This is a genomic window from Pseudoduganella namucuonensis (genome assembly GCF_900116645.1).
Classification (GTDB): Bacteria; Pseudomonadota; Gammaproteobacteria; order Burkholderiales; family Burkholderiaceae_D; genus Rugamonas; species Rugamonas namucuonensis.
Genome location: NZ_FPBO01000001.1, coordinates 410,738 through 468,055 on the forward strand (window position 1 = coordinate 410,738; position 57,318 = coordinate 468,055).

Below are 57,318 nucleotides of genomic sequence, written 5' to 3' on the forward strand. Positions count from 1 at the left end.
CGCGCGGGGCTGGGCGAAATCAGCCTGCCGTCCATGCAGGCCGGCTCCAGCATCATGCCCGGCAAGGTCAATCCGGTAATTCCCGAAGTGGTGAACCAGATCGCCTTCGAGGTGCTGGGCAACGACGTGACCATCAGCTTCGCCGCCGAGGGCGGACAGCTGCAACTGAACGCCTTCGAACCCATCATCGCCTACGCGCTGTTCAACAGCATCGCCCACCTGGACGCCGGTTGCCGCGTGCTGGCCAGCCGCTGCGTGGACGGCATCGTCGCCAACGTCGACCACCTGCAGGCGCAGGTCGACAACTCGATCGGCCTGGTCACGGCGCTCAACCCCTTCATCGGCTACGAGGCCGCCACCCGGCTGGCGCAGGACGCGCTGGCCAGCGGACGCGGCGTGCGCCAGCTGGTGCTGGAGCGCGATCTGCTCAGCCCGGCGGAGTTGGACCGGGTACTGCAGCCCGCCAGCCTGACGCAGCCGCGGCCGGTCGCCGCCGTTTGAGTTTTTTGCCGCCCCCATAATAATCAGGAGATTAAGATGAAGTCCCCCATCATCGCCGCGGCCCTGCTGGCCGGCGCCATCCCGTTCGTCCATGCGCAATCGAGCGTCGTCCTGTACGGCGTCGCCGACGCGGGTCTTGTGTACGAAAGCGGCGGCAGCGCCGGACACGTCAACGCGGTCAGCAGCGGCGTCGCCTCGGGCAACCGCATCGGCTTCAAGGGAAAAGAGGACCTGGGCGGCGGCATGGCCGCCTTCTTCCAGCTTGAGAACGGCTACAACATCGACACCGGAACGGCGGGGCAGGGCGGCTTGCTGTTCGGACGGCAAGCCTTCGTGGGCCTGTCCGGCGCGGCCGGCGCGGTGTCTCTGGGGCGACAGTATTCGCCGTACTACAAGGTGATGCGCGACGTGGTCGACCCGTTCGGCATCGGCTTGGCGGGCAATTCGCTCAACATCATGGTGGGCAATACGCGGGTGGACAACATGGTGGAGTACCAGAGTCCGCGCTACCTGGGCTGGTCGGTTGATGTCGCCTATGGGGCGGGCGAGGCGCCCGGTAATGGCGCGCGCAATCGCAGCCTGGGCACGGGGCTGGCCTATACGCAGGGCCGCTTCGGCGCCCACCTGGTGCACCATCGGCGCGAGAACGCCACCGCCAGCGACCACGCCAGCAACACGCTGCTGGCCGTGAAGTACGACTTCGGCGTGGTTGTCGCCAGCCTGGCGCACGCACGCAACCAGGGCCTGGCCGGCGCCGACAGCCGCGACACGCTGCTGGGGCTGACCGTGCCGCTGGGCGGCGCGCACAAGGTGCTCGCCTCGGTGATCGTGCACCGCGACGGCGCACCCGCCGCGCGCGATGCGCGGCAATGGGCTGCGGCCTATCTGTACGGCCTGTCCAAGCGCACAGACCTGTATGCAGCCTACGGCCACATCGATAACAGTAACGGCGCCGCCTTCCGCGTTGGCAACGCCACCGATGCTGGGTCGGGTGACACCGCCTTCAATCTGGGCGTGCGACATACCTTCTAAAAAAACGGCCCGCACGGGTGTTGCCGTTGAGGTCTTTTTTCATGACTTAAATGGCATAGCGCTCAGGTTTTCTTGACGGCCCGATCGTGCTGATGATCGGGCCATTCCTTATTTAGCGGGACAAAGCGCCGGTCATGCAAACGCTGAGGGACTGCGGCCAGCATGCCAACTCCCCGGTGTGAATGTTGTCGCGCTTGATCGGATTCTGTCCTGCACTTCGTCCAGCAGCGTTGGTTTTGCTTCGGCTATGCCATCTCCAAGGTGCTGTTGGTCCTTAGGATTCGGGTGTGCTAAAGTGCGGTAACTCTTTGATAATGAAATAAAGGCACTGGTCCTCCATGCGGAATCTCAAGACTTGGTCGGGAGAAGAGGTGGCGATTCGGGTGTCTACTTTACGTTGGGCCCTTCAATGAGCATTAACGAAGAACGAGCAATCTCAGTGGCTAGGAACTTTGCTGAAGCAGCGTACCTGGACTCGAAGTTTCAACTTCGCATCGGTGACGCGAGTGCTCGTTTCGAAAATGGTGGCTTCGGGCACGATGTTTTGGGCCTCGGCGTTGCTTACTGGTCGGTACTGTTCGATCTCGTCTCGCTTGACGAAAATGTTGCGGTGATAAACCCAGACCACGTCATCGTTTTGGTAGACGCAGAAACTGAAAGGACCGTATGGTTCCCCGCAATGTAAAGCCCAACCTTTCATTCCAGCGAATCGCCTGCGGCGCCCGCTGAATTCTCACGTTGGGCGGACTGGGCGCACCATGACGCACGATACGAACGAAGTGCTCCACGCCGAGGCGGACGAATTGCTTCGGTCGGGCCTGTCGGACGCGCTTTCGCGCTATGGCGAAGCGTACCCGGTCGGGAGCTACGCGTTGGGCCTGATGACGTGGCGAGACCTCGACATTCACGTTGTCCGAGAGACCCCTGACTTAGAAGCGTTCTTTGCTCTTGGCGCGCGGATATCGTCGATCCTTAAGCCGCATCGCATGCATTTTCGTGACGAAAGGATCGTTGCGACCAAGGGATTGCCTCGTGGTTTGTATTGGGGCGTTTACCTCGGAGATGAACGCGCCGGTGCGTGGAAGATCGATGTTTGGGCCACCGACCGCACCGGGTTTGATTCGTCGCGTGAGTTTGCAGAGCGGATAGCGGCGCGGTTGGATCCCGAGACCCGAGAAGCGATCCTGCTGATAAAAAGGGGGTGCTGGCGGCACCCGGAGTATCGGCGTGGATTCGGCAGCGCGGACGTTTATGCTGCAGTGCTAGATCGCGGCATCCGCACTCCAGAGACTTTCTGGACAGACCTGCAAAGCGCGAAGGGCATACGCGCTTCGGAATAGGACGGCCGCCCAACTGATATGTGTTGACCTGTCAATCGTTGTTTGATGTTTTCATACAGCGTGTAGGTAGCAGAACGGAGCCGCTTTCCGACGGTTGATCAGTCTGATATGCGCGGGTTGGGTACCGCATGACAACCGATTCGTCGGGGAGCTGCCTCGCTCTAAGGTCGAGGATCATGTCGTTGCAGCTGACGAGCTTGTCGGTCGGCCTTTGGCCTCCCTCTGGCGCTCTCAGCTGAACGCCGGTACGTTGACGTCTGGTCTACCGCTGAACGCTGGTCGTTGCTCAGAGCTTGGCGTAGCCGGTGGTAAATCTTGCTCTGCGGCTTCGAAAATGTCTTGGCCTGTGGTATCTTTCTTAGCAATGGTTTCGGTTGGCGTTTTGCCCCAGGCATGCGAGTTTCGCGGCTCCCGCCCCTTTCCTCTACCGTGGCGGCATTTTGTGTCCGGTCTCGCTTCGCTCTTGGTGGCGCCGCACTTGGCCTTGGCGTTCGGGCTCAGGTTCACTTTTGGGCAGCGGTGGTTCCGTGCCAACCCAGCATTCGAACGGACTTGCCGGAAACTACGCGGTCCAAGTTTTAATTTCCGGGCGGCCAGCCGCTCACTTTGCACGTTGGGCATATGAGACCGGTCCGCATACGCACGGGTGTCGAAGAGGGACGGTGGCTTGTACGTGCGCTTGCTGCGCTTGCGTTGGTGCCAGCCGGCTTCGCCATCTATGAGTGGTTTTCTCCTTCGGCCCCTCCATTCAAAGGGCGTTTGGCGTGGTTGGTTGAAGGCGTTTTTGCTTTGGCTGGTTCGACAGGCATTGCCTTCCTTTGGGCGATGGCAGCGTTAACGCTGGTGGTAGCCGCAAGGTTTGTATGGCGCCGCACCCCAAAGGGGCCGACCGACAGTTGGCTATGCTAGAAGCCTGGCTGCCCAACCTCGCATTCCACCGGACCCGCGCAAAAACCGCGCGGCCCGGCGAAACTCACGTTGGGACGGGTAAAAATAGCTCGTATGGATAATGCAGACCGCAATCGCAAGCGTGCTTGGAAAAACGAACAGCGGACTTTGGCACGCTCGGCATTTCCACTTCCAAGTGAAGCGCTGGAGCAGCTTTTTACCGCATTAGATTCCTCCTTGGAACAGAGTGGCTGCGACCACACGTTACGCTTCACCGACCAGTGGCTGGCCGCGAATGTCTCCGACCGTGAACCGACGATTGCTTGGCTCAAGAGTCATGGTGGGTTTTGTGATTGTGAAGTGATCGCCAACGTCTGTGATCACTGGGCGCAAAATCGATGAACGCTAAGCTTTTACGGTCCAACCAAGCATTGCAGCCGACGCCTACGGCGCGGCTGAATTTTTCCCGTTAGGCCCTCTATGCTTGTACGTCCCTACGAAGAATCTGATCAGTCGAGAGTGATCGCGCTCTGGCGTGATTGCGGCCTTACACGTCCATGGAACGACCCCTCCAAAGACATTGCCAGAAAGCTGAATGTCCAGCGAGAGTTGTTCTTGGTCGGAGTCGTTGAAGGCAGGCTCGTAGCCACGGCCATGGCGGGTTTCGACGGCCATCGCGGCTGGATCAACTATCTCGCGGTAGCTCCCGACCACCGAGCCCAGGGCCACGCTTCAGCGTTGATGAGCCACATAGAAGCGCTGTTGGTCGAAGCTGGCTGCCCCAAGATCAACCTTCAGGTCCGGTCTTCAAACGCGGAAGCGATAGAGTTCTATCGCCGCATAGGCTATGCACAAGACGATGTTGTGAGCTATGGCAAGCGTCTTATTCCCGATACTCCAGCGGCCTAACCGATCCATCAAGCGGACGGCCACATGCGGCAAATACAAGCACCAGCGGTGAAGTGAGGAGAGGAAATATATGACGCTCAAACGGATGGACAACGTCCTCATCGTCGTAGACGATCTCGAAGCCGTCAAGGCTTTCTTCATCGAACTGGGCCTCACGCTCGAGGGTGAAACGACAGTCGAAGGGCCTTTGATCGGCAAACTGGTCGGGCTCGAGCGTGTCCGCTCCACCATCGCGATGATGCGGACTCCCGATGGGCAGGGTATTGAGCTGGACAAGTTCCACACGCCCAACGCGATCAGGTATGGTCCTGTGGACGCACCGGTGAACACGCTGGGCTTCCGTCGCGTCATGTTCTCCGTTGAAGACATCGACGCTGTCGTTGCGCGCATGCGCGCTCATGGGGCCGAGCTTATTGGCGAAATGCAGTACGGGACCACGTACCGCCTGGCCTACATCCGCGGGCCTGAAGGCATCATTGTCGCGCTTGCCGAGCAGCTCGGCTGATGCGTGCCTCGCATATAACAGGTTCTAGTTCGTGTGATGCTCGGATGGCGAACCTACGATGAGGGAGGCTTTGCTGCGTTCATGTGCGCGTGGGGGCCTCTGTCCTTCCCGCGATTGTTGTCAGTCGCCGAATCCTGCGAGCGGGAGGGATCAATCCGGATGCGTAGCTCGAACTTTCCTTTCCGAGGCCGCCTTCGGAGCCTGTCACTGGATTTGATCGCTTAGTTCGCTTGTTGCGTGATGCGCAACATGCTACAGTGATTGCATGATCAAATCGTTTCGACACAAAGGTTTGCGGCGACTTTTTGAAACGGGCAACTCCTCAGGTGTGCAAGCCAGTCATGCCAAACGGTTGCGGATGCAACTGGCGGCTTTGGATACCGCCCAAACCATCGAGGATATGGACATTCCAGGGTTTCGTCTTCACGCGCTCAAAGGCGAGATGTACGGGCGGTGGTCCATTGCTGTCAACGGTAACTGGCGGATTACATTTGAGTTCCTTGATGGTGACGCCTACGTCTTGGACTATGAGGACTATCACTAATGACTATGCACAACCCTCCCCATCCCGGTGAGTTCATCACCGAGATTTACTTGGAGCCCAACGGCGTCAGTGGGCGCGAGCTTGCGCACAAGCTTGATGTCGCGCCGTCGACGCTCAGCCGAGTCCTCAAGGGTTCCAGCCGCGTTACTCCAGAAATGGCGCTCCGGCTGTCCAAGGCGATTGGACGCTCCCCTGAGAGTTGGCTTGCAATGCAGGATGCACATGACCTGTGGATCGCTCGCCAGCAGGTTAACCTCCGTGGGGTTGGCAAACTCAAACTTACCGCTACCTGACGATGAAGGTTCGATCGCGCGAGCAAGAGCGAACAACGATCTGAACCGTTTGTTGGTTGAGCCCGGCCCCCGAGCCTTGTGCGGGCGCGTGGTGCCGCCGTCGTTTTTTTGCAGAGCTGAAAAGGAGTCAAAGATGCCCTCTGAAATGCAAAAAATTCCACCCGACTTGCTTACCTCCTTGAAGCAAATGAAACGCGGCGAAGCTGCACGAACGGCCAAGGTCCAGCGTCCCGCAACTGCCGGAGCCGGAGCCCGTGTGAATTGTCCTGCCAGTGACATCCCTCAGGGCCGCTCTTCACGGCGTCGGAATCAGTAATTGGCCTGATTGTTCGGCGCCTTCAACAACTTCCTCAGCGTCTCGCCCATCGGGAACTTCAGCGTGGGAGTCACAAACCACTTCGCGTAGATCCGCTCGAATTCGCCGCTGGCGGCCAGGCCCGCCAAGGTCTGGTTGGCGATGGCGTGCAGCCGCGCGTCCTGCCTCCGCATCATGATGCCCAGCGGGTCGACCGAGATCGGCTCGCCCACCACCGCGTAGTCCTGCGGACGGGTGGACCTAGCGATGTACTGCGCGAACTGGATGTCGTCGCTGACAAAAGCGGCCACCCGCCCGGCCTCCAGCGCCTGGAAGCCCTCGGCGAAGTCCTTCACCCGCACGTACTGGATGTTCAGTCCCTTCTCCACATCGATTTTGCTCAGCAGCGGCGCCACGCTGGCCCCCTGGGCGATCGCCACGCGCTGCCCCTTCAGGCCGTCGATACCCTTGATGGGGGAGGCGGCCAGCGTCAGGATGCGGCTGGATGTGACGAAGATGGTGTTGGCGAAGGTCACCTGCGCCGAGCGCTCGCGGGTGTTGGTGGTGGAGCCGCATTCGAGGTCGATCTCGCCATCGAGCAGCTTCTGGATACGGTCGCTGGACTTGACCTCCACGTGGCGGACCTTGATGTCGGCCAGCCCCAGTTCCTTGCGCACGTTGTCGATGATGCGCGCGCACAGGTCCAGCGTGTAGCCGGCCGGGGTGCCCGCGCGGTCGCGCATGGAAAACGGCACGGACGCGGGCCGGTAGCCGACCGCGATGACACCGCTGGCCTTGATTTTCTGGAGGGTGCCGGCCGGCTCCTCGGCATGGGCGGCGGCAGCGGCCGCGATGCACAGGACGCAGGCCAACGATAGTTTGTTCAGTAAAGGCATGATGTACTCCGGACGTGAAAACGCCGGCGGGGACGGCCCGGCCGGCGCGGGTGGATGCGGGAATTAGCGGGCGGCCATCGATGCGGCCACCGACGCGCCCACCGGCAGCGCGCCGACGTCCGCGGTGTCGGCCGCGCCTTCAGCCGCGCCGCCGGCCTGGCCCTCCCACTTGGCCACGACGGCCGTGGCGACGCCGTTGCCCAGCACATTGGTGCCGGTGCGCGCCATGTCCAGGATCTGGTCTATGCCCATGATCAGCAGCAGCCCGGCCTCGGGCAGGCCGAACATGGGCAGCACGGCCGCCACCACCACCAGCGAGCCGCGCGGCACGCCGGCCATGCCCTTGCTGCTGACCATCAGCACCAGCAGCATGGTCAACTGCTGGCCCAGCGACATGTCGATGTTGTAGGCCTGGGCGATGAACAGCGCCGCGAAGGCCTGGTACATCATGGAGCCGTCCAGGTTGAACGAGTAACCCAGGGGCAGCACGAAGCCGGTGATCTTGCCGCTGACGCCGAACTTCTCCAGCTGTTCCATCAGCTTGGGATAGGCGGACTCGCTGCTGGCCGTGGAGAAGCCCAGCATGATCGGCTCGCGCAGCAGCTTCACCAGCGTGAACACGCGCGGCCCCAGGAACGCGAAGCCGGCCGCGATGAGCACCGCCCACAGCGCCGCGATGGCAAGGAAGAAGCTGCCCAGCAGCTTGCCGTAGGTGGCCAGTGCGTCGAAGCCCTGCACCGTGATGGCCGACGCCACGGCGGCGAACACGCCCACCGGCGCGAAGCGCATCACATAGCCCGTCAGCGTGAGCATGATGTGGGCCACCTCGTCGGTCAGCTTGATCACCGTGACGGCGCCGCCCGGGCGCGCCGCAGCCACCGCGCAGCCGAAGAACAGCGAGAACACCAGGATTTGCAGGATGGCGTTGGTGGCCATCGCCTCGAAGAAGCTTTTCGGCACCAGGTGGGTGATGAAGTCCTTGAGGCTGAAGCTGGCGGTGGCCAGCTTGGTCGCCGCGCCCACTTCCGGCAGCGGCAGCCCGAGGGACTGGCCCGGCTGCAGCAGGTTGGAGAACAACAGTCCCAGCGACAGCGAGATGAAGGACGCGGTGACGAACCAGGCGAAGGCCTTCAGGCCGATGCGGCCCAGCGCCTTGCCGTCGCTCATGCCGGCGATGCCCGACACCAGCGTCGCGAACACCAGCGGCGCGATGATCATCTTGATCAGCCGCAGGAAGATGTCGGTGACGAGGTTGAAATAGCCGGCGATCTCCTTGGCGGCGGCGGGCGAGGCGGCTTGGCCGTGGCAGGCGGCGCCCACCGCGATCCCCAGGACCATGCCGGCCATGATCCAGGTGGTTAGTTTGATGCTTCTCATGCTGACTCCTCCAGTGAACGACTTGATTGGATTTTTCTTGTTCAATCCCCTTTAGGGGAAGTCTGGAGTGTAGGCGGGCGAGGCGCGGCATCCATGCGGCTTCGGCATACAACTATTCCGAAAGCGCATGGACCGGGGAAGGGCGGTTCGCGGCGGGCCTACCGCGGTTCGGAGGGCAGGCTGATGGCGGCCATCACCATGCGCACGATGGTCTCCTCGCCGTCGTCGTAGTCCTTGCGGGTGAGCTGCTTGCGGCCCAGCACCAGCGCCATTTGCGCCGAGAAGTCGGCGTAGGACTGGGTCATGGCCCAGATCATGAAGATCAGGTGGGTGGCGTTGACGGGCGCGATGCGGCCGGCGGCGATCCATTTTTCGAACACGTCGATGTCCTTGCGCAGCAGCGGCACCACGCGGCGCTGGATCTGCTCCCCGTACAACTGCGCGCCGCTGATCACTTCCATCGCGTACACGCGCGAGGCCCACGGCTGCTCGCGCGAGAAGCGCAGCTTGGCCTGGATGTAAGCGCGCAGCACGTCGCGCGGATCGTGCACCTCGTCGGCCAGGCTTTCCATGCGCGCCAGCCATTCGTCCAGCACGTCGTCCAGCACGCGCTGGTACAGCGCCTGCTTGGTGGGGTAGTAGTACATGAGGTTTTGCTTGGACAGCCCGGCGCTCTCCGCGATGGCGGCGATGGACGTGCCCTCGTAGCCGCATTCGGCGAACACGCGCACCGCCACGGCGGCGATGTCGGCCTCCAGCCTGTCGCGGTTGAGGATGCGGCGCTGGCTGGACGAGGAGCGGGCGGGAGGCGGGGCGGCGTCCGGAACGGCTTTGAGCACGGTTTTTGGTTTGGCTGCTGGCATGGGAGGCCCTTTCAGCAAGGTCGGACGGATTGCAGGAACTGGCGCAGTTGCGGCCCGTCGCTGTAGGCCGCGTTGAAGCGGAACCAGATCGTGGGGCTGGGGCGCAGCATGAAGAATTCGTTGGGCGACAGCAGGATGCCGGACTTCAGCGCCAGGTCGGCGATGGCTTTGCCGTTGTGCTCCGGCGTGGGCGGGCAGTTCCAGCCGGCGCTGACGAACATGCCGCCGCGCGGCGTCGCCACCGGCGCCAGGCCGGCCGCGGCCAGGTTGTCCATGGTGCGCGCGCGTCCCGCCTCCAGCTGGCTGGCCAGCTTGTCCACCATGCGCCGGTAGGGGCGGGCGGTGATCGCGTGGAACACCGCGCGCTCGTTGATCTCTGAGGTGGTCAGCCCGGCCAGCATCTTCACGCGCAGCAGTTCCGGCAGCAGCGAGTTGGAGGCGGAGATGGAGCCCACCCGCAGCACCGGCGACAGCGTCTTGGAGAAGCTGCCCACGCGGATCACGCGCCGCAGGCCGTCCATGGCCGCCAGCGAGGCCTCGCCGCGCGGCGTCAGCTCGCGGTAGATGTCGTCCTCCACCAGCCAGAAGTCGAACTGCTCGGCCAGGGCCAGCAGGCGGTGCGCCTGCGCGTGCGTGAGCGAGGTGCCGAGCGGGTTTTGCAGCACGGTGTTCACGAACATCAGCTTGGGCTGCGCGGTTCTGGCCTGTTCGGCCAGCGCCTCCATGTCCAGCCCGTTCTCGCCGCGCGGGATGCCGACCGGCACGCAGCCGTGGTGGCGAATAAGAGAGAGCAGGTTGCTGTAGCCGGGGTCCTCCACCAGCACGGTGTCGCCCGGCTTGGTCAGCGTGCGCAGGATCAGGTCGAAGGCGTGGGTGGCGCCGTGCGTCAGCAGGATCTGTTCCGCCTCCACCGGATACAGCTCGTCGCTGAGCACGCTGGCCATGTGCTGGCGCAGCGACGGGAAGCCCAGCGGGTGGCCGTAGCCGCGCAGGCGGTTGGCGGGTATGCGCATGGCATGGCGCACGGCGTCCAGTATCGTGTCCTCGCCGTACCAGTCGGGCGGCAGCCAGCCGGCGCCCACCGGCAGCGCGTCCGAGGCGCCCGAGTACAGGTCGGGCGTGAGCGCGTCGATGACGGACGGGATGGCGTGCTGTGGCAGCGGCAGCAGCGTGGCGGGCACGTCCTGCCGGGCCACGAAATAGCCCGATCCGCGCCGCGAGGACAGCAAGCCCAGCGTCACCAGCCTGTCGTAGGACTCCACAACTGTAAAGGTGGACACGCCATTACACTTGGCGAACTGGCGCACCGAGGGCATCTTGGTGCCCACGCAGAGTTCGCGCCGCGCCACCATGCCGGTGATGGCGGCCACGATCTGGTCGACCAGCCCGCCCTTGCGCGCGCGCTCTATGGAAAGCAGCGGCCAGCCGGCGGCTTCGCCCTTGCCACAGTCTTGCTCCGTTGGAACGCCTAACTCATCCATTGCTTGATATTCCGCATAAAACTGTATCGTTTTTGTGACCAGTACGGTTGGCAGGTTTTGCTGATTGTGTATCTGTGCCATAGTTAATCCGCTGTCTATTATTGCATCATCATTTTGCCAACTGGTAAAGATTTTTACGGTCTGTAAAAAAAGGAGATGTGCATGAACGAAGCCAGACCAGCATCCATGTCCTCATTCTGGATGCCATTCACGAACAACCGCGACTACAAGGCCAACCCGCGTCTGCTGGTATCCGCCGAGGGCGTGTACTACAAGGACGTGGACGGCAACGCCATCCTGGACGGCACCGCCGGGCTGTGGTGCGTGCCGTGCGGCCACGCCCAGCCGAAAATCGTCGCCGCCGTGCGCGAGATGATCGGCCAACTCGATTTCGCGCCCACCTTCCAGATGGGCCATCCGGCCGCCTTCGACCTCGCCGAGAAGCTGATGGAGTACACCAACCACCGCTTCGGCCACGTGTTCTACACGAACTCCGGCTCCGAGGCGGTGGACACGGCGCTCAAGATCGCGCTGGCCTACCACAAGGCGCGCGGCGAGGCCGGCCGCACCCGCCTGATCGGCCGCGAGCGCGGCTACCACGGCGTGGGCTTCGGCGGCATCTCGGTGGGCGGCATCGCCGGCAACCGCAAGCCCTACGGCGCCATGCTGCCCGGCGTGGACCACCTGCCGCACACCCACAACCTGGAGAAGAACGCCTACACCCGCGGCGAGCCGGAACACGGCGCCAACCTGGCCGACGAGCTGGAACGCATCGTCGCCCTGCACGACGCCTCCACCATCGCCGCCGTGATCGTGGAACCGGTGGCCGGTTCCACCGGCGTGCTGATACCGCCCAAGGGCTACCTGAAGCGCCTGCGCGAGCTGTGCACCAAGCATGGCATCCTGCTGATCTTCGACGAGGTGATCACCGGCTTCGGCCGCCTCACGACGCCGTTCGCCACCGACTACTTCGACGTCGAACCGGACATGATGACCACCGCCAAGGGCCTCACCAACGGCGTGATCCCGATGGGCGCCGTGTTCTCCAAGGCCTTCATCCACGACGCCTTCATGGAGGCGCCACCGGGCATCGAACTGTTCCACGGCTACACCTATTCCGGCCACCCGGTCGCCTGCGCGGCGTCGCTGGCCACGCTGGAGGTGTTCAAGGAGCAGAACATCCTGGAGCACGCCCAGGGCATACAGGAATACTGGGCGGACGCGGTGCACTCGCTGAAAGGCCTGCCGCACGTGATCGACATCCGCAGCATCGGCCTGATCGCCGGCATCGAGCTGGCGCCCATCGAGGGCAAGCCCGGCGCGCGCGCGTTCAGCGCCTTCAAGAAGGCCTTCGCGGACGGCGTGTTGATACGCACCACCGGCGACATCATCGCGCTCTCGCCGCCGCTGGTGTTCGAGAAGAAGCACATCGATGAGTTGTTCGGCAAGTTGACCAAGGTACTGAGGAATCTCGACTGAAAACCTGAACCGAAGGGCTGGGGTCAGACCCCTAGCGGTCTGACCCCGGTTTCTGCGGTTGGTTTAAAAATCAAGGAGACGATGATGCTAGTAGGCGTACCGAAAGAGATCAAAAATCAAGAGTCGCGTGTAGGCCTCACCCCGGCCAGCGTGAAAGAGCTCACCCTGCGTGGCCACCAGGTTCTGGTGCAGAAAAACGCGGGCGCGGCCATCGGTCTGACCGACGCGATGTACGCAAGCTCCGGCGCGACGATTATCGATACGGCAGCCGAAATCTTCGCCCGCGCGGAGATGATCGTGAAAGTGAAGGAACCACAACCGCAGGAATGCGCGATGCTGCGCGAGAACCAGATCCTGTACACCTATCTGCACCTGGCGCCGGACCCCGAACAGACCAAGGCGCTGGTGAAGTCCGGCGCGGTGTGCGTGGCCTACGAGACCATCACCGGCCCCAACGGCGGCTTGCCGCTGCTGGCGCCGATGAGCGAGGTGGCCGGCCGCATGTCCATCCAGGCCGGCGCCGCGCACCTGGAGAAATCCAAGGGCGGCATGGGCCTGCTGCTGGGCGGCGTGCCCGGCGTCGCGCCGGGCAACGTGGCCATCATCGGCGCCGGCGTGGTCGGCACCAACGCGCTGCAGATCGCGGTCGGCATGGGCGCGAAAGTGACCATCCTGGACAAGAGCGTTGACCGGCTGCGCCAGCTGGACCTGGTGTTCGGCAACCGCGTCGCCACCCTGTACTCGAACGCGCAGACCATCGAGGAAGCCGTGCTGGAGGCGGACCTCGTGATCGGCGGCGTGCTGGTGCCCGGCGCCGCCGCACCCAAGCTGGTGACCAAGGACATGATCTCGCGCATGAAGCAGGGCGCGGTGGTGGTGGACGTGGCCATCGACCAGGGCGGCTGTTTCGAAACCTCGCACGCCACCACGCACGAACAGCCCACCTACGTGGTGGACGGCGTGGTGCACTACTGCGTGGCGAACATGCCGGGCGCCGTGGCGCGCACCTCGACCTTCGCGCTGAACAACGCCACCATCGCCCACGCGGTCGCGCTGGCCGACAAGGGCTGGAAGGCGGCGATGCAGAATCCCCACCTGAGGAACGGCCTGAATGTATGCCGCGGCCACGTCACCTATGAAGCGGTGGCGCGGGACCTCGGCTATCCCTATGTAGCGGCCGACACTTTGTTGGCATGAACAGAACCAAGGAAGATCATGAGTAATCTGGATACCATCACCCACTTCATCAACGGCGCCAAGATCGACACGCAAAGCGGCCGCTATGGTGACGTGTACAACCCGGCGCTGGGCGAGCCCGTCGCCCGCGTGGCGCTGGGCACGGTGGAGGACGTGGACGCGGCCGTGCAGGCCGCCGCCGCCGCCTTCCCGTCCTGGTCCGCCACGCCGCCGCTGACGCGCGCGCGCGTGCTGTTCAAGTACCTGCAGCTGTGCCAGCAGCACACCGACGAATTCGCCGCCATGCTGACGCGCGAACACGGCAAGACCTTCAGCGACGCCCAAGGCGAGGTGGCGCGCGGCATCGAGATGGTGGAATTCGCGGTCGGCATCCCGCAACTGCTGAAGGGCGAATTCACCGACCAGATCGCGCGCGGCATCGACGCATGGTCCATGCGCCAGGCGCTGGGCGTGGTGGCCGGCATCACGCCGTTCAACTTCCCCGTGATGGTGCCGATGTGGATGTTCCCGGTCGCCATCGCCTGCGGCAACACCTTCGTGTTGAAACCCTCCGAGCGCGATCCGTCTCCCTCGCTGCTGCACGCCAGGCTGCTGAAAGAGGCGGGCCTGCCCGACGGCGTGTTCAACGTGGTCCAGGGCGACAAGGTCACCGTCGACGCGCTGCTGGACCATCCGGTGGTGCAGGCCATCAGCTTCGTAGGCTCCACGCCGATCGCCGAATACATCTACGCGCGCGGCAGCGCCAACGGCAAGCGCGTGCAGGCCCTGGGCGGCGCCAAGAACCACATGGTGGTGATGCCGGACGCCGACATGGACATGGCGGTGGACGCCTTGATGGGCGCGGCCTACGGCTCGGCCGGGGAGCGCTGCATGGCGATCTCCGTGGTGGCCGCCGTCGGCGACGCCGGCGACAAGCTGATAGGCGCACTGAAACAGCGCACCGCCGCACTGAAAGTACGCGACGGCATGGCGGCGGACGCCGAAATGGGGCCGGTCGTCACGGCCGCCGCCAAGCAGCGCATCGAACGCCTGATCGGCGAAGGCGTGGAGCAGGGCGCGACCCTGGTGGTCGATGGCCGCGACTACAAGGTGCCCGGCCGCGAGAACGGCTTCTTCGTCGGCGGCACATTGTTCGACCACGTGACGCCGGACATGACGATCTACAAGGAGGAGATCTTCGGCCCCGTGCTGTGCGTGGTGCGCCTGCCGGACGTGGTGCACGCGGTGGAGCTGATCAACCGCAACGAGTTCGGCAACGGCGTGGCGGTGTTCACGCGCGACGGCGGCGTGGCGCGCGAGTTCGTGCGCCAGATCCAGGTCGGCATGGTGGGGGTGAACGTGCCGCTGCCGGTGCCGATGGCCTTCAACAGTTTCGGCGGATGGAAGCGCAGCATGTTCGGCGACCATCACGCCTACGGCCCGGAGGGCGTGCGTTTCTACACGCGCCACAAGGCCGTGATGCAGCGCTGGCCCAACACCGCCAGCGCTGGCGCGGAATTTGCATTTCCACAGATGAAGTGAACGGAAAACCTGAACCGAAGGGCCGGGGTCAGACCCACGGGGTCTGACCCCAGATTCTGCCGCTGGTTTTAGCTCAATCCAAGCAGGGATAACAAGATGATAGCCTCACTCACACACCTACCGCAGCCGAAAGCCACGAACGCCGAGTTGGGCGAACACTTCACCGACCTGGCGCCCGCCCTCAACGCGCGCCAGGCGGCGATCGAAAGCTCGCGCTGCCTGTATTGCTACGACGCGCCATGCACCCGCATCTGTCCCTCCGAGATCGATGTGGCGAGCTTCATCCGCAACATCCACGAAAAGAACGTCAACGGCGCCGCCGCCGGCATCCTGAAGCAGAACATCCTGGGCGGCAGCTGCTCGCGCGTCTGTCCCACCGAGATCCTGTGCGAGGACGCCTGCGTGCGCAACCACGACGCCGAGGGCCAGCCGGTGAAGATCGGCCTGCTGCAGCGCTACGCGATCGACAATATGCGTTTCGCGGAACACCCCTTCCAGCGCGCCGCGTCCACCGGCAAGAAGATCGCCGTGGTCGGCGGCGGCCCGGCGGGCCTGTCCTGCGCCCACCGTTTGGCCATGCTGGGCAACGACGTGGTGGTCTACGAGGCGCGCGAAAAGGCGGGCGGCTTGAATGAATACGGCATCGCCAAGTACAAGCTCACCGAGGACTTCGCGCACAAGGAAGTCGAGTTCCTGCTGGCCATCGGCGGCATCGAGGTGCGCCACGGCCAGAAGCTGGGCGACAACGTGCAACTGAAGGACCTGCACGCGCAGTACGACGCGGTCTTCCTCGGCCTGGGCCTGGGCGCGTCGCGCCGGCTGGGACTGACGGGCGAGGACGCGCCCGGACTGCTGGCGGCCGTCGACTACATCGCCGAACTGCGCCAGGCCGACGACTTGAGCAAGCTTCCAGTGCCCAAGCGCGCCGTCGTCATCGGCGCGGGCAACACCGCGATCGACATGGCGGTGCAGATCCAGCGCCTGGGCGCGGAGGAGGTCACGCTGGTGTACCGGCGCGGCTTCGACGACATGAGCGCCACCCACCACGAACAGGAGATCGCCAAGGCCAACCAGGTGCGCATGCGCACCTGGGCCCAGCCGCAGCAGGTGCTGCTGGACGGCGACGGCCGCGTGTGCGGCATGCGCTTCGAGCACACCGCGCTCGACGGCAAGCGCCTGGTCGGCACCGGCGTCACCTTCGACATCCCGGCCGACGCCGTGTTCAAGGCCATCGGCCAGAGCATGGACGAGGCCTCGCTGTCGGACGCCATGGCCGCCACCATGGACCGCGAAGCCGGCAAGATCCATGTCGACAGCCACTACCGCACCTCGGTGCCCGGCATCTACGCCGGCGGCGACTGCGTGGCGCCGGGACAGGACCTGACGGTGCAGGCGGTGCAGCACGGCAAACTGGCCGCGCTGGCCATACATCAAGACATCCTTTCGAAAGTGGAGGCTGCATAATGGCCGATCTGAGCATCAACTTCTGCGGCATCAAATCGCCTAACCCGTTCTGGCTGGCCTCCGCGCCGCCGACCGACAAGGCGTACAACGTGGTGCGCGCATTCGAGGCCGGGTGGGGCGGCGTGGTGTGGAAAACGCTGGGCGAGGATCCGGCCGCCGTCAACGTGTCGTCGCGCTACTCGGCGCACTACGGCAAGAACCGCGAAGTCCTGGGCTTCAACAACATCGAGCTGATCACCGACCGCTCGCTGGAGATCAACCTCCAGGAAATCACGGAGGTGAAGAAGGCCTGGCCGGACCGCGCCATCGTCGTCTCGCTGATGCTGCCCTGCGAGGAGGCCGCCTGGGCCGACATCCTGCCCAAGATCGAGGCCACCGGCGCGGACGGCATCGAACTCAATTTCGGCTGCCCGCACGGCATGCCGGAGCGCGGCATGGGCGCCGCCGTGGGCCAGGTGCCGGACTACGTGGAAATGGTCACGCGCTGGTGCAAGCAGCACACCAAGCTGCCGGTGATCGTCAAGCTCACGCCCAACATCACCGACATCCGCATGCCGGCGCGCGCCGCCCACAACGGCGGGGCGGACGCGGTATCGCTGATCAACACCATCAACTCCATCACCCACCTGGACCTGGACCGCATGGTGGCCTTCCCGGCGGTGGGCAACGCCAGCACCCACGGCGGCTATTGCGGTTCGGCCGTGAAGCCGATCGCGCTGAACATGGTGGCCGAGATCGCGCGCGACCCGCAGACCAAGGGCTTGCCGATCTCCGGCATCGGCGGCATCGGCAACTGGCAGGACGCGGCCGAGTTCATCGCGCTGGGCGCGGGCAGCGTGCAGGTCTGCACGGCGGCCATGCTGCATGGCTTCCGCATCGTCGAGGAGATGAAGGACGGGCTGTCGCGCTGGATGGACGAGAAGGGCTACCAGAGCATCGCCGATTTCATGGGCAAGGCCGTGCCCAACACCACGGACTGGAAATACCTGGACATGAACTACCAGGTGATCGCGCAGATCAACCAGGACGCCTGCATCAAGTGCGGCAAATGCTACATCGCCTGCGAGGACACCTCGCACCAGTCCATCGCGCAACTGATCGACGCGGCGGGCGTGCGGACCTACGAGGTGATCAAGGAGGAATGCGTGGGCTGCAACCTGTGCGAGATCACCTGCCCGGTGCAGGGCTGCATCACCATGGTGCCGCAGGACACCGGCATGCCCTATATGAACTGGACGCAGGACCCGCGCAATCCGCGCCGGGAGGTCAAGGCGGCTTAGCAGTACTTGGGTTCCCGCCTGCGCGGGAACGACGAGCGGCGCGGCCATGGGGACAGACCCATCGCGCCGCAGGCCAACGAGTAGGTTCGCGCCGCGGGTCGCGGGTCTGTCCCCGGTTTGCAGCACCCGGCGTAGCGAATTGTTGCATCTCATGGAGAACCGCAGTGAGCAAAGACCTGTCCGGTAGCACCCAACTCTGGAACGAAGACCTCGCGCCCACCAGCGCGGCGCAGCGCACCTGGCGCTGGTACCACTTCGCCGCGCTGTGGGTCGGCATGGTGATGTGCATCCCCGCCTACACGCTGTCGGCCAGCCTGATCGAGGGCGGCATGTCGGCCTACCAGGCCGTGTTCACCGTGTTCCTGGCCAACGCCATCGTGCTGCTGCCGATGCTGGCCATCGGCCACGCCGGCACCAAGTATGGCATCCCCTACGCGGTGCTGGCGCGCGCCTCCTTCGGCACCGCCGGCGCGCGCCTGCCAGCGCTGATGCGCGCCATTGTCGCCTGCGGCTGGTACGGCATCCAGACCTGGTTCGGCGGCCAGATGATCTACACGCTGATGGGCGTGACGCTGGGCGGCGAGATCGGCGGCGAAAAGATCGCCGGCCTCGGCATCAACGGCATGCAGCTGCTGTGCTTCCTGGCCTTCTGGGCCATCCAGTTCTGGTACATCGTGCACGGCATGGACGCCATCCGCAAACTGGAGACCTACACCGCGCCGCTGAAGATCGTCATCTGCTTCGTGCTGCTGGGCTGGGTCTACCAGAAGGCCGGCGGCTTCGGCCCGCTGCTGGACCAGCCCTCCCAGTTCGTCGAGGGCGGCAAGAAGGCCGGCCAGTTCTGGGTCGCGTTCTGGCCCTCGCTGACGGCGATGGTGGGCTTCTGGGCCACGCTGGCGCTGAACATCCCGGACTTCACCCGCTTCGCCAAGACCCAGCGCGACCAGGTGCTCGGCCAGTCCGTCGGCCTGCCGGTTCCCATGGGCCTGCTGGCCGCGCTGGCGGTGATCGTCACCTCGGCCACGGTGGTCCTGTACGGCAAGGCGATCTGGGACCCGGTCGACCTGGCCAGCCGCATGACCGGCGTGGCCGTGCTGGTGGCGCTGCTGGTGCTGCTGATCGACACCGTCAGCGTCAACCTGGCCGCCAACCTCGTGGGCCCCGCCTACGACTTTTCCGCGCTGGCGCCCAGGCACATCAGCTACCGCGCGGGCGGCTACATCACCGCCTCCATCGCGCTGGTGATGATGCCGTGGAAGGTGCTGGAATCAACCCAGGGTTATATCTTCACCTGGCTGATCGGCTACTCGGCGCTGCTGGGACCCATCGCCGGCATCCTCATCATCGACTACTACTTCGTGCGCAAGACGGAGCTGAACGTGGAGCAGCTGTACCGCGAGGACGGCATCTACTCCTACGGCAACGGCTGGAACATGGCCGCCATCGTCGCCTTCGTGGTCGGCGTAGTGCCCAACATCCCCGGCTTCCTGAACGCCGCCTTCCCCGCGTCCTTCCCGGACGTGGGCGACGTGTTCAAGACCATTTACACCTACGCGTGGTTCGTCGGCATCGCCATCTCGGCGGCCGTGTATGGCGCCATGATGAAGGGCAAGGCCGCGCCGGCGCTGCGTCCGGCCGCGCAACGCTAAGTTTGGAACAACCCCCAGGAGAACAGCAAACATGAGCATCCTTATCCGTGGCGGCACCGTGGTGAACGCGGACCGCGCCTTCAAGGCCGACGTGCTGTGCTTCGGCGACAAGGTGGTCGCCGTCGGCGAAAACCTGGACGCGCCGTCCTCAGCCCGCGTGATCGACGCCGGCGGCCAGTACGTGATGCCGGGCGGGATAGATCCGCACACGCACATGAACCTGCCCTTCATGGGCACCGTGACGGCGGACGACTTCTACACCGGCACCGCCGCCGGCCTCGCGGGCGGCACCACCACCATCATCGACTTCGTGATACCGAATCCGCGGCAATCGCTGATCGAGGCGTACCAGCAGTGGCGCGGCTGGGCCAAGAAGGCGGCGGGCGACTACACTTTCCACGTCGCCATCACCTGGTGGGACGAGACCGTGCACCGCGACATGGGCGTGCTGGTGCGCGACCACGGCGTGAACAGTTTCAAGCACTTCATGGCGTACAAGAACGCCATCATGGCCGACGACGAGACGCTGGTGAAAAGCTTCCGCCGCGCGCTGGAGCTGGGCGCCATCCCCACCGTGCACGCGGAGAACGGGGAACTGGTCTACCAGCTGCAGCAGGACTTGATCAAGCGCGGCCTGACCGGGCCCAGCTCGCATCCGCTGTCGCGGCCACCGGCCGTGGAGGCGGAAGCGGCCAACCGGGCGATCGCCATCGCGGGCGTGCTCAATACGCCGGTCTACATCGTGCACGTGTCCTGCGCCGAATCGCTGGAGGCCATCACGCGCGCCCGCGCCAACGGGCAGCGCGTGTACGGCGAGGCGCTGGCCGGGCACCTGATCATCGACGACAGCGTGTACCAGAGCGAGGACCTCGAGTTCGCGGCGGCCCACGTGATGAGTCCACCGTTCCGCGGCAAGCACCACCAGGACGCGCTGTGGCACGGCCTGCGGGGCGGCAACCTGCACACCACCGCCACCGACCACTGCACCTTCTGCGCCGAGCAGAAGGCGGCCGGCCGCGACGACTTCACGAAGATCCCGAACGGCTGCGGCGGCGTCGAGGACCGCATGGCCGTGATCTGGGACAAGGGCGTGAATGCGGGCCTGTTGACGCCGTCCGAGTTCGTCAAGGTGACCTCGGCCAACGCGGCGCAGATCTTCAACATCTACCCGCGCAAGGGCTTGGTGGCGGTGGGCTCGGACGCCGACGTCGTGGTGTGGGACCCGGAAGGCACGCGCACCATCTCGGCCAAGACCCAGCACGCCAAGGGCGGCTTCAACGTCTTCGAGGGCCGCACCGTGCGCGGCATCCCCACCACCACGGTGGCGGCGGGCAAGGTGGTGTGGCACAACGGCGAACTGACGGCGGTGGAGGGCGCGGGGCGGCATATCGACCGGCCGGCGTTCAGCGCCGTGTCGGCACGTTAATTCAAACCAGAGGCAAAACCCGGGGGGAAGTAGCCCCAGTGGGGCTGCTTTCGATCCCGAAGGGACAGACCTAATCTGTCCCCAGCATTCGCAGTTGGTTTAAAGGGAGCAAGCAATGAGCGACATAAAAGTAAACGGCGACCGCCTCTGGTCCTCCCTGATGGAGCTGGCCAAGATCGGCGCCACGCCCAAGGGCGGCGTCAAGCGCCTGACTCTGACGGACCTGGACAAGCAGGGCCGCGACCTGGTGGTCGGCTGGGCGAAGGAGGCCGGCATGAGCGTCACGGTCGACCAGATCGGCAACGTCTTCATGCGCCGCGACGGCGCCAACAACGACCTGCCCCCCATCATGACCGGCAGCCACATCGACACCCAGCCCACCGGCGGCAAGTTCGACGGCAATTACGGCGTGCTGGCCGGCATCGAAGTCGTCCGCACCCTGAACGACCGCGGCATCCGGACCGAGGCCCCGATCGAGGTCGCCTTCTGGACCAACGAGGAGGGCTCGCGCTTCGTGCCCGTGATGATGGGCTCGGGCGTCTTCTGCGGCGCCTTCACCCTGGAGCACGCCTACGCCGCCAAGGACGTGGACGGCAAGACGGTCGGCGAGGAACTCGAGCGCATCGGCTACAAGGGCGACCAGGTCCCCGGCCAGCACCCCATCGGCGCCTACTTCGAAACCCACATCGAGCAAGGCCCCGTGCTGGAGGACGCCGACAAGGTCATCGGCGTGGTGCCCGCCGTGATGGGCCTGTCCTGGTACGACTGCACGGTGACGGGCATGGAGGCCCACGCCGGCCCCACGCCCATGCACCTTCGCAAGGACGCGATGCAGGTCTCCACCAGGATCATGCAGGAAGTGGTGGCCATCGCCAACCGCTACCCGCCGTACGGCCGCGGCACGGTGGGCATGGTGCAGGTGTTCCCCAACAGCCGCAACGTCATCCCCGGCGAGGTCAAGTTCAGCATCGACCTGCGCAACGTGAACGACGCGCTGCTCAACACCATGCACGAGGAAATGCTGGCCTTCGTCGAGCGGACCCGCCAGGAAACGGGACTGGGCATCCAGGTCGAGCGCGTGTCCTACTACCCGCCGTGCCCCTTCCACCCGGACTGCGTGGACGCGGTGCGCAACGCCACCGCCAAGCTGGGCTACTCGACCATGGACGTGGTGTCCGGCGCCGGGCACGACGCCATCTACGCCGCCCGCGTGGCGCCGGCCGGCATGATCTTCGTGCCGTGCAAGGACGGCATCAGCCACAACGAGATCGAGGACGCCAGGGCCGACCACCTCGAGGCCGGTTGCAACGTGCTGCTGCACGCCATGCTCGAGCGGGCGGGGCGGGCCGCCTGACACAACGGCGCGCGTCGCCCGCTCCTACACGCCCGGGCGACGTGCGCCGACACGCCGCGCCCGGCGGTCTTCCTACACTGAGTGGCACACCTTTTACAACTCAGTCGGGAGATCCACAATGCGCGCACTCTGCTATCACTCCGCCCACGAAGTTTCCGTCGACACCGTTCCCGACCCCGTCATCCAGGAAGCGGACGACATCATCATCCAGATCACCGCCACCGCCATCTGCGGCTCGGACCTGCACCTGTACCGCGGCAAGGTGCCCGGCATGCACGAGGGTGACGTGCTGGGCCACGAATTCATGGGCATCGTGGTCGAAGCCGGTTTGTCGGTGACCAAGCTGCGCAAGGGCGACCGCGTGGTGGTGCCCTTCGTAATCGCCTGCGGCAGCTGCTACTTCTGCGACCACCAACTGTTCTCCGCCTGCGAAACCACCAATCCCGACCGCGGCACCATCATGAACAAGAAGAGCTTGCGCTCCGGCGCGGCGCTGTTCGGCTTCAGCCATTTCTACGGCGGCATGCCGGGCGGGCAGGCCGAGTACGTGCGCGTGCCGAAGGCCAACGTCGGCCCCATCAAGATCCCGGACGCGCTGCCGGACGAGAAAGTGCTCTTCCTTAGCGACATCCTGCCCACCGGCTACCAGGCCGTGCTGAACACGGGCGTGGGCAAGGGCGGCAGCCTGGCCATCTACGGCGGCGGACCGGTGGGCCAGATGGCGGCGGCCACCGCGCGCATGCTGGGCGTGGAACGCATCTTCATGGTGGACCACCATCCCTACCGGCTGGAATTCGCCCGCAGCACCTACGGCATCATCCCCGTCAATTTCGACGAGGTGGACGCGGCCGAGTACATCATCGAGAACACCGGATCGCGCGGCGTGGACGGCGTGGTGGACGCCGTGGGCTTCGAGGCCAAGGGCAGCGCGGTGGAAACGGTGATGACCAATTTGAAACTGGAAGGCAGCAGCGGCGCCGCGCTGCGCCAGTGCATCGCGGCCTGCCGGCGGGGCGGCACGGTCAGCGTGCCGGGCCTGTACGCGGGCTTCATCCACGGCTTCCTGTTCGGCGACCTGTTCGAGAAGGGGCTGACCATCAAGGCCGGCCAGACCCACGTGCAGCGCTTCATGCCCGAGCTGCTGGAATTCATCGGCGAGGGCAAGCTGCATCCGGACGTCATCATCTCGCACCGGCTGCCGCTGGAGGACGCCGCGCTGGGCTACAAGATGTTCGACAAGAAAGAAGACAATTGCCGCAAGGTGATTTTGCGTCCGGGCTCCTAGCGTCACGCTAGCTTCTACGGCAGACCCTGCCTTGACCCAGTCGCGGTAGAATCGGTGATCGAACTTTGCCCGGGGGGCTGCCGCGATGACCGAAGAAGAGCGCCTGCTGCGGCTGGAGGAAAACGCTCATCGGCTGGGCGTCCGCCTGGCCGCCACGCTGGAGAGCATCACCGATGCCTTCCTGATGCTCGACCGCGACTGGAAGCTCACCTTCATCAACCGCGAGGCCGAGCGCCTGCTGCAGTGCGCGCGCGCCGAAGTGATGGGCGTCAACATCTGGGAGACCTTTCCGGAGGCGGTCGGCGGCCCCTACTACCGCGCCTACCACCAGGCGGTCGATACCAACACCTCCGTGTCGTTCGAGGAATACTACCCGCCCTTGAACCTGTGGACCGAGGTGCGCGCCTACCCGTCCGACGACGGCCTGGCCATCTACTTCCTCGACATCAGCAAACGCAAGGAGCAGGAGGCCGCCTTCCACCGGCTGGCCTTCTACGACCGGCTGACGGGTCTGCCCAACCGGCAACTGCTGGTCGAACGCATGAGCCAGACGATGGAGCGGTGCCGGCAGGGCGGACGCAGCGGCGCCGTGCTGTTCATCGACCTGGACAACTTCAAGGCCGTCAACGACGCGCGCGGCCACGACAAGGGCGACGTGCTCTTGCACCAAGTGGGCGAACGCCTGCAGAGACAGGTGCGGCCGGGCGACACGGTGGCGCGCTTCGGCGGCGACGAGTTCGTGATCCTGCTGGAAGACCTGGGCGCCTGCCGGGAGGCCGCCGCCCGGCACGTGCAAGAGGTCGCCGACAAGGTGCTGCAAGCGTTCGCGCTGCCCTTCGACATCGACGGCGTGGTCCAGTACAGCACCCCGAGCGTGGGCATCGCCATGCTGGACGGGGACAGCGGCGGCGTGGACGAGGTGCTCAAGCGGGCCGACCTGGCCATGTACCAGTCCAAGGCCGGCGGGCGCAACATGGCCAACTGGTTCGAGCCCGGCATGGCGCAGCGCGTGGCCGCGCGCGCCGCGCTGGAGGCGGACATGCGCCACGCCCTCAACGCCCGGCAGTTCGAGCTGCACTACCAGCCTCAATGCGACTTGGAGGGCCGGATGAGCGGCGCCGAGGCGCTGCTGCGCTGGCATCATCCGCGGCGCGGGCATGTGCCGCCGATCGAGTTCGTCCACCTCGCCGAGGAGACCGGCCTGATCGTTCCGTTGGGACGTTGGGTGCTGGACAGCGCCTGCCGCCAACTGGCGCTATGGGCGGCGGACGCAAGGACCGCCGGCCTGCGCATGGCCGTCAATGTCAGCGCCTGCCAGTTCCTGCGGCCGGACTTCGTCGACCAGGTGCTGGCGGTGCTGGCCGAAACCGGCGCGCCGGCGCGCCGGCTCAAGCTCGAGCTCACCGAAAGCCTGCTGCTCAGTGATCTGGACGGCACGATCGGCAAGATGGAACGGCTGAGGCAGACCGGCATCGGCTTCGCGCTGGACGATTTCGGCACCGGCTATTCGTCGCTGGCCTATCTGCACCGGCTGCCGCTGGAACAGCTGAAAATCGACCGCAGCTTCATCTGGGACGCGCAAGACGCCCGCCACGGCGGCGCCATCGTCCGCACCATCGCCGCGCTGGGCAAGGCGCTGCAGATGGAGGTGATGGCCGAGGGCGTCGAAACCGCCCAGCAGCGCGACTTCATCGCCGAGGTGGGCTGCCGTAGCTACCAAGGCTATTTGTACAGCCGGCCGTTGCCGCCGGAGCGGTTGGCCGAGTTCGTTGCGGACGGCAAGATTGCCTTTCCCATGGCTTCCTTGGGGCCCGCCACCTAATTTACCTCTTCAACACTTTGTTTCCACCGAATCTGGTGCGTATCCCTGCATGACACAAAGAGTTACACACTTGGCAATTTAATAGAGGTAACATTGCTTTCCATTAAAAATAGCCAGGTGCCCCATGCGCAAAAGTCTCCTCTCCATGCTGCTGATCTCCTCGCTGGCAACGCCGTCCTACGCGCAGACCGAAACCGTCCCCCCGGACCAGCAGCCAGACGCGGCGGTCGAGACCGTGGTGGTGGCCGGCCAGCGCCCCGGCCCCGGTCTGTGGAAGGTGAGCAAGGACGACCACGTGCTGTGGATACTCGGCACCCACAGCCCCCTGCCCACGCAAATGACCTGGCGTTCGCAGCAGGCGGAAGCGACTTTGGCCCAATCGCAGGAAGTGCTGGGACAGCCCGGCGCGGGCTTCGGCATTTCGGCCACGCCCATGAATATCCTGAGGGGCCTCACCATGTTGCCGACGCTGGTGGGCGTGCAAAACAATCCGGACGGCGCGAAGCTGCAGGATGTCCTCGACCCCGACGTGTACGCCCGCTGGTTGCTACTCAGGAAAAAGTACCTGGGCGACGATACCAGCCTGGAGCGCCAGCGCCCGATCTTCGCGGCGCAAAAGCTGTTTGACAACGCGCTCAACAAAACCGGCCTGAGCAAACGCGACGTGGTGGAAGAGGCGGTGCGGGCGCTGGCCAGGAAATCCAGCATCAAGTTCACCGCCACCGATGTGCGCGAGGAACTCGACGATCCCAAAGCCGCCCTCAAGGAATTCAAGAAATCCGGGCTGACGGACCAGGAGTGCTTCGCCAAAACGCTGGCGCGGCTGGAAACGGATCTCGACGCCATGCGCGTGCGCGCCAACGCCTGGGCCGTCGGCGACATCGACAAGATAGAAAAGCTCACCTTCGCCGACAACACCTCCGAATGCAACGCCGCGCTGCAGAACAACGCGGCGTTCAAGTCTCGGCCGGAGCTGGCGAGCCTGCCGCAACGCGCGCGCGACAACTGGGTGGCGGCGGCCGAGAGGTCGCTGGCGGCCAACCGTTCGACCTTCGCCCTGATGCCTCTGAAATTGCTGCTGGACCCGAAAGGATATCTGGCCGACCTCCAGGCGAAAGGCTATGTCGTGGAGAAGCCGGAGTGACGGCCGCCCGGCTGGCCTGGTGCGAGGGTGCGCCCACCCCGCGCCAGCCGGCGTTTGCCTCGCCGCCTAGAAGTCGTAGCGCACGCCCGCGCGGTAAGTGCGGCCCAGCACGTCATACAGGGCCGGGTTGATGCCGTAGCTCAGGTTGGTCTGCGGCGCCGCCACCGGGTCCACATTGGCGACGTTGTCGATCTTGAAGAAGGCGGTCAGGTTCTTCGAGTACTTGTAGCTGCCGCCGATGTCGACGTAGAACGCGCCCTTCATCTTGTTGTCGAAGATGGTCGGGTGGATCACGGTCGAGACGGGGCAATTGCTCTGGCATTCGATGAACTCGTTGCTGTAGACGCCCTTGCTGACCCAGCGCTCGCTCAGCGTCAGGCTGATCCGGTCGTGGTCCCAGGTCTGGGTCGCCAGCAGTTTCCAGTCCGGCGTGTTGCCCAGGTTGACGCCCGCGCCCTCGGTCGGAATGGTGCCGACCACGCCGGAGTCGGTGATGAAGCTGATGGTGTGGGTCGCCAGCGCGCGCAGCGTCAGGCGGCCCGGCAGGCCCAGCGCCGTCAGGCCGGTGCGGTAGGCCGCCTCGATGTCGAAGCCCTTGTTGCGCAGCGAAGCGAGGTTGAACGCCTGCACCGTCACGAAGTTGCTGCCCGGCGTGTTCAGCACCATGGCGCCGCAGATTTCCTGGTTGCCGGCCGCGCACAGGTCGACCTCCTGCTGCGCCGACAGGGCCGAGATCACGTCGTCGACCTTGATGTCGAAGTAGTCGATGGACGCGCTGAAGCCCGGCGCCCACGACGGCTGGCTCAGCACCACGCCCAGCACGGTGTTGCGCGCGATTTCGGGACGCAGCTGGGTGTTGCCGATGGTGCGCTGCTGGATTTGCACCGACGTGCCCTGGTGGTTGACGGCGGCGTTGACGACCACCGGCGCGGCGAACAGTTCACTCAGATTGGGCGCGCGCACGTCCTGCGAGGTCACCGCGCGCAGCATCAGGCCGTCGACGCCGGTCTTCCAGTTGGCGCCTGCCTTCCAGCTGTTGACATAGCCGGAGGTACTGTAGCGGGTGCGGCGTCCCGCCAGGTTCAGGTTGGCGTCGCCCCAGGCGGCTGACTTGAGCATGGGCAGGTTCAGTTCCAGGTAGGCTTCCTTGACGCTGTAGGCGCCCTCGGCATTGTGGTAGTTGCCGGCGTACCAGTTGTTGCCGACGGTCGAATTCAGCAGCGGATCGGCCGGATACTCGGCGCTGTTCGGGCTGTTCGCCGACACGCCGTTGCCGTAGGGATCGCCGCGCACCGTGTATTCCTCCTTGCGCCATTCGGCGCCGGTGGCGATGGCGACCGGGCCGGCCCACGAAGAGAACGGTTCGCCGTTCAGGTTGAAGCTGGCGACTTGCTGCGTTTGCCTGGAGTGCTGCTGCGGTCCGTTGGCGGGTGAGATGTAGGCCATCGCGGCGGGATCGGCCGGCACGTTGCCGATGATGTTGAGCGGCTTGCAGCCGGACGCCACGGCGGCCGGATTGCGGCAGGCGATGCCGCCGTTGGCGAGGCGCACGGCGTCGATGGCGGCCAGGTAGCGGCTGTTCAGGGTCATGTCGTAGACCATGATGTCGGTGTCGTTGCCGCCGTGCTGGGCATAGGCGTTGTAGTTCCAGTCCTTGCCGAACGCGTTGAAGCGGCCCTCGGCGCCGGCGACGAAACGCTGTTGCGTGCGGGTGGGGTGCACGTTGATGTTCTCGGGGAAGATGGCGTTGGCCGTGCCGTACTTGAAGCTGCTGATGTTGTTGGCGGCGCAGGCCGCCTTGATGGACGCCGGCAGGAAGGGGTTCTCGCACTGGATGTCCAGGTTGCCCTGCTTGGCCGCGCCCGGGTTGGGCGAGAAGTGCGAGGCCACCTGGCCGTAGTTGGCGCTGAAGAACAGGGAATTGTCGGCGTCGAGGTCGAGGCCGACGCGGGTGTAAGCCACTTTGCGCGTCAAGTCCATGCCGAGCGTGGTGCCGGCGCCCACGCTGCCGCTCAGGTCGCCGCCCACGCAGAACGGGGCGACGCAGTTGCTGACGCCGCCGGCGTAGTTGGGCTTGCCGTTGGAGCCGTACTGGAACTGGTAGGGTTGGCCGTTGTCGCCGAACGCCGTGCCTTGCAGCGGGCCGTTGGTGATCAAGCCGTACTTGGCATACTGGAATTGCTGCGCGTGCTCGATGTAGCGGTACTGCGGCTTGCCGTCGTTGGTCTGGCCCAGCGGGCGGACTTCGAAGGCGGGATTCTTGTACCAGTCGCGGCCGTTGGCGCCCACCTCGCCGAAGCCGGGCGAGGGCACGCCTTTCTCGCGGCCGTATTCGCCGCTGACCACGACATGCAGCTTGTCGTCCATGAAGGCCCGGCCCCAGGCCGCCTGCAGCGAGCCGTTCCTATCGTCGCCGTAGGTGGTCTGGCCGCCTTCGACCTTGGCCTTGAAGCCTTCGAATTTCCTGTCCGTGATGAAGTTGACGACCCCGCCCACGGCGTCCGAGCCGTAGGAGGCCGAGGCGCCGCCGGTCACCACGTCGACCCGCTTGATCAGCAGTTGCGGGAACTGGCTCACGTCCGTCACGCCGGTCACGTTGGCGCCGACCACGCGCTGGCCGTCGAGCAAGGTCAGCGTGCGGATCGGGCCCAGGCCACGCAGCGAGAGCGAGCTCAAGCCCTGGATGCCGCTGCTGGTGCTGTTGGTGCTGGTGGTGCGGCCGGTGCTGCCCTGCAAGGCCGGCAGTTCGGCGATGGCGTTGAACAAATTGGGCTTGGCGGACTTCTCCAGGTCGGCGCTGCTGAGGGTGGTGGTCGGCGTGGGCTGGGTGAAGCCGCGCGAGGCGATGCGCGAACCGGACACGGTGACGACGGTGTCGATGGCGGCGGCGGTCGCGGGCGAGGGCGAGGGCGCTGGGCCGGGTGTGGCGGCCGCTTGCGGGCCGGCGGCGTTGGCGTCCGCTGGGGCGGCCGTTTCGGTCGCCGCCTGGTTCGCGGCCTGCTGCGCGTGGCCAGGCATGGCCAGCCAGGCGCAGGCGCCGGCGACGGCCAGGTTGATCAGGGTTCTACGGCTTGGATTGCGCATGACTAGTCTCCATTATTTTCATTTATATGCTTGCACGCAGTAGTACGGGTGGTGCTGCGCGGGTGGATCGCCGGGCTATCCACCCGCGTCCGGGCGGCCGCGTTCGTTGCCGAGGATGGCCGCGACCAGATCGGCCGGGGCGAGCCGGATGTCGAGGCTGATGCCGGCCTCGTCGGCCTGCAGCGGCTGCAGGTCGCGGAACTGGCTGTCGAGCAGCGAGGGCGGCATGTAGTGATCGACGCGGGCCTGCATGCGGGCCGCGATCAGCGCGCGCGGCCCGTCCAGGTGCGCGAAGCGCAGCGCGGGGTCTGCCTCGCGCAAGAGGTCCCGGTAGCCGCGTTTGAGCGCCGAGCAGGACAGCACCAGGCCGGTGCCGCTGTCCCGCGCGCCGCGCACTTCCGTCCGCAAGGCGCGCAGCCAGTCGGCGCGGTCGTCGTCGTCGAGCGGCTGGCCGGCCGACATCTTGGCGACGTTGCTGGCGGGATGGTATTCGTCGCCCTCGATGAAGGGCACGCCCCGCGCCAGGGCCAGCGCCTGGCCGACCGTGCTCTTGCCGCAGCCGCTGACGCCCATCACGACCCACAGAATTTTATTGTTTTCCATCCACTTCCTTAAGTAGCGCTATCATTTTTCTCAGACGTATCCGAAGTTAATTCCTCTGTTTATCAATGGCTTCGCAAAAGATAGCGCTAACAATATTTGGCAAAGTCTATCTCACTTGAGAAATTTGTAAAGGAGTTTTTTATGCTGCGGCGCAGCACCGGGGCGCGCGCAAGGCCGCAAGGAAAGCGCTTATTTCACGTATGATGCTGGCTGGCCCATGCTTACTACCAACCGTGTATCGATATGACCTGATCAGTTGCCATGACTGCGGCGTGCTGCACCGCCGGCGCCCCGTGGGGGCGCGCGAAAAGGCGCGCTGCGTGCGCTGCCGTTCGGTGCTGTACCGCGGCGTGCCGCCGGACCTGGACCGCATCGCCGCCGTCACGCTGGCCACGCTGTTCGTCTTCCTGATCGCCCAGTTCTTCCCCATCGTCGAGATGGAAATGCACGGCAGCAGCATCAGCGCCACCTTGTTCGACGCCATCCGCACGCTGTGGATGGAGGACATGCGGGCCGTGGCGGTCAGCGTCTTCCTGTTCACCATCGTCTTCCCCGTCATCGAACTGGGCGCGCTGCTGTACGTGTCGCTGGCGCTGCGCGCGGGCTACCGGCCGCCCGGCTTCCACCGTCTGCTGCGCGCCGTGCGCAAGGCGCGCCAGTGGGGCATGACGGAGGTGCTGATGATGGGCATCCTGATCGCCATGATCAAGCTGACCAGCGTGGCCACGCTGGTGTTCCACGCCGGCCTGTTCGCCTTCGGCGCGCTGACCCTGATGCTCACCGTGGTCACCTCCTTCGATCCGCGGGTGCTGTGGGACATCGGCGACCGCGTGGCCGGCGGCAGGCTGCCGGCGCCCGAGCTGCCCGCCGGCGCGCCGGCGCGGCCGCCGCTGGCCTGCCACGCCTGCGGCCTGGTGGCCGCCGACAGCGGCCGGCGCCACCAGCACTGCGCGCGCTGCGGCACCACGCTGCACCGGCGCTACCCGGACAGCATCGCGCGCACCTGGGCCTTGCTGCTGGCGGCGGCCATCCTGTACATTCCCGCCAACACGCTGCCGATGATGTACACGGACGCGCTGTCCGGCGACACGCAGGACACCATCATCAGCGGCGTGATCTACTTCTGGGACACGGACGCGCCGGTGCTGGCGGTGATCATCTTCATCGCCAGCATCGTGGTGCCGGTGCTGAAGCTGGCGGCGCTGTCGCTGCTGGCCTACACCACGCAGCGCGGCTCGCGCTGGCGGCCGTACCAGCGCACGGTGCTGTACCGGATGGTGGAGTTCATCGGCCGCTGGTCGATGCTGGATATTTTCGTCATCACGCTGACGGTGGCGCTGGTGCGTTTCAATTCGATGGCGGTGATGACGCCCGGCCCGGGCGCGCTGGCGTTCTGCGCGGTGGTGGTGCTGACCATGCTGGCGGCGCTGGAGTTCGACCCGCGCCTGATCTGGGATCATGAGGAAGAGAAAAGTGGAGAGCAACATGTCTGACGAAGAGCGCCTGCCCGAGCCGCGCGTGGAACAGGCCAGCCGCTGGCTGCCGTCGCTGGTGTGGCTGGTGCCGCTGCTGGCGGCGCTGATCGGCCTGGGACTGGTGGCCAAGTCGGTGGTGGACAAGGGACCGACCGTGGTGGTCAGCTTCCACAGCGGCGACGGCCTGGAGGCGGGCAAGACGCGCGTGAAATACAAGGACGTCGACATCGGCGTGGTGCGCACCATCGCGCTGGACCCGGACCTGTCCAAGGTGCTGGTCACCATCGACATGAGCAAGGAGGCCAAGCGCTTCACGGCGGCCGACACGCGCTTCTGGGTGGTCAAGCCGCGCATCGGCGCCAGCGGCGTGTCCGGCCTCGGCACCCTGCTGTCCGGCGCCTACATCGGCGTGGACGCGGGCAAGGGCGCGGTCGGCACCACGGCGTTCACGGGCCTGGAAACCGCGCCGCCGGTGACGGTGGACCAGAAGGGCAGCCAGTTCACGCTGCACGCGGAGAGCCTGGGATCGATCGACGTCGGCTCGCCCGTGTTCTACCGCCGCATCCAGGTCGGGCAGGTGATCGACTTCGCGCTGGAGAAGGAGGGCAAGGGCGTGGTGATGCGCGTGTTCGTCAACGCGCCGTACGAGCAGTACGTGGGCAAGAACACGCGCTGGTGGCACGCCAGCGGCGTCGACCTGCGGCTCGACTCGGGCGGCTTCAAGGTCAACACGCAGTCGCTGGCGGCGCTGCTGGTGGGCGGCATCGCCTTCGAGTCCATGAGCGGGCACAAGCCGGACACGGTGGCGCCCAGCGGCACCAACTTCCTGCTGTCCGAGGACCAGGCCAGCGCGCTGCGCGAGCCGGACGGGCAGCCCATCACCAGCGTGTTCTATTTCGACCAGTCGCTGCGCGGCCTGTCGCCCGGCGCGCCGATCGACTTCCGCGGCATCGTGCTGGGCGAGGTGCGCTCGGTGGGCGTGGAGTTCGATCCCGCGAAGAAGAGCTTCCGCATGCCGGTCACGGTCGACCTGTATCCGGCCCGCCTGGGCAAGCGCTTCCAGCAAGCGCTGGCGGCCGATCCGGACAAGGCGGGACCGGCGGTGCTCGAGCGCATGGTCAGCCGCGGCCTGCGCGCGCAACTGCGCACCGGGAACCTGCTGACCGGCCAGCTCTATATCGCGCTGGACTTCTTCCCCAATTCGCCGGCCGTGAAGCTGGACGTGGACCAGTACCCGCTGGAGGTGCCGACCATTCCGAACAGCCTGGAGGAGCTGCAAACGCAGCTCTCCAGCATCGCCCGCAAGCTGGACAAGGTGCCGTTCGACGACATCGGCAACAACCTGAACGCCACGCTGAAGAACGCCAACGCGCTGTTCAAGCAGCTCGACGCGCAAGTGCTGCCGGAGATGAAGTCCACGCTGGGCGCGGCCAAGCAGACCTTCGGCGCGGCCGAGCAGATCCTGCAGAAGGATTCACCGGTGCAGTCCGACCTGCGCGAGGCGCTGCAGCAGCTGACGCAGACCATGCAGTCGCTGAACGCCTTGTCCGACTACCTCGAACGCCATCCGGAATCGCTGTTGCGCGGCAAGCAAGGAGACAAGAAATGATGGGGATATTGAAGCGCGCGTTGCGGGCCATGGACGTTCAAGGCGCGGGCATGCCGCGGCGCGGCGCCATGCTGGCCGCCGCCGTCCTGCTGGCTGGCTGCTCGGTCACCACGCCGCCCGAGCGTTTTTACAGCCTGAGCGCGGGTGGGGAGGGCGGTCCGGTCCGGGCCGCGCCGCCGGCGGGCGCCGCGCCGCTGTACATCGAGGTGCAGGCGGTCAGCGTGCCGCAGCAGGTCAGCCGCAACCAGATGGTGGTGATCAGCGGCGCGGGGCGGGTCGATCTGCTGGAGCAGCAGCGCTGGGCCGCGCCGCTGGCGTCGGAGATCGGGCAGGCCTTGTCGCTGCGCCTGTCGGCGGAGCTGGGCGCCATCGACGTGTACCGCACGCCGGTGCCGGAGCAGGCGGCGGTCTACCGCGTCAGCACCAACGTGCAGCGCTTCGAATCCGCGCCGGGGCACTACGCGCTGGTGGACGCCGTCTGGAGCGTGCGCAAGGTCGGGAGCAACACGGTGCAGACCTGCCGCACCGTGGCCGAGGAAAAGGTCGGCGAAGGCTACGACGCCCTGGTCGCCGGCCACCGCCGCGCCATCGACCGCCTCGCCGCCGACATCGCCCAAGCCATCCGCGCCAGCCCCGCCGCCACCCCGCGTTGCCCATAACCATCGGTGTCAGGCGCGACATTCGGACATTTGGTGCGCATAGCGCCCAAAATGTCCGAATGTCGCGCCTGACACCGATGTAAGGGCGGTAACTAATTGCTTGGTTGCAGGGTGTCGACGAGTTCGCGGGCGTAGCCGGGGAGGTCGGCGTAGCGGCGCACGCAGATCAGCAGTTTGCGCACGGCCCAGGCGTCAGTGAGCTGGACGTGGCGGATCCGCATGACGTCGCGCGAGCGCAGCACGGCCGATTCGGGCAGCACCGCCAGCCCGGCGCCGCTGGCGGCCATGCGGCAGACGGCGTCCAGGCTGCGCAGCCGCACGCGGTAGGTGAGCCGCTCGCCCAGCCGCGCGGCTTGCCCGGAGATGTATTTCTGCAGCGCGCTGTCGCCCGCCAGTCCAATGAAGTCGTGCCCCAGCGCGTCGGCGAAGGCGCAGCTGCGCTTGCGCTTCAGTCGCGCGGCGAGCGGGTGGCCGGGCGCCATCGCCAGCACCAGCCTGTCGTCGCGGAAGGGGTAGAGTTCGAGGCCGCCGCTGTCCACCGAGTCCGCGATCACGCCGATGTCGGCCAGCCCGTCCCGCATGGCTTGCACGATGTCGTAGCTGAGACGTTCTTCCAGGTCGATGTTCACCTGCGGGTGCGCGGCCATGAAGCCGGCCAGCGCGTCGGGCAGGAACTCGGCCAGCGCGGAGGTGTTGCACAGCACGCGGATATGGCCCTTCAGGCCGGACGCGTGGTCGCCCAGGTCCGCCCGCATCTTTTCCATTTGCTGCGTGATCACGCGCGCGTGGTGCAGCAGCGTGCGCCCGGCGTCGGTGGTTTCCACGCCGCGCCGGCCCCGCCGCAGCAGCGGCACGCCCAGCATGTCTTCCATGCCGCGTATGCGCGCGCTGGCCGAGGCCAGAGCCAGGTGGGCCAGTTCGGCGCCGGCCGTGATGCTGCCGCTTTCGGCGATGTGCAGGAATAGTCGCAGGTCTGTGAGGTCGAACCGCATGCCTGTATGCCTTCGGAAAAAACAAAGTCTGGCTAAGTGTATTCCACATTTTCTCCGCCGTCGCGACATGCCACACTGCGTTTTATGGATAACTTCATTTACATCACCGCCGTGTTTCTGCTGGCCGGCATGGTGAAAGGCGTGACCGGCATGGGTCTGCCGACTGTGGCGGTGGCCATGCTCAGCCTCGTCATGGCGCCGGTGCAGGCGGCGGCGCTGCTGGTTGTGCCTTCGCTTTTGACGAATGTCTGGCAGCTGGCCTCGGGCGCGTCCGTGTATCCGCTTTGGCTGCGTTTGTGGCCGATGATGGCGGGGATTTGCGCCGGCACCGCCGCCGGCAGCGTGCTGGCGCTGGACGCGGGCCGGGCCAGCGGCGCGCTGGGCGTGGCGCTGGCGGCGTACGCGGCGATGGGCTTGCTGAACGTGCGCTGGCGGGTGGGGGCCGGTGGCGAGCGCGCGTGGTCTCCGCTCGTGGGCGCGGCGACGGGCGCGATCAGCGCCGCCACTGGCGTGTTCGTGATCCCGGCCGTGCCCTATCTGCAGGCGCTGGAACTGGAGAAGGATGAACTGGTGCAGGCGATGGGGATGGCGTTCACCGTGTCCACCGTGGCGCTGGCGGTATCGCTGACGGCGCGCGGCGCGTGGCAGCCGGCGGCGGCGGGATTGTCCTTCCTGGCGCAGGTGCCGGCCATGGCGGGCATGCTGCTGGGGCAGCGCCTGCGCGGCCGCATGCGGCCGGCGCTGTTCCGCCGCTGCTTCCTGCTGGCGCTGATGCTGCTGGGGGCGCACCTGGCGCTGGAGAGCGCCTGGCGCTGACATCCCTTCGCGGGAGTCCCGTAGGGCGGCGTGGCGCCCGCGCCATTCCGCTACGCTCCACCCGTGCCGTGGCCCGCGCAACCACGCCTGCGACTACGCCGGCAACTCGCTGATCACTCGCGCGATCTGTTCGCGCAGCCAGCGGTTGGCGAGGTCGTGGTCCACGTTGGTGTGCCAGTACAGGTGGTTGCTGATGGCCGGCAGTTGCAGCGGCAGCGGCAGGATCTGGTGCCCGAACTGCTGGTTCAGCACGCGCCCGTAACGCTCCGGCATCGTCAGCAGCAGGTCGGTCTGGCTCACCACGCTGCACGCGGTGAAGTAGTGCTGGCAGCGCATGCGGATGCGCCGCTGCAGCCCGCGCTGCCCCAATTCCACGTCCTCCAGGCTGGGCCCCGCGCGGCGCGAACTGACCTGGATATGCTGCTGGCTCAAATACAGGTCCAGGTCCATCGCCTCCTGCACGTGCGGATGGCCGCGCCGCGCCAGCACCACCGTGCTGTCGGCCGGCAGGCGCAGCGTGCGGATATGGTCGGACAGCGGCAGCAGCACGTCGATGGCCGCGTCCACCGTGCCGGCGGCCAGTTCGGCCTCCAGCTCGTTGCGCCCCATGCGCAGCGCGTTCAGGCCCACCGAGGGCGCGGCGGCGGCGATGGCGGCCATCAGTGGCGGCAGGATGTTGGGCTCGACCACGTCGCGCATGGCCAGCGTGAAGGTGCGCTCGCTGGTGGCGGGGTCGAAGCGCTCGGTACCGGTCACCGTCAGCTCGAAGCCGCGCAGCGAGTTGCGCACCTGTTCGATGATGTTGCGCGCCAGCGGCGTGGGCACCATGGTGTGGCCCTGGCGCTCGAACAGCGGGTCGTTCAGCAGGTGGCGCAGGCGCGCCAGCGCGTGGCTGACGGCGGGCTGCGTGAGGTTCAGCCGCTGGCTCGCGCGCGTGAGGCCGCCCTCGGCGTAGATGGCGTCGAACACGACGAACAGGTTGAGGTCGACCTTGGATATATGCATGAAAGTATATGCACCAAACTTATGCGGACCAATTAAAAGTATTCATTTGATGAATTCTACCGCGGGCGCTAAGCTGACTTATCTTTTCAGCACCTAGGGAGTTCGCGATGGGACAAATTTACCTGGTACGCCACGGTCAGGCCTCGTTCGGCGCGGCCAATTACGACCACCTTTCGACCCTGGGTTTCGAGCAGGCCCGCTTGCTGGGGCAGTGGTTCGCCAACAGCCGGCAAACCTTCAACCGCGTGGTCTGCGGCGGCATGGTGCGCCACCGGCAGACGGCGGACACCTGCTTCAGCGAACTCCCGCGCGCGCTGCTGGCGGACACGGAATGGATCACCGACCCGGGATTCGCGGAGTTCGACCATGTGGAAGTGCTGGTCAAGCATTGCCCGGAGTTCGCCGACCCGGTGCGGTTCAAGGCCTACGTGGCCAATCATCCGGAGCCCAAGCGCGCCTTCGAGCACACCTTCGTCGCGGGGATGCAGCGTTGGATGGGCGGCGAGCTGGATCACGATTACACGGAGTCCTGGAGCGGCTTCCAGGAGCGCTGCGTCGGCGCGCTGGAGCGGGTCGCGGCCAGCGCGGAGCCGGGGGACTCCACCATCGTGTTCACCTCCGGCGGCGTGATCTCGGCGATCTGCAAGCACCTGCTGGACTTGCCGGCGCAAAAGTCGCTGGAGTTGAACTGGTCCATCGCCAACTGCTCCGTGACCAAACTGCAACACCGCCCCGGCAAGACCAGCCTCAACTACCTCAACAACTACGCCCACCTGGAATGGCTGGGCGAGGCCAATAGTGTTACTTACCGGTAATTTTTAAATACCCCTGGGGTATTTTTCCGGGGTTTTTTCCCTTTGAGACGGCGCTCGCGTCGTCTTTTTTTGCTCTTCACCTGTCAGACGTCTGATAGGCTGATGAGAAAAAATGGCATCTTCGCGCGCGAACGGGGTCCCTGCGGTGTCAGCGGTTTTTAGCGGCTTCGTACAGCTCGTGCGCGCGGCGCAGGCGCTCGCGGCTGTTGCTGAGGTGGGTGCGCATGGCGGCGCGCGCCGATTCGGCGTCCTGGCGCGCGATGGCGCTGTAGATGTCCTCGTGCTCGCGCCGCACGCGGTCGATGTAGACCTCCGGCGCGTCCCGCGGGATGTGCGCGGAGGTCTGCCGCGCGCGCGGCAGCAGTTCCTTGTTGATGTGGCCAAGCACGTCCTGCAGATAGTGGTTGCCGGCCGCCTGGGCGATCGACAGGTGGAATTGCGTGTCCGCCGTCGCCGTCTCCAGCGCGGTTTCGCAGCGCGCCAGGAAGGCGTCCAGCGCCGCGCGTATGCGCTGCAGCTGCGCCTCGTTGCGCCGGTTGGCGGCCAGGCCGGCGGCCTCGGTCTCCAGGCTGATCCTCAGTTCCAGCAGGGACAGCACGTCCTCCTTGCTCATGTCGCCGCGCGTCTCCAGGCCCATGGTCTGTTGCGCGCGCGCCAGCACGAAGGTGCCCACGCCTTGCCGCGTCTCGACCATGCCGGCCGCCTGCATGTGCGAGATCGCCTCCCGCACCACCGAGCGGCTCACGCCCAGCGCGCGGATGATCTCCGCCTCGGATGGCACTTTCTCGCCGGGCGCGATGCGGCCTTCCTTGATCAGGTCCGCGACGTAGCTGACGACGCCGTGCGCGAGCGAGCGCGATTTTGCTGGGGGAATGGTGGGGCGGCTGGAATCCATGGATGGCTTCGATCTCAAAACACAGGTTGCGTTTTCCAAAAGCCATGATTATACTTGCTTCCAAGTTGTCAGACGACCGATGACTTGGGGCCGGTAAAAAACAAGCGTCAGAGCGACACAGAAAGGACAGCGCGGCCACCGCGCCAGATCCTCCGCCGACGTCTATAAGAATTCTTACACCATGGAGGAGACCACCATGCATCACCGCATCCCCGCATTCCACCGGCTGGCCCGGACATCGATCGCGCTGGCCGTCCTGAGCCTGGCCGGACAGGCGGCCGCGCAGCAGGCCGCCGACCAGGCCGCCGCCGCGCCCATTCAGAAGGTCGAGGTCACCGGTTCCACCATCAAGCGCGTCGCCGCCGAGATGGCGCTGCCCGTCACCACCGTCAAGGCCGACGATTTCGTCAACTCCGCGCTGACCACGGTGGCCGACGTCGTCACCTCGATGCCGGTGGCGTCCACCAACGTGCCCTCGTCGGCCGGCGCCGGCACCAACATGAACATGCGCGGCATCGGCATCAACCGCACGCTGGTGCTGCTCAACGGCCGCCGCATGGTGAACGAGCCGCTCAGCAACGGCTTCGTCAACGTCGACATGATTCCGATGAGCGCCCTGAACCGGGTCGAGGTCCTGCGCGACGGCGCCTCGTCCACCTACGGCACCGACGCCATCGGCGGCGTGGTCAACTTCATCACCAAGCGCACCTACAAGGGCTTGAACGTCACGGGGCAGGCGGTGGTGCCGCAGGCCTCCGGCGGCGGCCGCGAACACCGCCTGAGCATCCTCGGCGGCATCGGCGACCTGGAGGCGGACGGCTGGAACGTCTACGCCACGGTGGACACCCACAAGCGCAGCGCGCTGGAGGCGTCCGACCGTCCCGAGCTGACCAGCCCCGAGCGGCTGGCGGAACTGGGCATCGCGCCGCGCGCCGCCACCGGCAGCTACTCGCAGCCGGCCAACGTGTTCTCGCCCAGCACCGGCATCACCGGCAACCCGTACTACGCGGCCGGCTGCAAGCCGCCGTACTCCTCGCCGGCGCTGCGCAACACCTGCATCCAGAACGCCAATTACTACGTGCTGGCGCTGCCGGGCAACTCGCAGACCACCTTCTTCACCAAGGGCAGCCTGAAACTGTCCGAGGACCACCTGATCACCGCCGAGCTGCTGCACGCCCGCGAGCACATCACCACCCAGCGCGCGCCCACCACCACGGTGGGCTTCAACGGCGCGGTGGCGCAGATCACGCCGAGCAGCCCGTACTACCCGGGCGGCAGCGCCGGCGTGCCCGCCATGGCGGGCCTGAACGGCTCCACGCTGAACGTGTCCTGGAGCGTGGCCGAACTGGGGCCGGCGATCGCCCGCGACATGCAGAAAGCCACGCGCCTGGTGGTGGCCGACGAGGGCCGCATCGCAGACTGGGACTACCGCCTGGGCTTCGTGTACGGCGCCGGCGAGCGCGATTCCTTCTTCCGCCAGGGCTACCTGAACGGCCCGCAGTTGCAGGCCGGCGTGCGCAACGGCATCCTGAACCCCTTCGGCACGCAGAACGAGGCCGGCCTGGCCTACCTGAAGAGCATCTCGGCGGACGGCGGCCAGATCCGCCACACCACCAATCTGTACACCGGTGTCGACATGACCTTCACGCGCGAGCTGATGAAGCTGAGCGGCGGTCCGCTGACGCTGGCCACCGGCGCCGAGTTCCACCACGACGCCAACGAGGACCGCGCGCTCGACGGCGTGATCAACGTGCCGTACCAGAACCGCCTGCCCAGCTACGCCTCCGGCAGCAGGAACATCAGCGCCATGTTCATCGAGGCCGACCTGCCGGTGACCTCGGAGCTGGACTTCAACGTGGCCGCGCGCGCCGACAGCTATTCTGATTTCGGCAACACCGTCAATCCGAAAGCCAGCTTCCGCTACCAGCCGACCAAGACGCTGATGTTCCGCGGCTCGGCCAGCACCGGCTTCCGCGCGCCGACCTTGTTCGACCGTTACGGCTACCGCCTGCCCGGCGCCACCGCGCTGACCACCAGCCGCTGGGACGACCCGACGTTGTGCCCCGGCACTGCGGGCCTGGCCGGCAGCGGCAAGGCCATCCCCGGCGCCAATCCGCTCATCGTCTGCAACGCCTTCCTGCCGGTGCAGCAGGGCAGCAATCCGGACGTGCTGCCGGAGAAGTCGCGCAGCCTGACCTTGGGCGTGGTGCTGGAACCGATGCGCAACATGATGCTGTCGCTGGATTACTACAACATCCACTTCCGCAACAGCATCGGCCAGCTGCCGCAGAACGCCATCTTCACCAACCCCGCCAAGTACGCCGACCTGTTCGTGCGCAACGCGGACGGCTCGCTGGCCTATGTGAAGAACACCGTGATGAACCTGGGCGACCTGCGCACCAGCGGCGTGGACGTGGGCTTCAGCTACGGCTTCCCGCGCAACCCGGCCGGCGACTTCAAGATCGGCCTGGACGGCACCTACGTCAACCAGTTCGAGAACCAGAACGAGAAGGACGGCGCCTGGATCTCCAACCTGGGCCGCTTCGGCTCCGTCGGTTCCGGCAACGTCAGCGCCAGCCCGACCTACACCTTCCGCTGGAAGCACACGCTGCGCCTGTCGTGGGCCAAGGGCGACTGGTTCTCGCAGCTGACCCAGAACTACAACACCGGCTACCACGACCTGAACAACGTGCTGCCGCAGTACTTCCGCGACATCGAGCCGTACTCGGTGTGGAACATGACGGTGGCGTACAAGGGCTTCAAGCACATCAACCTGACGCTGGGCGTGAGCAACCTGTTTGACGTGGAGCCGCCCATCACCAATTCCAATTCGACGGCCTACGCGAACAACATCGCCAGCCCGATTGGGCGCGCGTTCAACGCCCGCATGAGTTACGAGTTTTAAACCACGAGTTTTAGGGCCGGCCCCGGCCTTTTGACGGGCGCGCCGCGAGAGGCGCGGTACAGAGGCGCGCGCCCGTCCTTTTTTTTCGACACCATCCGAGACAGCATATGAAAATCGAACGAGTACAAGGAACCGTCTTCCACTATCTGACCAGCCGCAGCGTCGATAGCGCGGGACATTCGCACCCCGGGCCGGAGAAGCGCGCCACCATGGCCATGGTCACCATCACCGCCGACGACGGCAGCAAAGGCCACGCCTTCGGCCCCACGGAGGTGGTGCGCCCGCACGTGCTGGAGGCCTTCGCCCGCAAGGTGCTGATCGGCCAGGACCCGTTCGACCGCGAACGCCTGTGGCAGGACCTGGTGCACTGGCAGCGCGGCAGCGCCGGCCAGCTGACCGACCGCGCGCTGGCCGTCATCGAGCAGGCGCTGTGGGACTTGGCGGGCCGCGCGCTCGACACCCCGGTGTACAAGCTGCTGGGCGCCTACCGCGACAAGGTGCCGGCCTACGGCAGCACCATGTGCGGCGACGAGCTGAAAGGCGGCCTGTCCACGCCGGACGAATACGCGGCCTTCGCGGTGAAGCTGGTGGAACGCGGCTACAAGGCCATCAAGCTGCACACCTGGATGCCGCCGGTGTCCTTCGCGCCCAGCGTGGCCATGGACATCAAGGCTTGCGCGGCGGTGCGCGAGGCGGTCGGCCCGGACATCGCGCTGATGCTGGACGGGTATCATTGGTACAGCCGCGGCGACGCGCTCACCATAGGCCGGGCGCTGGAGCGGCTCAACTTCGCGTGGTTCGAGGAAATGATGAACGAACAAAGCATCGCGTCCTACTCCTGGCTGGCCAACCAGCTCGACATCCCCATCGTCGGCCCCGAGTCCATCTCGGGCAAGCACCACAGCCGCGCCGACTGGGTGCAGGCGGGCGCCTGCGACATCCTGCGCGCCGGCGTGCCGGGCGTGGGCGGCATCACGCCGACCATGAAGGTGGCGGCGCTGGCGGACGCCTTCGGCATGAACTGCGAGGTGCACGGCAACGGCGCGGCCAACCTGGCGGTGACCGCCGCGATCAAGAATTGCGAGTGGTACGAGCGCGGCTTGCTGCATCCCTTCCTGGACTACGACGTGCCGCCGGCCTACCTGCGCAGCCTGCCGGACGCCATGGACGCCGACGGCTTCGTGCACCTGTCGCAGCAGCCCGGCCTGGGCGAGGACATCGATTTCGACTACATCGCGGCCAGCACCGTGGAATCCTACTAGGCCCGGGCATGAGCGCTTTCAAGACCTGCAAGCCGATCATGCGGGCCGCGGCACTCGCCGCCGCGCTGGCGCTGTCCGCCGCGCCGGCGCCGGCGGCCACCCCGCGCGACCAGCTGGTGATCGGCATGAACATGAACAACCTGCTGTCGCTCGATCCGGCCGGCGCCACCGGCAACGACGTGCTGGGTGTGGTGGCCAACCTGTACGACTACCTGGTCGAACTCGACCCGCACGACCTGAGCCAGGTGAAGCCGGCGCTGGCCGAGCGCTGGGAGATCGCGCCGGACAACGGCAGCCTGACCCTGACCCTGCGCGAGGGCGTGCGCTTCCAGTCCGGCCGGCCGCTGACCGCCGCCGACGCGGCCTGGTCGCTGCACCGGGTGCTCAAGCTGAACCTGGCCATGGCCTCGCCGTGGAAAAGCTACGGCTTCAGCGCAGCCAACGCGCAGCGGCTGATCCAGGCGGTGGACGAGCGCACCCTGCGCATCGCGCTGCCCGAGCCCACCGATCCGAAAATGGTGCTGTACACGCTGGGCACCTCGGTCAGCGCCGCCATCCTGGACCGCCAGGCGGTGATGGCGCACGAGAAGAACGGCGACATGGGGGCGGCCTGGCTGCTCACTCACGCCGCCGGCTCCGGCCCGTACGCGTTGACCGAATGGCGCGCCAAGGACGCCATGCTGCTGGACCGGCACGACGGCTACTGGCGCGGTCCGGCCAAGCTGCGCCGCGTGGTGATGCGCCACGTGCCGGAATCGCTGTCGCTGCGCTTCATGATCTCGCGCGGCGACGTCGACCTGGCGGCCGGCATGGCCGGTCCCGACATCGAGGCGCTCAAGCACGACGCCGCCGTCGAGGTGCAGCCGGTGCTGCGCGGCACCTCGTACTACGTGGCCGTGAGCATGAAGGACCCGAAATTCGCGGACAAGCGCGTGCGCCTGGCGCTGCGCAGCCTGATCGACTACGAGGGCATCAACAAGGCCATCATGCCGCACTACGGCGTGGCCCACCAGCGCCCGGTGATGATAGGCTTGGCGGCGACGCTGCCCGATCCCGGCTACCGGCTCGATGTCGCCGCGGCGAAGAAGCTGCTGGCCGCCGCCGGCTACCCGAACGGCTTCAGCACCAACATCAAGGTGCTGTCCGATCCGCCCATGATCAACATCGCCACCGCGCTGCAGGCCACGCTGGCGCTGGCCGGCATCCAGGCCAGCGTGCAATCGGGCACCGGCAACCAGGTGTACGGCGCCATGCGCGACCGCAAATTCGAGATCGTGGTGGGGCGCGGCGGCGGCGGGGTGGAGCCGCATCCGCACGCCAACCTGCGCGCGCTGGTGTACAACCCGGACAACCGGGACGCCGCCAAGCTGACCAACTTCCAGGGCTGGCGCACGTCCTTCCACAGCCCGGAGATCAACCGGCTGATCGAACAGGCGGTGCGCGAGCGCGACCCGCTGGCGCAGACCGCCATGTACCGCCAGGTGCAGCAGCTGTACGACGCCGAGGTGGGCGCCATCCAGCCGATCTCGCAGATGCTGGAGACGGTGGTGCTGAGCAAGCGGGTGCACGGCTACGTGGGCCACCCGTCCGCCACCACGCACCTGCGCGGCGTGTACAAGGATTAAAACAAGAAAAGAACGGAGACATGCGATGAAAGCTTTTTGGGCACGCGCCGGCGCCATGCGCTCGCGCCTGCTGAGTACACTGGTCACGCTGCTGGGCCTATTGGTGCTGACCTTCTTCGTCGGCCGCGTGATGCCGATCGACCCGGTGCTGTCCATCGTCGGCCCCGACGCCGACGCCTCCACCTACCAGGAGGCCGCCGCGCGGCTGGGACTGGACCAGCCGCTGTGGGTGCAGTTCGGCCGCTACCTGGGCGAGCTGGCGCAGGGCAACCTGGGCACCTCGCTGCTGACCGGGAACGCCGTCAGCGCCGACATCGTCCGCGTGTTCCCGGCCACCGTCGAACTGGCCACGCTGGCCATCGTGCTGGGCGTGCTGGCGGGCGTGCCGCTGGGCGTGTTCGCCGCCAGCCGGCGCGGCCGCCTGGGCGACCACGTGGTGCGCGTCATCAGCCTGGCAGGCCATTCCACGCCGGTGTTCTGGTTCGCGATGATGGGCCTGCTGGTGTTCTACGCCTGGCTGGGCTGGGCCGGCGGATCGGGGCGCATCGCGCTGGCCTACGACGGCACCATCCCCTCCGTCACCGGCCTGCTGCTGATCGACACGCTGCTGGCCGGCGACTGGGACGCGTTCACCAACAGCGTCAAGCACATCGCGCTGCCGGCCTGCATTCTCGGCCTGCACTCGATGGCCTACATCAGCCGCATGACGCGCAGCTTCATGCTGGCGCAGTTGTCGCAGGAATACATCCTCACGGCGCGCGTGAAGGGCTTGTCGGAGGCCAGCGTGATCTGGCGCCACGCCTTCCGCAACATCCTGGTGCAGCTGCTCACCATCGTCGCGCTGGCGTACGGCGGCCTGCTGGAGGGCGCGGTGCTGATCGAGACCGTGTTCGCCTGGCCCGGCTTCGGCCAGTACCTGACCAACAGCCTGCTGCTGGGCGACATGAACTCGGTGATGGGATGCGTGCTCCTGGTCGGCGTCATCTTCGTCTCGCTCAACCTCGTCTCCGACGCCCTGTACCAAGTCTTCGACCCACGGATGCACTGATGCTGACACCTACCATGCCCGCTGTACCCGGCCACCCCGGCGCCGCTCCCGAGCCGCAGGACGCCGTTCCGCCGCCCGTGCCCGCCAAGGCGGCCGGCGCGCCCGCCACCGCCGGCTCCGCGCTGCGCCAGTCGCTGCGGCGCGCGCTGCACCACCTGCTGCTCAATCCCATGACGCTGGTGGGCATGATCGTGGTGCTGCTGCTGATCGCCGTGGCTTGCGGCGCGCCGTGGATCGCCACGCACGACCCGCTGCGCCAGGACCTGGCCGCCACCCTGCAGCCGCCCGGCGCCGCGCACTGGTTCGGCACCGACGAATACGGCCGCGACACCTTCAGCCGCCTGGTGTACGGCGCCCGCACCACGCTTTACATCGTCGGCCTGGTCACCATCGTGGTCGGCCCGGTGGGGCTGGCGGTGGGCACCGCCTCCGGCTACTTCGGCGGCTGGGTGGACGCGGTGTTCATGCGCATCACCGACATCTTCATCTCCTTCCCCAGCCTGGTGCTGGCGCTGGCCTTCGTGGCCGCGCTCGGGCCTGGGCTGGAGCACGCGGTGATCGCCATCGCGCTCACCGCCTGGCCGCCGATCGCCCGCCTGGCGCGCGCCGAGACGCGCTCGCTGCGCAAGGCGGACTTCGTGGCGGCGGTGCAGTTGCAGGGCGCCTCGCCGCTGCGCATCCTGGTGCGGCACATCGCGCCGCTGTGCCTGTCCTCGGTGCTGGTGCGGCTGACCATGAACATGGCCGGCATCATCCTCACCGCCGCCGGCCTGGGCTTCCTGGGGCTGGGCGCGCAACCGCCGTCGGCCGAGTGGGGCGCGATGATCTCGGCGGGCCGCCGCTACATGATGGAGTGCTGGTGGCTGGTGGCCATGCCCGGCGCCGCCATCATGGTGGTGAGCCTGGCCTTCAACCTGCTGGGCGACGGCCTGCGCGACGTGTTCGATCCACGCAGCTGATGAGGAATCGGGATGACTATTACAAAACTTGAAGTGGAAGACTTGAGCGTGCGCTTCGCCACCCGCGACGGGATGGTGGACGCGGTGCGCGGCGTGTCCTTCAAGCTGGGACGGGAGAAGCTGGCCATCGTCGGCGAATCCGGCTCCGGCAAGTCGACGGTGGGGCGCACGTTGCTCAAGCTGCACCCGGCCAGCGCCCGGATCGACGCCAAAGTGCTGCGTTTCGGCTCGACGGACCTGCTGAAGGCCGGCGAGCGGGAGATGCGCGCGATACGCGGGCAGCGGATGTCGATGATCATGCAGGATCCGAAGTATTCGCTGAACCCGGTGATGCGGGTGGGCGACCAGATCGCCGAGGCGGTGCTGGTGCATCACAAGGTGCCGCGCGCGGACGTGCGCCAACGGGTGATCGCCATGCTGGAGCGGGTGCGCATCCGCGACCCGCAGCGCGTGTACGAGCTGTATCCGCACGAGATCTCCGGTGGCATGGGGCAGCGCATCATGATCGCGATGATGCTGATCCCGAATCCGGAGGTGGTGATCGCCGACGAGCCGACATCGGCGCTGGACGTCTCGGTGCGCTCGCAGGTGCTATCGGTGCTGGACGAGTTGGTGGAGGAGCGCAACCTGGGCCTGATCTTCATCAGCCACGACCTGAACCTGGTGCGCAGCTTCTGCGACCGCGTGCTGGTGATGTACGCGGGGCGGGTGGTGGAGTCCATCGCGGCGGCGGACCTGGAGAACGCCCGGCACCCGTACACGCAAGGCCTGCTGGCCGCCTTGCCCAGCATGGACAAGCGCCGCCCGGTGCTGCCGGTGCTGCGGCGCGATCCGCTCTGGCTCACTCAATAGGAAACTGACGATGATCACGGTAGAAGGACTGGAACTGTCGTTCGGCAGCGGCAAGCAATACAACAAGGTGCTGAACGAGGTGGCATTCTCGGTCGGCGAGGGGGAGGCGTTCGGGCTGGTGGGCGAATCGGGTTCGGGCAAGAGCACGGTGCTGCGCTGCCTGGCCGGGCTGTACCACCACTGGGACGGGCGCATGAGCATCGCCGGGCAGCCGCTGGGCAAGAAGCTGGACCGCGAGCGCTGCCGCCTGATGCAGATGGTGTTCCAGGACCCGTATGGCTCCCTGCATCCGAGGCACACGGTGGACACCGCGCTGTCCGAGCCGCTCAAGATCCACCGGATGGACGACATCGACGCGCGCGTGGGGGAGATGCTGGAGAAGGTGGGATTGAACGACAGCTTCCGCTTCCGCTATCCGCATCAGATGTCCGGCGGGCAGCGGCAGCGGGTGGCGATCGCGCGGGCGCTGATACTGGAGCCGCGCATCCTGCTGCTGGACGAGCCGACCTCCGCGCTGGACGTGTCGGTGCAGGCGGAGATACTCAACCTGCTGCAGAAACTGCGCGCGCTGGAAGGGCTGACCTACATCATGGTCACGCACGACCTGGGCGTGGTCGCGCACCTGTGCGACCGGGTGGCGGTGATGCAGCAGGGGAGGATAGTCGACACCCTGGGCAGCAAGGTGCTGAGCGAAGGCGGCGCCACGCACCCCTATACCCGCAGCCTGGTCGACGCCACGCGCAGCTACACGAGGGAGACGCCGCAAGCGGCATAAGGAGGGAGGCGGGAAGAGGGCGCGTCAAGTGCCTGGTCCGCGGCACGCGGGCCAGGTACCGGTTAGGCGGCGCGCCAGCCTTGACCCGCCTTAGGCCTTCGCCTTGAAATTGCGCAGGAAGTCCAGCAACGCCTGCGCGCCCAGTTCCGCGTCATCCGCGGTCATGGTCTCCAGCGGATTGTGGCTGATCCCTCCATTGCCGCAACGCGTGAACAGCATGGCCACATCGGTCATCGCCGCCATCGCCATCGCGTCGTGCCCCGCGCCGGACAGCAAATCGAAGCGCGGCAGGCCAGTGCGCTCGACCGCCGCCCCCAGCTGGTCCATCAGCCAAGGCGCGCACGGCGCGGCCGCCGCCTCCACCACTTTCTCCAGCTTGAACTCGATGAAGCGGCGCTCGCAAATCGCCGCGATCCCATCCAGCACATCCTTCACCGCCGACTTGCGCACCTCGTCGTCCGCCGCGCGGATGTCCAGCGACAGCTTGCACGCCCCCGGAATCACGTTGACCGAGCCATTCGGCACCTGCAGCTGCCCGACGGTGCCCACCAGCGCCTCGATGCCCGCGCAACGCCGCTCCACCAGCAGCACGATCTCCGCCGCCGCCGCCGCCGCGTCCTTGCGCATGGTCATCGGCGTGGTGCCGGCGTGGCTGGCGAGGCCGCGCAGTTCCACCAGGTAGCGCGAGCTGCCCGCGATCGCGGTCACCACGCCCAGCGGCAGGCCTTTGCCGACCAGCACCGGACCCTGTTCGATGTGCACCTCCACGAAAGCCAGCACATTGGCCGGATCGCGCGCGATGGAAGGGATGTTGGCGACGTTGTGGCCCGCCCCGCCCAGCGCGGCGCGCATGGTCACGCCGTCCGCGTCCACCTGGTCCAGCAGGCCCAGGTCGAAGCGGCCGGTGACGGCGTTGCTGCCCAGGAAGGTGCTGCGGAAACGCACGCCTTCCTCTTCTGCGAAGCCGATGATCTCGAAGTCGAACGGCAGCTTCTCGCCGTTTTCATTGAGGTGCTTGACGATGGCGATCGGCAGCAGGATGCCCAGGCGGCCGTCGTACTTGCCGCCATTGCGCACGGTGTCGTAGTGCGAGCCGGTGATGAGGGTCTTGGCGCCCGCCGCGTTGGAGCGGTAGCGGCCCACCACGTTGCCCACGTCGTCGATGCGCACCTCCATGCCGGCGGCGCCCATCCACTCGGCCAGCTGCGCGGCCGACTTGCGGTGCGCGTCGGTCATGTAGGCGCAGGTCAGGCCCTGCTCGTCGTCGCTCCATTGCGCCAGTTCCTCGGACCATTGCATGATGGCCGGACCGAAGTCCATCCTCACGCCGGTCAGGTCGTTGATGCGCATTTCGGCGATGCGGTGGATCTGGCGCAGGCACTCGTGCAGCTCGTCGTTGCGCTGGTTGCGCGAACGGCGGGTGAAGGTGGCGATGATCTGCTGGCGCGTCAGACCGTTGCCGGTCGGGCCTTTCACGGCCAGGATGAAGGGGAAGCCGAACTTCGCGTTGTAGTCGGCGTTCAGCTTCTGCAGCGTGGCGAATTCCTCGGCGCTGCACTGGTTCAGGCCGGACTTGGCCTGTTCATTGGTCGATTCCGCGGTCAGCTCGCCGGCGATGGCGGCCTTGCCGGCCAACTCCGGGTGGGCGCGGATCAGGCCCAGTTGTTCGTCCTCGGTGGCGTTGGTGACTTCCGCCTGCAATGCCTGCTTCAGCGCGGTGACGCTGGCAAACGGCCGCTTCGCGGCGGCGCGCTGCGGGATCCATGGCGAATGTTCGTAAATGCCGTGCAGGCGCTCGGCGAAAGTAGTGACGTCGCAGGTATTGAGTTCGGAGAGTGTAGTCATAGTTATATCCATCCTTGGAGCTTCGATGATATATCCGCCGCTTTAAGCGGGCTATATGCTACTTGCTATGACCTTTATACCTCAGTACTGACTTACTTCGGCAGCAAGGCCTTGGCGGCGGCGCTGACCTGGTCGCGCAGCCACTTGTGCTCCGGCGCCGAGTGCACCCGCTCGTGCCACAGCTGGTAGAAGCGCAGCGGCGGGAACTTGATCGGCACGGTGTAGGTCTTCAGCGGCAGCGACTTCTCGTGGAAGCGCAGGAACTGGCGGCCGGTGGTCAACACCAGGTCCGACTGCGTGACCATGTAGGGGATCAGCCCGAAATACGCCGACTCCACCGCCACGTTGCGGCGCAGGCCCTGGCGCTCCAGGAAGGCGTCCACCACGCCGTGGTAGCCGGGCAGCAGCTGCGACGGCGCCACGTGGGGCAGGGACAGGTAGTCCTCCACCGTCATCGCGTCGCTCTCGGTGCGGCGCGCATACGGGCTGTTGGCGTTCATCGCGCACACGATGGGGTCCTCGAACAGCTTGGACATGTGCAGGTGCTCGGGCGGCTCCTCCCAGTTGGCGATCACCAGGTCCATGTCGCCGTCCGACAGCAGGCGCACGTAGTCGATGCCCGGCCCCAGGCTGTGGATGACGATGCGGCTCATCGGCGAGCCGCGCCGCAGCAGGCACACCACGTTGGGCAGGAACTGCGTGTCCAGGTAGTCCGGCGCGGCGATGTTGAAGGTGCGCGCTTCCTCCTGCGGCACGAACGGCGTCTTCTTGATGAACAGGTTCTCCGTTTCGTCCAGGATGCGCTTGGCCGGTTTCAGCAGGCTTTCGCCGTGCTGCGTGGGCACCATGCCACGCGCGCCGCGCACCAGCAGCGGGTCGCCCGTCAGTTCGCGCAGCTTGCGCAGCGAGGCCGAGATCGATGGCTGGGGCTGGTTCAGTTTGAGCGCGACACGCGACACGTTCTTCTCCACCAGCAGCAGGTACAGGATGCGGATCAGATGGAGATCGAGGTTTTTCGGCAGGCTGGACATGGCGTACCCCATATATCGAATCGAATATGTTAAATATACGATATATTTCATGATGGTGGGACGAAAACCGTCTATCGTCTGTAAATTGCCGCTAATCCATTTTCGAGGACCCCATGGATGTTTTCGCCTACCTGATCCCGTACGGCCTTGAATGGCTGAACCTCGTCGTTCGCTGGCTGCACATCATCACCGGTATCGCATGGATAGGCGCCTCGTTCTACTTCGTCTGGCTGGACAACTCCATCCGCCCGCCGGCGGCCGGCTCCGAGCTGGCGAAAAAAGGCGTGTCCGGCGAGCTGTGGGCGGTGCACGGCGGCGGCTTCTACAACCCGCAAAAATACCTGGTGGCGCCGGCGCAGCTGCCGGCCGAACTGCACTGGTTCAAATGGGAAGCCTACAGCACCTGGCTTTCCGGCTTCGCGCTGCTGACCATCGCCTACTACTTCAACGCCCAGGCCATGATGGTCGACAAGGACGTGGCCGACCTCACCAGCGCGCAGGCCATCGCCTTGGGCATCGGTTCGCTGGTGGTCGGCTGGACCGTGTACGACCTGCTGTGCCGTTCCCCGCTGGGCAAGCACGACCTGGCGTTCGGCGTCGTCATCTTCGCTTTGTTGACGCTGTCGGCCTGGGTGCTGACGCGCTTCCTCAGCGGCCGCGCGGCCTACATCCACGTGGGCGCGATGATAGGCACCATCATGGTGGCCAATGTGCTGATGCTGATCATTCCCGGCCAGCGCAAGATGGTGGACGCGATGAAGGCCGGCGGCCTGCCGGACCCGCTGCACGGCCAGCGCGCCAAGCAGCGCAGCGTGCACAACAACTACTTCACCTTGCCGGTGCTGTTCATCATGATCAGCAACCATTACGCGATGACCTACCGCCACGAGCAGGCCTGGCTGGTGCTGGCGGCCATCATGGCGGCCGGCGTGTTCATCCGCCACTTCTTCAACCTGCGCCACAAGGAGCGCGTGGAATGGCGCTATCCGGCGATCGGCGTGGCGCTGCTGCTGGCGGTGGCCGTGTGGATCGCGCCGGCGCGGCCGGCGGCGTCCGGCGCGGCGGCCGATCCGGCCGCGCAATTCGCCAAGGTGCAGGCCATCGTCGCGCAGCGCTGCGCCAGCTGCCACGCGGCCGCGCCCACGCAGCCGGGCTTCGCCACCGCGCCGGCCGGCGTGATGCTCGACAGCGAGGCGCAGATACGCCGGAACGCGGAAAAGATCTACAAACAGGCGGTGCAGCTCAAGTCCATGCCGATCGGGAACCTCACCAACATGACCGACGCGGAACGCGCCCAGCTGGGCGCATGGTTTGAAGCCGGCGCCAAATAAGGAGTAACAATGAGCCGTGAAGAACAACTGATCCAGTGGATCGACGCCCACTTCGACGAGGAAGTGGCCTTCCTGCAGCAAGTGCTGCGGGTGCCGACCGACACCCCGCCCGGCAACAACGCGCCGCACGCGGACATGGTCGCCGACGCCGTGCTGGCCTACGGCTGGACCGCCGAGAAGCACGCGGTGCCGGAACAGGTGGTGCGCGACTACGGCATGGAGACGATCACCAACCTGATCATCCGCCGCCCGTACGCCGAGGGCGGCCCGACCGTCGCGCTCAACGCGCACGGCGACGTGGTGCCGCCGGGCGACAACTGGACCTATCCGCCGTACGGCGGCGTGATCGACGACGGCTACATCTACGGCCGCGCCGCCGCCGTCTCCAAGTGCGACTTCGCCACCTACATCTTCGCCGTGCGCGCGCTGGAGGCGCTGGGCGTGCCGCTGAAGGGCAAGCTGGAACTGCACTTCACCTACGACGAGGAATTCGGCGGCCTGCTGGGTCCCGGCTGGCTGCTCGAGCAAAAGCTCACCAGGCCGGACTACGTCATCGCGGCCGGCTTCAGCTACAACATCGTCACCGCGCACAACGCCTGCCTGCAGTTCGAGATCACCGTGCACGGCAAGTCCGGCCACGGCGCCATGCCGGAAACGGGGCACGACGCGCTGCAGGCCGCAACCCGGATACTGAACGCGCTCTACGGCCAACTGCCGGAACTGAAGAAAATCAAATCGAAGGTGCCCGGCATCGACAGCCCGACCATGCTGGTGGGCCGCATCGATGGGGGCACCAACACCAATGTCGTTCCCGGCAAGGTCGTCATGAAAATGGACCGCCGCATGATTCCGGAAGAGGACCCGGTGGCGGTGGAGGCCCAGGTGCGCGCGCTGATCGAGGACGCGGTGCGCGGCGTGGAGGGCATCAGCATCGACATCAAGCGCCTGCTGCTGTCGCACGCGCTGCGTCCGCAGCCGGGCAGCGAGACGCTGGTGGGCCACATCCAGAAGAACGCCAAGGCCATCCTGGGCGAGGACATCCCGGCCGTCGGCACGCCGCTGTACGCCGACGCGCGCCTGTACGGCGAGCGGGGCATCCCGGCCGTTCTGTACGGCGCCGGTCCGCGCACCGTGCCGGAATCGAACGCCAAGAAGGCCGACGAGCGTCTCGCGCTGGAAGACCTGCGCAAGGCCACCAAGATCGTGGCGCTCACGCTGGCGGACTTCCTGGCGCCCTGAACGGTCAATCGGGCGACGGCGTGTTGTTGAGTAGAGTAAAGTTGCCACAAACTTAATCTCTTCGACATTGCAACATGCAAGCAAACTCTCCACTGCTACGCTTCGCCCAGCCTTTGCTGCTGTGCCTGCTCGTGACGCCGGCGGTCGTGGGCTGGGCGAAGTCCACCGTCTCCGTCAGCGTGCACGGCGTCAATTACAGCAACCAGACCTTCAGTTATTCCCTTGAGGACCCGAACGATAAAAAGAACCGCATTGGCGGCGAGCTGGTCGACCGCTTCGCCGCAGGCGGCACCCAGTGCTGCTACGAGCTGCCCAGGCAGTGGCGGCCGGGCATCAAGATTCAAGTGAACTCGCGGCACTGGCTGCCCAAGGAGCCGGACGGTAAGTTACCGGAAGTGGCCCAGACCCACGTCGTGGAAGTGCCGGAGTACGCCGACGGCAAGCCCGGCGAGTTGTGGGTGCTGCGCCAGCCGGACGGCACGGTGAAAATCGTCTCCAGCGACTACCAGCCGGATCACGAGAAATGGCCGGGGGAGGTCAAGGGGTGGCCGGTTCCTTCGCTGGAGTATCGGCGAGAGCGGCATGCGTTGTATCTGGAGTTGGCGGAATCTGATGTGAAGTCCGTCAAGCGATTGCTCAGCGATTTGCAGCAAGACCCAGCCAAAAGCACGGCACTATCGTGGGAACTGAGGCGCAAGTATAGTCCTCTGGATTTGACCAGTTTCAGCGGCCCGTCGGATCCCAAATTCAGGGATTGGCTGCAGAAAGAATATGAGCAGTCCTTGCAGGCGAGCGAAAACAAGGCTCTAAGACTGAGGGAAAGCCAGCAATGACGGCTCAGCTGATTTCTCACATACCAGCGAGCTATGGCGCGGCTGACGTTCGCGAAGTCCTTTTTTCGGACTTGGAGCGCCAGGGATTTCGTAAGCGCGAAGAGATGGAACAGCCGCCACTTGGCGTTCCTGGAGCCTCTTGCACCACCAACCTGTTCTTCGGCTTCTTCTTCGACGGCACGAAGAACAACTACGTCCAGGCCGAACCAGGCAAGAACCACTCGAACGTCGCGCGGCTCTATGATTGCTTCCCCGGGCTAAGTGTCGCGGGCGTATTGCCCGCCACGACCGACTGGCAGTACAACCCGGAACGCTACACGCATTTCTTCAAGACCTATATACCCGGCGTCGCGTCCCCCTTCAAGGAAGTGGGCGACAACGGCGAAGGGATCAAGCTCGCCCTTGGCGCGGGCACGGGACGTGGCGGCCAGGCCAGGATCGCCTGGGCACTCATGCAGGCGATAAACAACGTGCATCGCTATTTCATGAAGCAGCCACTGGTCGATTCGACGGAAGCCGGTTCGCTCGCGCACCGGATGGACCTGAGCAAATGGCATCGGCGTCAAATGCCGCTCAACCGCCGCAGGGAAACGCCCGGCCCCAACGACGCGCAAAACGAAACGACGCATCATCTGCTGGCCGGTCTGCTGAAAAGGCTGCACAAGGCCGTGTCGCAGCATTGGCCCGCCCAGAACGGCAAGCCGGCGAAACTGGATCCGGGGATCGTCAAAACCATCCACGTCTCCACCTTCGGCTTCTCGCGCGGCGCCACGCAGGCCAGGGCGTTCACCAACTGGCTGATGTCGCTGTGCCAACTGGACGCCGAGCTGTGCGGCAAGTCCGGCATGACGCTGGGTGGTTTTCCCGTGCAGTTCGATTTCCTCGGCATTTTCGACACCGTCGCGTCGGTGGGCGCGGGCAATAGCTTCGGCAATACCTTTTGGGGCCGGATCTTCGACGGCCACGGCGCCTGGGCGGACTCGGAGGAAAACCTCCGAGTCCCGGAAGGCCTTCCGTGCATGCACCTCGTCGCGGCCCATGAGATACGGCGCAGCTTTCCCCTCGACTCCGCCTCCGTCAAGGGCATCCTCCCCTCGGCGTGCGAAGAAATCGTCGTCCCCGGCGTCCACTCGGACATAGGCTCGGGCTACTGCCCCACAGAGCAGGGACGCGGCATCGACCCCGATGGCGCGGATATGTTGGCGCGCATCCCCTTGATTCACATGTACAGGGCGGCGCGCCTGGCGGGTGTGCCGCTGAAGCTGGAACTCGCCAGTGATGTGGTCAAGAAGCGTTTCGCGGTCACGCCCGCCGTGATCGACGCCTTGAACGCCTATCTCGCGCTGTGCGAAGCGAAGGAGGGCTCCTTAACGGAAATCATGCGCGAGCAGACCAGGCTTCGCATCCTCTACCACCGGGCCAGGCGGGTATCCGGCAAGGCGGGAGTGGACACCAGCGCGAGCTTCAAGCGCGCCACCAACTTCGACAAGAACGATCTGCACAGCGCCTACCTCGAGCTTGACGAGGAGATCAAGGAATTCGAGGCATGGATGAAAACAGGGAAACTGGACGACAGGCTTGTCCACCAGGAGCCCGGATTCCGCAACCAAAAGGAAAACGAATGGAAGGAGATAGCTAGCTGGTGGAAAACCGCCAGCCCTCTGCCGGACGCGGCAGTGCATTTCTTCGACGAATACGTCCACGATTCGCGCGCCTGGTTCAAGCTTTCCCTGAGCGACCCGGATAATGAACCCGGCATGTTGAAGAAGCTGGAATCCTGGGGCAAGCGATTGAGGGATTTCGAGTCGGCTCCTACCCATGACGAGACCGGAGCGCCGAAGAGTAGCGGGCTCACACCCGACCAAACGCTGGCCGCCCGCGAATACATCAAAACCGGCGCCATCCCGCGCATGCCGACCGAGGGCCGGGAAGACTGGGAAATAGCCGGCTACCTGCGATACCGGAAAGTCTACGCCGGCGCCGACGCTTATCTGATTTCCAAGCGCAAGCCAGCCGCGAATGGTTCCGGTCTGGCCATACACGCCTAGATATCAGGGGACGTGGATCCGTCCGTAGCTGTTCCAGTCGGCCGCCATGGCGCCGATACCGCCGAACTGGCGGGCATCATCGTTGAAGCGCGACCAGGTGGCGCCGTTATCATCGGAGCGGTACACGCCGCACACGCCGCTGACGCGCCCACCCTGTTCAAGAAAAAAACCGCCGCGGCCCGTTTCCGGTGCCGCGGCGGTCATTGGCTGCGTCAGGGACGTGTCACTCAGTTGGTATAGATCAGACCGCGACCGGTACCACTGAAGTAGATGCGCCCATAGGTGTTCCAGTCGCCCGCCATCACGCCGATGCCGCCGTACTGGTGGGCATCATCGTTGAAGCGCGACCAGGTCGCGCCGCCATCGTCGGATTGGTAGATGCCCCACACGCCATTCCTCGTACCCACGACGTAGAGCGCGGCCGAGTACGGAGCGCCGGTCTGCGCCTTGCCCAGGGCGATGGTGCTGGCCCCCTGCACTTTCTCCGTCATGCTGGTGCCCGCGATCGACGCGAAGCCGTTCAGCTTGGTCCAGCTCGCGCCCGAATTGGTCGAGTGGTACACGGTGTCGCCGTCGGTCAGCCAGATGTCGCCCTCGACGTTGGGGTTGACCACCATCGACGTGAGACCAAAGGCGTTGGGGGCCAGGTTCGCCGACACCGAGCCCTGGCTCAGCGTGAAGTTGTGGCCGCCATTGGTCGAGACGTAGACCTTGCCCGCCGGCCCCCAGAACGCGCCACCCGAATCGTAGGCATAGACCTTGTTCGGATTCTTCCGGTCGACTACCAGGTGATAGCCGTTATCCCAGCCGGGGGCGGCCGGCGCCGGCAGGTTGGTCGCGGTCCAGCTCGCGCCATTGTTCGTGGTGTAGGATGGCACCGAATTGGACGGCGCCCAGATCACGTTGTTGCGGGACGTGGTCACGATACTCCCATTGGCGGAATGGTTCGCCGCCGCGCCCGCGGGCAGGGTCGCGAAGTTCGACCACGAGCTACCGGCGTTGCCGGACCAGAAGCCCAAGGTGGCTGAGGTTCCGTGGTTGACGCCGGAACCGACGATGTAAGTCGG

At 65.9% G+C, this 57,318-nt stretch carries 49 protein-coding genes (2 of these 49 only partly in view); 36 read left to right on the forward strand and 13 right to left on the reverse strand.

What is annotated here, in order from left to right:
* The 9 genes from BM436_RS01805 to BM436_RS01845 form a co-directional block, all read left to right on the forward strand.
* Window positions 1-501, forward strand: the end of a protein-coding gene (locus tag BM436_RS01805; protein WP_093552840.1) for an aspartate ammonia-lyase. The gene continues 915 nt to the left of window position 1, outside the view; 501 of the gene's 1,416 nt are visible here — the last part of the coding sequence; its start codon lies off the left edge, out of view; it ends in the stop codon at window positions 499-501.
* Between the two features lie 36 nt (window positions 502-537).
* Window positions 538-1,533 carry a porin gene (locus BM436_RS01810; protein WP_093552842.1) on the forward strand — a complete coding sequence of 332 codons (996 nt, stop codon included), beginning with the start codon at window positions 538-540 and terminating at the stop codon, window positions 1,531-1,533.
* Between the two features lie 409 nt (window positions 1,534-1,942).
* Window positions 1,943-2,218: a hypothetical protein gene (locus tag BM436_RS01815; protein ID WP_143132887.1), complete on the forward strand. Its 276-nt coding sequence runs from the start codon at window positions 1,943-1,945 to the stop codon at window positions 2,216-2,218.
* Between the two features lie 73 nt (window positions 2,219-2,291).
* Complete coding sequence (locus BM436_RS01820; RefSeq protein ID WP_093552846.1) at window positions 2,292-2,873, forward strand: hypothetical protein; 582 nt, start codon at window positions 2,292-2,294, stop codon at window positions 2,871-2,873.
* A 1,002-nt stretch (window positions 2,874-3,875) separates the two neighbouring features.
* Window positions 3,876-4,163, forward strand: coding sequence for a DUF2695 domain-containing protein (locus tag BM436_RS01825; protein ID WP_093552848.1), 288 nt, complete (start codon window positions 3,876-3,878; stop codon window positions 4,161-4,163).
* Between the two features lie 78 nt (window positions 4,164-4,241).
* Window positions 4,242-4,670 carry a GNAT family acetyltransferase gene (locus BM436_RS01830; protein WP_093552850.1) on the forward strand — a complete coding sequence of 143 codons (429 nt, stop codon included), beginning with the start codon at window positions 4,242-4,244 and terminating at the stop codon, window positions 4,668-4,670.
* Window positions 4,671-4,740: 70 nt separating this feature from the next.
* Window positions 4,741-5,175 carry a VOC family protein gene (locus tag BM436_RS01835; protein ID WP_093552852.1) on the forward strand — a complete coding sequence of 145 codons (435 nt, stop codon included), beginning with the start codon at window positions 4,741-4,743 and terminating at the stop codon, window positions 5,173-5,175.
* Window positions 5,176-5,440: 265 nt separating this feature from the next.
* Window positions 5,441-5,719, forward strand: coding sequence for a type II toxin-antitoxin system RelE/ParE family toxin (locus tag BM436_RS01840; RefSeq protein ID WP_093552854.1), 279 nt, complete (start codon window positions 5,441-5,443; stop codon window positions 5,717-5,719).
* Window positions 5,719-6,012 (forward strand): HigA family addiction module antitoxin, encoded by a 294-nt coding sequence (locus tag BM436_RS01845; RefSeq protein ID WP_093552856.1) that lies wholly within the window; start codon window positions 5,719-5,721, stop codon window positions 6,010-6,012. Before BM436_RS01840 ends, BM436_RS01845 begins: the two co-directional genes overlap by 1 nt.
* Window positions 6,013-6,321: 309 nt before the next feature.
* On the opposite strand, the gene BM436_RS01850 is transcribed toward BM436_RS01845, so the two are convergent.
* From BM436_RS01850 to BM436_RS01865, 4 genes are all read right to left on the reverse strand, one after another.
* The gene (locus tag BM436_RS01850) at window positions 6,322-7,203 is read right to left on the reverse strand and encodes an amino acid ABC transporter substrate-binding protein (protein ID WP_093552858.1); all 882 of its coding nucleotides are present in this window, start codon (window positions 7,201-7,203) and stop codon (window positions 6,322-6,324) included.
* A 63-nt stretch (window positions 7,204-7,266) separates the two neighbouring features.
* Window positions 7,267-8,580, reverse strand: coding sequence for a dicarboxylate/amino acid:cation symporter (locus BM436_RS01855; protein ID WP_093552860.1), 1,314 nt, complete (start codon window positions 8,578-8,580; stop codon window positions 7,267-7,269).
* Window positions 8,581-8,738: 158 nt separating this feature from the next.
* Complete coding sequence (locus tag BM436_RS01860; RefSeq protein WP_093552862.1) at window positions 8,739-9,443, reverse strand: TetR/AcrR family transcriptional regulator; 705 nt, start codon at window positions 9,441-9,443, stop codon at window positions 8,739-8,741.
* An 11-nt stretch (window positions 9,444-9,454) separates the two neighbouring features.
* Entirely contained in the window at window positions 9,455-10,924 is a 1,470-nt protein-coding gene (locus tag BM436_RS01865) for an aminotransferase-like domain-containing protein (protein WP_093552864.1), read from the reverse strand.
* Between the two features lie 162 nt (window positions 10,925-11,086).
* Here BM436_RS01865 and aptA point away from each other — a divergent pair, with 162 nt between their 5' ends.
* The 11 genes from aptA to BM436_RS01920 all read left to right on the forward strand — a co-directional run bounded on the left by aptA (window position 11,087) and on the right by BM436_RS01920 (window position 26,545).
* The gene (gene aptA / locus BM436_RS01870; RefSeq protein ID WP_093552866.1) at window positions 11,087-12,403 is read left to right on the forward strand and encodes an omega-aminotransferase AptA; all 1,317 of its coding nucleotides are present in this window, start codon (window positions 11,087-11,089) and stop codon (window positions 12,401-12,403) included.
* An 84-nt stretch (window positions 12,404-12,487) separates the two neighbouring features.
* Window positions 12,488-13,600: an alanine dehydrogenase gene (ald, locus tag BM436_RS01875; RefSeq protein ID WP_093552868.1), complete on the forward strand. Its 1,113-nt coding sequence runs from the start codon at window positions 12,488-12,490 to the stop codon at window positions 13,598-13,600.
* Window positions 13,601-13,618: 18 nt separating this feature from the next.
* Complete coding sequence (locus BM436_RS01880) at window positions 13,619-15,121, forward strand: CoA-acylating methylmalonate-semialdehyde dehydrogenase (protein WP_093552870.1); 1,503 nt, start codon at window positions 13,619-13,621, stop codon at window positions 15,119-15,121.
* A gap of 96 nt (window positions 15,122-15,217) precedes the next feature.
* Window positions 15,218-16,585, forward strand: coding sequence for an NAD(P)-dependent oxidoreductase (locus tag BM436_RS01885; protein ID WP_093552872.1), 1,368 nt, complete (start codon window positions 15,218-15,220; stop codon window positions 16,583-16,585).
* Window positions 16,585-17,865 carry an NAD-dependent dihydropyrimidine dehydrogenase subunit PreA gene (gene preA, locus BM436_RS01890; protein WP_218164795.1) on the forward strand — a complete coding sequence of 427 codons (1,281 nt, stop codon included), beginning with the start codon at window positions 16,585-16,587 and terminating at the stop codon, window positions 17,863-17,865. Before BM436_RS01885 ends, preA begins: the two co-directional genes overlap by 1 nt.
* Window positions 17,866-18,029: 164 nt before the next feature.
* Window positions 18,030-19,514 (forward strand): NCS1 family nucleobase:cation symporter-1, encoded by a 1,485-nt coding sequence (locus BM436_RS01895; protein ID WP_093552874.1) that lies wholly within the window; start codon window positions 18,030-18,032, stop codon window positions 19,512-19,514.
* A 31-nt stretch (window positions 19,515-19,545) separates the two neighbouring features.
* On the forward strand, window positions 19,546-20,940 hold the full coding sequence (hydA, locus tag BM436_RS01900) for a dihydropyrimidinase (RefSeq protein WP_093552876.1): 1,395 nt from the start codon (window positions 19,546-19,548) through the stop codon (window positions 20,938-20,940).
* A gap of 115 nt (window positions 20,941-21,055) precedes the next feature.
* Window positions 21,056-22,294 (forward strand): Zn-dependent hydrolase, encoded by a 1,239-nt coding sequence (locus BM436_RS01905; protein WP_093552878.1) that lies wholly within the window; start codon window positions 21,056-21,058, stop codon window positions 22,292-22,294.
* Window positions 22,295-22,412: 118 nt separating this feature from the next.
* Window positions 22,413-23,579 carry a zinc-dependent alcohol dehydrogenase gene (locus BM436_RS01910; protein ID WP_093552880.1) on the forward strand — a complete coding sequence of 389 codons (1,167 nt, stop codon included), beginning with the start codon at window positions 22,413-22,415 and terminating at the stop codon, window positions 23,577-23,579.
* Window positions 23,580-23,664: 85 nt separating this feature from the next.
* Complete coding sequence (locus tag BM436_RS01915; protein ID WP_093552882.1) at window positions 23,665-25,401, forward strand: putative bifunctional diguanylate cyclase/phosphodiesterase; 1,737 nt, start codon at window positions 23,665-23,667, stop codon at window positions 25,399-25,401.
* A 124-nt stretch (window positions 25,402-25,525) separates the two neighbouring features.
* Window positions 25,526-26,545 (forward strand): TraB/GumN family protein, encoded by a 1,020-nt coding sequence (locus tag BM436_RS01920; protein ID WP_093552884.1) that lies wholly within the window; start codon window positions 25,526-25,528, stop codon window positions 26,543-26,545.
* 66 nt (window positions 26,546-26,611) lie between these two features.
* Here the strand turns inward: BM436_RS01920 and BM436_RS01925 are convergent, their stop codons facing one another.
* Together BM436_RS01925 and BM436_RS01930 are read right to left on the reverse strand one after the other, a co-directional pair.
* Window positions 26,612-29,629, reverse strand: a complete 3,018-nt coding sequence (locus tag BM436_RS01925; RefSeq protein ID WP_093552885.1) for a TonB-dependent receptor plug domain-containing protein — start codon at window positions 29,627-29,629, stop codon at window positions 26,612-26,614.
* Between the two features lie 75 nt (window positions 29,630-29,704).
* A complete protein-coding gene (locus BM436_RS01930; protein WP_229488756.1) occupies window positions 29,705-30,232 on the reverse strand; it encodes a gluconokinase in 528 nt (175 codons plus the stop codon).
* Window positions 30,233-30,435: 203 nt separating this feature from the next.
* On the opposite strand from BM436_RS01930, the gene BM436_RS01935 reads away from it, so the two are divergent.
* Genes BM436_RS01935 through BM436_RS01945 form a run of 3 tightly spaced genes read left to right on the forward strand, consistent with a single transcriptional unit; the run spans window position 30,436 to window position 33,975 of the window.
* A complete protein-coding gene (locus BM436_RS01935; protein ID WP_093553022.1) occupies window positions 30,436-31,725 on the forward strand; it encodes a paraquat-inducible protein A in 1,290 nt (429 codons plus the stop codon).
* Window positions 31,718-33,316 (forward strand): PqiB family protein, encoded by a 1,599-nt coding sequence (locus BM436_RS01940; RefSeq protein ID WP_093552887.1) that lies wholly within the window; start codon window positions 31,718-31,720, stop codon window positions 33,314-33,316. Before BM436_RS01935 ends, BM436_RS01940 begins: the two co-directional genes overlap by 8 nt.
* Entirely contained in the window at window positions 33,313-33,975 is a 663-nt protein-coding gene (locus BM436_RS01945; RefSeq protein WP_307663895.1) for a PqiC family protein, read from the forward strand. Before BM436_RS01940 ends, BM436_RS01945 begins: the two co-directional genes overlap by 4 nt.
* Before the next feature lie 92 nt (window positions 33,976-34,067).
* On the opposite strand, the gene BM436_RS01950 is transcribed toward BM436_RS01945, so the two are convergent.
* Complete coding sequence (locus BM436_RS01950) at window positions 34,068-34,967, reverse strand: LysR family transcriptional regulator (RefSeq protein ID WP_093552889.1); 900 nt, start codon at window positions 34,965-34,967, stop codon at window positions 34,068-34,070.
* A gap of 84 nt (window positions 34,968-35,051) precedes the next feature.
* Between BM436_RS01950 and BM436_RS01955 the strand changes: the two genes are divergently transcribed.
* Window positions 35,052-35,783, forward strand: a complete 732-nt coding sequence (locus BM436_RS01955; RefSeq protein ID WP_093552891.1) for a sulfite exporter TauE/SafE family protein — start codon at window positions 35,052-35,054, stop codon at window positions 35,781-35,783.
* Between the two features lie 93 nt (window positions 35,784-35,876).
* Here BM436_RS01955 and BM436_RS01960 read toward each other — a convergent pair whose 3' ends face one another.
* Window positions 35,877-36,788, reverse strand: coding sequence for a LysR family transcriptional regulator (locus tag BM436_RS01960; RefSeq protein ID WP_093552893.1), 912 nt, complete (start codon window positions 36,786-36,788; stop codon window positions 35,877-35,879).
* A gap of 107 nt (window positions 36,789-36,895) precedes the next feature.
* On the opposite strand from BM436_RS01960, the gene BM436_RS01965 reads away from it, so the two are divergent.
* Window positions 36,896-37,603 (forward strand): histidine phosphatase family protein, encoded by a 708-nt coding sequence (locus BM436_RS01965; protein WP_093552895.1) that lies wholly within the window; start codon window positions 36,896-36,898, stop codon window positions 37,601-37,603.
* A 148-nt stretch (window positions 37,604-37,751) separates the two neighbouring features.
* Here BM436_RS01965 and BM436_RS01970 read toward each other — a convergent pair whose 3' ends face one another.
* A complete protein-coding gene (locus BM436_RS01970) occupies window positions 37,752-38,498 on the reverse strand; it encodes a FadR/GntR family transcriptional regulator (RefSeq protein ID WP_093552897.1) in 747 nt (248 codons plus the stop codon).
* Window positions 38,499-38,694: 196 nt separating this feature from the next.
* On the opposite strand from BM436_RS01970, the gene BM436_RS01975 reads away from it, so the two are divergent.
* The 7 genes from BM436_RS01975 (at window position 38,695) to BM436_RS02005 (ending at window position 47,924) form a co-directional block, all read left to right on the forward strand.
* The gene (locus BM436_RS01975) at window positions 38,695-41,403 is read left to right on the forward strand and encodes a TonB-dependent receptor plug domain-containing protein (RefSeq protein WP_229488761.1); all 2,709 of its coding nucleotides are present in this window, start codon (window positions 38,695-38,697) and stop codon (window positions 41,401-41,403) included.
* A gap of 107 nt (window positions 41,404-41,510) precedes the next feature.
* Complete coding sequence (locus BM436_RS01980) at window positions 41,511-42,665, forward strand: mandelate racemase family protein (RefSeq protein ID WP_093552901.1); 1,155 nt, start codon at window positions 41,511-41,513, stop codon at window positions 42,663-42,665.
* Between the two features lie 8 nt (window positions 42,666-42,673).
* Window positions 42,674-44,290 carry an ABC transporter substrate-binding protein gene (locus BM436_RS01985; protein ID WP_218164796.1) on the forward strand — a complete coding sequence of 539 codons (1,617 nt, stop codon included), beginning with the start codon at window positions 42,674-42,676 and terminating at the stop codon, window positions 44,288-44,290.
* On the forward strand, window positions 44,286-45,338 hold the full coding sequence (locus BM436_RS01990; protein WP_371859617.1) for an ABC transporter permease: 1,053 nt from the start codon (window positions 44,286-44,288) through the stop codon (window positions 45,336-45,338). The genes BM436_RS01985 and BM436_RS01990 overlap by 5 nt, the downstream gene beginning before the upstream one ends.
* Window positions 45,338-46,297: an ABC transporter permease gene (locus BM436_RS01995; protein ID WP_229488769.1), complete on the forward strand. Its 960-nt coding sequence runs from the start codon at window positions 45,338-45,340 to the stop codon at window positions 46,295-46,297. The genes BM436_RS01990 and BM436_RS01995 overlap by 1 nt, the downstream gene beginning before the upstream one ends.
* A gap of 12 nt (window positions 46,298-46,309) precedes the next feature.
* Entirely contained in the window at window positions 46,310-47,149 is an 840-nt protein-coding gene (locus BM436_RS02000; protein WP_093552907.1) for an ABC transporter ATP-binding protein, read from the forward strand.
* A gap of 10 nt (window positions 47,150-47,159) precedes the next feature.
* Window positions 47,160-47,924 carry an ABC transporter ATP-binding protein gene (locus tag BM436_RS02005; protein WP_218164797.1) on the forward strand — a complete coding sequence of 255 codons (765 nt, stop codon included), beginning with the start codon at window positions 47,160-47,162 and terminating at the stop codon, window positions 47,922-47,924.
* A 90-nt stretch (window positions 47,925-48,014) separates the two neighbouring features.
* Here BM436_RS02005 and BM436_RS02010 read toward each other — a convergent pair whose 3' ends face one another.
* Together BM436_RS02010 and BM436_RS02015 are read right to left on the reverse strand one after the other, a co-directional pair.
* Window positions 48,015-49,769, reverse strand: a complete 1,755-nt coding sequence (locus BM436_RS02010) for an allantoate amidohydrolase (RefSeq protein ID WP_093552911.1) — start codon at window positions 49,767-49,769, stop codon at window positions 48,015-48,017.
* Between the two features lie 92 nt (window positions 49,770-49,861).
* Window positions 49,862-50,800, reverse strand: a complete 939-nt coding sequence (locus tag BM436_RS02015) for a LysR substrate-binding domain-containing protein (protein WP_093553028.1) — start codon at window positions 50,798-50,800, stop codon at window positions 49,862-49,864.
* A 113-nt stretch (window positions 50,801-50,913) separates the two neighbouring features.
* Here BM436_RS02015 and BM436_RS02020 point away from each other — a divergent pair, with 113 nt between their 5' ends.
* The 4 genes from BM436_RS02020 (at window position 50,914) to BM436_RS02035 (ending at window position 56,251) form a co-directional block, all read left to right on the forward strand.
* Entirely contained in the window at window positions 50,914-52,131 is a 1,218-nt protein-coding gene (locus BM436_RS02020) for a urate hydroxylase PuuD (protein ID WP_093552913.1), read from the forward strand.
* A gap of 9 nt (window positions 52,132-52,140) precedes the next feature.
* Window positions 52,141-53,370, forward strand: coding sequence for a M20/M25/M40 family metallo-hydrolase (locus tag BM436_RS02025; RefSeq protein ID WP_093552915.1), 1,230 nt, complete (start codon window positions 52,141-52,143; stop codon window positions 53,368-53,370).
* A gap of 74 nt (window positions 53,371-53,444) precedes the next feature.
* Window positions 53,445-54,203, forward strand: coding sequence for a DUF3304 domain-containing protein (locus BM436_RS02030; protein ID WP_093552916.1), 759 nt, complete (start codon window positions 53,445-53,447; stop codon window positions 54,201-54,203).
* Window positions 54,200-56,251, forward strand: a complete 2,052-nt coding sequence (locus BM436_RS02035; protein WP_093552918.1) for a phospholipase effector Tle1 domain-containing protein — start codon at window positions 54,200-54,202, stop codon at window positions 56,249-56,251. The genes BM436_RS02030 and BM436_RS02035 overlap by 4 nt, the downstream gene beginning before the upstream one ends.
* A gap of 3 nt (window positions 56,252-56,254) precedes the next feature.
* On the opposite strand, the gene BM436_RS02040 is transcribed toward BM436_RS02035, so the two are convergent.
* Together BM436_RS02040 and BM436_RS02045 are read right to left on the reverse strand one after the other, a co-directional pair.
* A complete protein-coding gene (locus tag BM436_RS02040; protein ID WP_093552920.1) occupies window positions 56,255-56,455 on the reverse strand; it encodes a hypothetical protein in 201 nt (66 codons plus the stop codon).
* Between the two features lie 23 nt (window positions 56,456-56,478).
* On the reverse strand, window positions 56,479-57,318 hold the 3' portion of the coding sequence (locus BM436_RS02045) for a dockerin (protein WP_307663913.1). The gene runs 1,512 nt beyond the window's last position; 840 of the gene's 2,352 nt are visible here — the last part of the coding sequence; the start codon falls outside the window, past its right edge — the gene reads right to left on this strand; its stop codon occupies window positions 56,479-56,481.

Bases quoted from the DNA above. Each gene is read 5' to 3' on its own strand.
- BM436_RS01830 (WP_093552850.1), top strand. From the start codon at position 4,242: ATGCTTGTACGTCCCTACGAAGAATCTGATCAGTCGAGAGTGATCGCG.
- BM436_RS01995 (WP_229488769.1), top strand. From the start codon at position 45,338: ATGCTGACACCTACCATGCCCGCTGTACCCGGCCACCCCGGCGCCGCT.
- BM436_RS01885 (WP_093552872.1), top strand. From the start codon at position 15,218: ATGATAGCCTCACTCACACACCTACCGCAGCCGAAAGCCACGAACGCC.
- preA (WP_218164795.1), top strand. From the start codon at position 16,585: ATGGCCGATCTGAGCATCAACTTCTGCGGCATCAAATCGCCTAACCCG.
- BM436_RS01945 (WP_307663895.1), top strand. From the start codon at position 33,313: ATGATGGGGATATTGAAGCGCGCGTTGCGGGCCATGGACGTTCAAGGC.
- BM436_RS02000 (WP_093552907.1), top strand. From the start codon at position 46,310: ATGACTATTACAAAACTTGAAGTGGAAGACTTGAGCGTGCGCTTCGCC.
- BM436_RS01860 (WP_093552862.1), bottom strand. From the start codon at position 9,443: ATGCCAGCAGCCAAACCAAAAACCGTGCTCAAAGCCGTTCCGGACGCC.
- BM436_RS01960 (WP_093552893.1), bottom strand. From the start codon at position 36,788: ATGCATATATCCAAGGTCGACCTCAACCTGTTCGTCGTGTTCGACGCC.
- BM436_RS01905 (WP_093552878.1), top strand. From the start codon at position 21,056: ATGAGCGACATAAAAGTAAACGGCGACCGCCTCTGGTCCTCCCTGATG.
- BM436_RS01835 (WP_093552852.1), top strand. From the start codon at position 4,741: ATGACGCTCAAACGGATGGACAACGTCCTCATCGTCGTAGACGATCTC.
- BM436_RS01920 (WP_093552884.1), top strand. From the start codon at position 25,526: ATGCGCAAAAGTCTCCTCTCCATGCTGCTGATCTCCTCGCTGGCAACG.
- BM436_RS02010 (WP_093552911.1), bottom strand. From the start codon at position 49,769: ATGACTACACTCTCCGAACTCAATACCTGCGACGTCACTACTTTCGCC.
- BM436_RS01955 (WP_093552891.1), top strand. From the start codon at position 35,052: ATGGATAACTTCATTTACATCACCGCCGTGTTTCTGCTGGCCGGCATG.
- BM436_RS02040 (WP_093552920.1), bottom strand. From the start codon at position 56,455: ATGACCGCCGCGGCACCGGAAACGGGCCGCGGCGGTTTTTTTCTTGAA.
- BM436_RS01845 (WP_093552856.1), top strand. From the start codon at position 5,719: ATGACTATGCACAACCCTCCCCATCCCGGTGAGTTCATCACCGAGATT.
- BM436_RS01880 (WP_093552870.1), top strand. From the start codon at position 13,619: ATGAGTAATCTGGATACCATCACCCACTTCATCAACGGCGCCAAGATC.
- BM436_RS01950 (WP_093552889.1), bottom strand. From the start codon at position 34,967: ATGCGGTTCGACCTCACAGACCTGCGACTATTCCTGCACATCGCCGAA.
- BM436_RS01825 (WP_093552848.1), top strand. From the start codon at position 3,876: ATGGATAATGCAGACCGCAATCGCAAGCGTGCTTGGAAAAACGAACAG.
- ald (WP_093552868.1), top strand. From the start codon at position 12,488: ATGCTAGTAGGCGTACCGAAAGAGATCAAAAATCAAGAGTCGCGTGTA.
- BM436_RS01985 (WP_218164796.1), top strand. From the start codon at position 42,674: ATGAGCGCTTTCAAGACCTGCAAGCCGATCATGCGGGCCGCGGCACTC.
- BM436_RS02015 (WP_093553028.1), bottom strand. From the start codon at position 50,800: ATGTCCAGCCTGCCGAAAAACCTCGATCTCCATCTGATCCGCATCCTG.
- BM436_RS01965 (WP_093552895.1), top strand. From the start codon at position 36,896: ATGGGACAAATTTACCTGGTACGCCACGGTCAGGCCTCGTTCGGCGCG.
- BM436_RS01810 (WP_093552842.1), top strand. From the start codon at position 538: ATGAAGTCCCCCATCATCGCCGCGGCCCTGCTGGCCGGCGCCATCCCG.
- BM436_RS01935 (WP_093553022.1), top strand. From the start codon at position 30,436: ATGCTGGCTGGCCCATGCTTACTACCAACCGTGTATCGATATGACCTG.
- aptA (WP_093552866.1), top strand. From the start codon at position 11,087: ATGAACGAAGCCAGACCAGCATCCATGTCCTCATTCTGGATGCCATTC.
- BM436_RS02030 (WP_093552916.1), top strand. From the start codon at position 53,445: ATGCAAGCAAACTCTCCACTGCTACGCTTCGCCCAGCCTTTGCTGCTG.
- hydA (WP_093552876.1), top strand. From the start codon at position 19,546: ATGAGCATCCTTATCCGTGGCGGCACCGTGGTGAACGCGGACCGCGCC.
- BM436_RS01840 (WP_093552854.1), top strand. From the start codon at position 5,441: ATGATCAAATCGTTTCGACACAAAGGTTTGCGGCGACTTTTTGAAACG.
- BM436_RS01980 (WP_093552901.1), top strand. From the start codon at position 41,511: ATGAAAATCGAACGAGTACAAGGAACCGTCTTCCACTATCTGACCAGC.
- BM436_RS01915 (WP_093552882.1), top strand. From the start codon at position 23,665: ATGACCGAAGAAGAGCGCCTGCTGCGGCTGGAGGAAAACGCTCATCGG.
- BM436_RS01815 (WP_143132887.1), top strand. From the start codon at position 1,943: ATGAGCATTAACGAAGAACGAGCAATCTCAGTGGCTAGGAACTTTGCT.
- BM436_RS01855 (WP_093552860.1), bottom strand. From the start codon at position 8,580: ATGAGAAGCATCAAACTAACCACCTGGATCATGGCCGGCATGGTCCTG.
- BM436_RS01910 (WP_093552880.1), top strand. From the start codon at position 22,413: ATGCGCGCACTCTGCTATCACTCCGCCCACGAAGTTTCCGTCGACACC.
- BM436_RS02025 (WP_093552915.1), top strand. From the start codon at position 52,141: ATGAGCCGTGAAGAACAACTGATCCAGTGGATCGACGCCCACTTCGAC.
- BM436_RS01925 (WP_093552885.1), bottom strand. From the start codon at position 29,629: ATGCGCAATCCAAGCCGTAGAACCCTGATCAACCTGGCCGTCGCCGGC.
- BM436_RS01820 (WP_093552846.1), top strand. From the start codon at position 2,292: ATGACGCACGATACGAACGAAGTGCTCCACGCCGAGGCGGACGAATTG.
- BM436_RS02005 (WP_218164797.1), top strand. From the start codon at position 47,160: ATGATCACGGTAGAAGGACTGGAACTGTCGTTCGGCAGCGGCAAGCAA.
- BM436_RS01850 (WP_093552858.1), bottom strand. From the start codon at position 7,203: ATGCCTTTACTGAACAAACTATCGTTGGCCTGCGTCCTGTGCATCGCG.
- BM436_RS01975 (WP_229488761.1), top strand. From the start codon at position 38,695: ATGCATCACCGCATCCCCGCATTCCACCGGCTGGCCCGGACATCGATC.
- BM436_RS01970 (WP_093552897.1), bottom strand. From the start codon at position 38,498: ATGGATTCCAGCCGCCCCACCATTCCCCCAGCAAAATCGCGCTCGCTC.
- BM436_RS02035 (WP_093552918.1), top strand. From the start codon at position 54,200: ATGACGGCTCAGCTGATTTCTCACATACCAGCGAGCTATGGCGCGGCT.
- BM436_RS01940 (WP_093552887.1), top strand. From the start codon at position 31,718: ATGTCTGACGAAGAGCGCCTGCCCGAGCCGCGCGTGGAACAGGCCAGC.
- BM436_RS02020 (WP_093552913.1), top strand. From the start codon at position 50,914: ATGGATGTTTTCGCCTACCTGATCCCGTACGGCCTTGAATGGCTGAAC.
- BM436_RS01865 (WP_093552864.1), bottom strand. From the start codon at position 10,924: ATGGATGAGTTAGGCGTTCCAACGGAGCAAGACTGTGGCAAGGGCGAA.
- BM436_RS01930 (WP_229488756.1), bottom strand. From the start codon at position 30,232: ATGGAAAACAATAAAATTCTGTGGGTCGTGATGGGCGTCAGCGGCTGC.